General features: G+C 73.3%; 41 protein-coding genes and 1 pseudogene (1 of these 42 running past the window's edge). 21 read left to right on the top strand and 21 right to left on the bottom strand.

Annotation, left to right across the window (positions count from 1 at the left end):
* Positions 1-87 precede the first annotated feature (87 nt).
* A complete protein-coding gene (locus ABZ495_RS25165) occupies positions 88-594 on the bottom strand; it encodes a GNAT family N-acetyltransferase (RefSeq protein ID WP_329487338.1) in 507 nt (168 codons plus the stop codon).
* A 64-nt stretch (positions 595-658) separates the two neighbouring features.
* On the opposite strand from ABZ495_RS25165, the gene ABZ495_RS25170 reads away from it, so the two are divergent.
* The 3 genes from ABZ495_RS25170 to ABZ495_RS25180 all read left to right on the top strand — a co-directional run bounded on the left by ABZ495_RS25170 (position 659) and on the right by ABZ495_RS25180 (position 4,765).
* The gene (locus ABZ495_RS25170) at positions 659-1,564 is read left to right on the top strand and encodes a TIGR01777 family oxidoreductase (RefSeq protein ID WP_359802681.1); all 906 of its coding nucleotides are present in this window, start codon (positions 659-661) and stop codon (positions 1,562-1,564) included.
* A gap of 535 nt (positions 1,565-2,099) precedes the next feature.
* A complete protein-coding gene (locus ABZ495_RS25175) occupies positions 2,100-3,431 on the top strand; it encodes an FAD-dependent oxidoreductase (RefSeq protein ID WP_359838204.1) in 1,332 nt (443 codons plus the stop codon).
* A gap of 104 nt (positions 3,432-3,535) precedes the next feature.
* The gene (locus ABZ495_RS25180; RefSeq protein ID WP_359838205.1) at positions 3,536-4,765 is read left to right on the top strand and encodes a cation:proton antiporter; all 1,230 of its coding nucleotides are present in this window, start codon (positions 3,536-3,538) and stop codon (positions 4,763-4,765) included.
* Between the two features lie 56 nt (positions 4,766-4,821).
* Here ABZ495_RS25180 and ABZ495_RS25185 read toward each other — a convergent pair whose 3' ends face one another.
* Positions 4,822-6,660 carry a regulator gene (locus ABZ495_RS25185; protein ID WP_359838207.1) on the bottom strand — a complete coding sequence of 613 codons (1,839 nt, stop codon included), beginning with the start codon at positions 6,658-6,660 and terminating at the stop codon, positions 4,822-4,824.
* Between the two features lie 309 nt (positions 6,661-6,969).
* Between ABZ495_RS25185 and ABZ495_RS25190 the strand changes: the two genes are divergently transcribed.
* From ABZ495_RS25190 to ABZ495_RS25220, 7 genes are all read left to right on the top strand, one after another.
* Positions 6,970-7,731, top strand: coding sequence for a 3-hydroxybutyrate dehydrogenase (locus tag ABZ495_RS25190; protein WP_359838209.1), 762 nt, complete (start codon positions 6,970-6,972; stop codon positions 7,729-7,731).
* Between the two features lie 41 nt (positions 7,732-7,772).
* Positions 7,773-9,185: an MFS transporter gene (locus tag ABZ495_RS25195; protein ID WP_359802694.1), complete on the top strand. Its 1,413-nt coding sequence runs from the start codon at positions 7,773-7,775 to the stop codon at positions 9,183-9,185.
* A 148-nt stretch (positions 9,186-9,333) separates the two neighbouring features.
* Positions 9,334-11,280 carry a GAF domain-containing protein gene (locus ABZ495_RS25200; protein WP_359802697.1) on the top strand — a complete coding sequence of 649 codons (1,947 nt, stop codon included), beginning with the start codon at positions 9,334-9,336 and terminating at the stop codon, positions 11,278-11,280.
* 184 nt (positions 11,281-11,464) lie between these two features.
* Positions 11,465-12,262 (top strand): lipoyl(octanoyl) transferase LipB, encoded by a 798-nt coding sequence (gene lipB / locus ABZ495_RS25205; protein ID WP_329487347.1) that lies wholly within the window; start codon positions 11,465-11,467, stop codon positions 12,260-12,262.
* 150 nt (positions 12,263-12,412) lie between these two features.
* A complete protein-coding gene (locus ABZ495_RS25210; protein WP_329487348.1) occupies positions 12,413-13,369 on the top strand; it encodes a lipoyl synthase in 957 nt (318 codons plus the stop codon).
* Between the two features lie 257 nt (positions 13,370-13,626).
* Positions 13,627-13,812 (top strand): hypothetical protein, encoded by a 186-nt coding sequence (locus ABZ495_RS25215; RefSeq protein ID WP_359838211.1) that lies wholly within the window; start codon positions 13,627-13,629, stop codon positions 13,810-13,812.
* A gap of 127 nt (positions 13,813-13,939) precedes the next feature.
* Positions 13,940-14,629, top strand: coding sequence for a DUF4191 domain-containing protein (locus tag ABZ495_RS25220; RefSeq protein WP_359838213.1), 690 nt, complete (start codon positions 13,940-13,942; stop codon positions 14,627-14,629).
* A gap of 93 nt (positions 14,630-14,722) precedes the next feature.
* Here ABZ495_RS25220 and ABZ495_RS25225 read toward each other — a convergent pair whose 3' ends face one another.
* A complete protein-coding gene (locus ABZ495_RS25225) occupies positions 14,723-15,190 on the bottom strand; it encodes an RDD family protein (protein WP_329487351.1) in 468 nt (155 codons plus the stop codon).
* 254 nt (positions 15,191-15,444) lie between these two features.
* Between ABZ495_RS25225 and glnA (ABZ495_RS25230) the strand changes: the two genes are divergently transcribed.
* Complete coding sequence (gene glnA, locus ABZ495_RS25230; protein WP_329487352.1) at positions 15,445-16,857, top strand: type I glutamate--ammonia ligase; 1,413 nt, start codon at positions 15,445-15,447, stop codon at positions 16,855-16,857.
* Between the two features lie 97 nt (positions 16,858-16,954).
* Here the strand turns inward: glnA (ABZ495_RS25230) and ABZ495_RS25235 are convergent, their stop codons facing one another.
* On the bottom strand, positions 16,955-18,172 hold the full coding sequence (locus ABZ495_RS25235; protein ID WP_359838215.1) for a cytochrome P450: 1,218 nt from the start codon (positions 18,170-18,172) through the stop codon (positions 16,955-16,957).
* Between the two features lie 143 nt (positions 18,173-18,315).
* Here ABZ495_RS25235 and ABZ495_RS25240 point away from each other — a divergent pair, with 143 nt between their 5' ends.
* A complete protein-coding gene (locus ABZ495_RS25240; protein WP_359802731.1) occupies positions 18,316-18,672 on the top strand; it encodes an ArsC/Spx/MgsR family protein in 357 nt (118 codons plus the stop codon).
* Positions 18,673-18,718: 46 nt separating this feature from the next.
* Here ABZ495_RS25240 and ABZ495_RS25245 read toward each other — a convergent pair whose 3' ends face one another.
* Positions 18,719-19,189 carry a pyridoxamine 5'-phosphate oxidase family protein gene (locus ABZ495_RS25245; RefSeq protein WP_359838217.1) on the bottom strand — a complete coding sequence of 157 codons (471 nt, stop codon included), beginning with the start codon at positions 19,187-19,189 and terminating at the stop codon, positions 18,719-18,721.
* Positions 19,190-19,273: 84 nt separating this feature from the next.
* Between ABZ495_RS25245 and ABZ495_RS25250 the strand changes: the two genes are divergently transcribed.
* Both ABZ495_RS25250 and ABZ495_RS25255 read left to right on the top strand, forming a co-directional pair.
* On the top strand, positions 19,274-19,825 hold the full coding sequence (locus ABZ495_RS25250) for a DUF1697 domain-containing protein (protein WP_329487356.1): 552 nt from the start codon (positions 19,274-19,276) through the stop codon (positions 19,823-19,825).
* A 153-nt stretch (positions 19,826-19,978) separates the two neighbouring features.
* Positions 19,979-20,524: a DUF1707 and FHA domain-containing protein gene (locus ABZ495_RS25255; RefSeq protein WP_329487357.1), complete on the top strand. Its 546-nt coding sequence runs from the start codon at positions 19,979-19,981 to the stop codon at positions 20,522-20,524.
* A 32-nt stretch (positions 20,525-20,556) separates the two neighbouring features.
* Here ABZ495_RS25255 and ABZ495_RS25260 read toward each other — a convergent pair.
* A pseudogene (locus ABZ495_RS25260) lies at positions 20,557-21,521 on the bottom strand (DUF1152 domain-containing protein).
* A gap of 63 nt (positions 21,522-21,584) precedes the next feature.
* On the opposite strand from ABZ495_RS25260, the gene ABZ495_RS25265 reads away from it, so the two are divergent.
* Entirely contained in the window at positions 21,585-22,178 is a 594-nt protein-coding gene (locus tag ABZ495_RS25265) for a hypothetical protein (RefSeq protein WP_352286977.1), read from the top strand.
* A gap of 218 nt (positions 22,179-22,396) precedes the next feature.
* On the opposite strand, the gene ABZ495_RS25270 is transcribed toward ABZ495_RS25265, so the two are convergent.
* Both ABZ495_RS25270 and ABZ495_RS25275 read right to left on the bottom strand, forming a co-directional pair.
* On the bottom strand, positions 22,397-23,116 hold the full coding sequence (locus ABZ495_RS25270) for a hemerythrin domain-containing protein (protein ID WP_359838219.1): 720 nt from the start codon (positions 23,114-23,116) through the stop codon (positions 22,397-22,399).
* Between the two features lie 368 nt (positions 23,117-23,484).
* Entirely contained in the window at positions 23,485-24,552 is a 1,068-nt protein-coding gene (locus tag ABZ495_RS25275; protein ID WP_359838221.1) for an alpha/beta hydrolase-fold protein, read from the bottom strand.
* 433 nt (positions 24,553-24,985) lie between these two features.
* Between ABZ495_RS25275 and ABZ495_RS25280 the strand changes: the two genes are divergently transcribed.
* On the top strand, positions 24,986-25,747 hold the full coding sequence (locus ABZ495_RS25280; RefSeq protein ID WP_359802743.1) for an SDR family oxidoreductase: 762 nt from the start codon (positions 24,986-24,988) through the stop codon (positions 25,745-25,747).
* A gap of 49 nt (positions 25,748-25,796) precedes the next feature.
* Here the strand turns inward: ABZ495_RS25280 and ABZ495_RS25285 are convergent, their stop codons facing one another.
* The 6 genes from ABZ495_RS25285 to pulA form a co-directional block, all read right to left on the bottom strand.
* Complete coding sequence (locus tag ABZ495_RS25285) at positions 25,797-26,018, bottom strand: hypothetical protein (protein ID WP_329487364.1); 222 nt, start codon at positions 26,016-26,018, stop codon at positions 25,797-25,799.
* Between the two features lie 167 nt (positions 26,019-26,185).
* The gene (locus tag ABZ495_RS25290) at positions 26,186-27,964 is read right to left on the bottom strand and encodes a carbohydrate-binding module family 20 domain-containing protein (protein ID WP_359802998.1); all 1,779 of its coding nucleotides are present in this window, start codon (positions 27,962-27,964) and stop codon (positions 26,186-26,188) included.
* A gap of 275 nt (positions 27,965-28,239) precedes the next feature.
* Positions 28,240-28,578, bottom strand: a complete 339-nt coding sequence (locus tag ABZ495_RS25295; RefSeq protein WP_329487365.1) for a P-II family nitrogen regulator — start codon at positions 28,576-28,578, stop codon at positions 28,240-28,242.
* Positions 28,575-29,897 (bottom strand): ammonium transporter, encoded by a 1,323-nt coding sequence (locus ABZ495_RS25300; RefSeq protein WP_359838223.1) that lies wholly within the window; start codon positions 29,895-29,897, stop codon positions 28,575-28,577. The genes ABZ495_RS25295 and ABZ495_RS25300 overlap by 4 nt, the downstream gene beginning before the upstream one ends.
* Positions 29,898-30,182: 285 nt before the next feature.
* Positions 30,183-32,513, bottom strand: a complete 2,331-nt coding sequence (locus ABZ495_RS25305; RefSeq protein WP_359838225.1) for a M4 family metallopeptidase — start codon at positions 32,511-32,513, stop codon at positions 30,183-30,185.
* 559 nt (positions 32,514-33,072) lie between these two features.
* Positions 33,073-38,526, bottom strand: a complete 5,454-nt coding sequence (gene pulA, locus ABZ495_RS25310) for a pullulanase-type alpha-1,6-glucosidase (protein WP_359838243.1) — start codon at positions 38,524-38,526, stop codon at positions 33,073-33,075.
* Positions 38,527-38,918: 392 nt separating this feature from the next.
* Between pulA and ABZ495_RS25315 the strand changes: the two genes are divergently transcribed.
* Positions 38,919-39,887, top strand: coding sequence for a phosphatase PAP2 family protein (locus ABZ495_RS25315; RefSeq protein WP_359802748.1), 969 nt, complete (start codon positions 38,919-38,921; stop codon positions 39,885-39,887).
* A gap of 145 nt (positions 39,888-40,032) precedes the next feature.
* On the opposite strand, the gene ABZ495_RS25320 is transcribed toward ABZ495_RS25315, so the two are convergent.
* The 3 genes from ABZ495_RS25320 to glnA (ABZ495_RS25330) form a co-directional block, all read right to left on the bottom strand.
* A complete protein-coding gene (locus ABZ495_RS25320) occupies positions 40,033-43,050 on the bottom strand; it encodes a bifunctional [glutamine synthetase] adenylyltransferase/[glutamine synthetase]-adenylyl-L-tyrosine phosphorylase (RefSeq protein ID WP_359802750.1) in 3,018 nt (1,005 codons plus the stop codon).
* A gap of 391 nt (positions 43,051-43,441) precedes the next feature.
* The gene (locus ABZ495_RS25325; protein WP_359838227.1) at positions 43,442-44,704 is read right to left on the bottom strand and encodes a hypothetical protein; all 1,263 of its coding nucleotides are present in this window, start codon (positions 44,702-44,704) and stop codon (positions 43,442-43,444) included.
* Between the two features lie 238 nt (positions 44,705-44,942).
* Entirely contained in the window at positions 44,943-46,304 is a 1,362-nt protein-coding gene (gene glnA, locus ABZ495_RS25330; protein WP_329487371.1) for a type I glutamate--ammonia ligase, read from the bottom strand.
* 150 nt (positions 46,305-46,454) lie between these two features.
* On the opposite strand from glnA (ABZ495_RS25330), the gene ABZ495_RS25335 reads away from it, so the two are divergent.
* Positions 46,455-48,209, top strand: a complete 1,755-nt coding sequence (locus ABZ495_RS25335; protein WP_359838229.1) for an NAD+ synthase — start codon at positions 46,455-46,457, stop codon at positions 48,207-48,209.
* 71 nt (positions 48,210-48,280) lie between these two features.
* Here ABZ495_RS25335 and ABZ495_RS25340 read toward each other — a convergent pair whose 3' ends face one another.
* The 3 genes from ABZ495_RS25340 to ABZ495_RS25350 all read right to left on the bottom strand — a co-directional run bounded on the left by ABZ495_RS25340 (position 48,281) and on the right by ABZ495_RS25350 (position 52,185).
* Entirely contained in the window at positions 48,281-49,471 is a 1,191-nt protein-coding gene (locus tag ABZ495_RS25340; RefSeq protein WP_359802789.1) for an endonuclease/exonuclease/phosphatase family protein, read from the bottom strand.
* A gap of 262 nt (positions 49,472-49,733) precedes the next feature.
* The gene (locus ABZ495_RS25345) at positions 49,734-50,366 is read right to left on the bottom strand and encodes a TetR/AcrR family transcriptional regulator (RefSeq protein WP_359802790.1); all 633 of its coding nucleotides are present in this window, start codon (positions 50,364-50,366) and stop codon (positions 49,734-49,736) included.
* A gap of 190 nt (positions 50,367-50,556) precedes the next feature.
* The gene (locus tag ABZ495_RS25350; RefSeq protein ID WP_359802792.1) at positions 50,557-52,185 is read right to left on the bottom strand and encodes an MFS transporter; all 1,629 of its coding nucleotides are present in this window, start codon (positions 52,183-52,185) and stop codon (positions 50,557-50,559) included.
* Positions 52,186-52,528: 343 nt separating this feature from the next.
* On the opposite strand from ABZ495_RS25350, the gene panB reads away from it, so the two are divergent.
* The 3 genes from panB to ABZ495_RS25365 all read left to right on the top strand — a co-directional run bounded on the left by panB (position 52,529) and on the right by ABZ495_RS25365 (position 55,408).
* Positions 52,529-53,398, top strand: coding sequence for a 3-methyl-2-oxobutanoate hydroxymethyltransferase (gene panB, locus ABZ495_RS25355; protein ID WP_329487377.1), 870 nt, complete (start codon positions 52,529-52,531; stop codon positions 53,396-53,398).
* A 178-nt stretch (positions 53,399-53,576) separates the two neighbouring features.
* Entirely contained in the window at positions 53,577-54,599 is a 1,023-nt protein-coding gene (locus ABZ495_RS25360) for an ATP-binding cassette domain-containing protein (protein WP_329487378.1), read from the top strand.
* A complete protein-coding gene (locus ABZ495_RS25365; protein ID WP_329487379.1) occupies positions 54,596-55,408 on the top strand; it encodes an ABC transporter permease in 813 nt (270 codons plus the stop codon). The genes ABZ495_RS25360 and ABZ495_RS25365 overlap by 4 nt, the downstream gene beginning before the upstream one ends.
* Positions 55,409-55,457: 49 nt before the next feature.
* Here ABZ495_RS25365 and ABZ495_RS25370 read toward each other — a convergent pair whose 3' ends face one another.
* On the bottom strand, positions 55,458-57,671 hold the 3' portion of the coding sequence (locus tag ABZ495_RS25370; RefSeq protein ID WP_359838231.1) for a BTAD domain-containing putative transcriptional regulator. Its footprint extends 1,179 nt past the window's final position; 2,214 of the gene's 3,393 nt are visible here — the last part of the coding sequence; its start codon lies off the right edge, out of view; the stop codon is at positions 55,458-55,460.

The raw sequence follows: 57,671 nt of genomic DNA on the forward strand, positions 1-57,671 counted from the left end.
GCCGACAAATCCCAAACAAGACAGCCGAAGCGTCAGTCAGCCGAAGGGTCAGACCCGCCAGCAACATCACCACGAACATCATCACTGTCAGCCGAGCAGTGAACGGGCCATCCAGATGTCGTCCACGTACCGGCCGTCGATCAGGAACTCCTCGGCGAGCGAACCCTCGACCACGAAGCCGCAGGCCTCGTAGAGGCGGCGGGCCGGGGCGTTGTGCCCGAGCACCCGCAGGGTGATCCGACGCGCCCCCTGCTCCGCGGCGGCCGCACAGCCCGCCTCCACCAGCGCCCGGCCGACGCCCCGGCCGCGGGCCCCGGCGGAGACCGCCAGCCCCTGGATCTGCCGCACGTGCCCGTTACTGGCCAGCGGAGTGGGCGGAACCACCCGGATGTAGCCGACGATCCGGCCGCCCAGCAGGGCGAGCAGGAACTGGTCCGGGGTGTGGCGCTCGTCGAACACGGTGTCCCCCTCGGCCGGCTGCGGGGCGACGTCGCTCTGCCAGGACCAGGCGGCCCGGTTGAGCGCGGAGAGTTCCTTCTCGTCCTCGGTCTGCGCGGGACGGATGATCAGATCTTCGGCGTGCATGCGCGCCATGCTAGTCAGCCGCGCCCGGGGTGGATACGGAGTTCCGGCCGCCGGAAACTGCGAGGATGGGCCCATGCGCATCGCGGTCACAGGATCCACGGGATTGATCGGCTCGACACTCGTCCGCTCGCTGCTGGCCGACGGCCACGAGGTGGTCCGGCTGGTCCGGCACCGCTCCAGAACCGGTCCGCGGCCGGACGGGACGACGGCGATCGGCTGGAACCCGCTGCTGGGCCAGGTGGACCGGGCCGGGCTGGCCGGCGTCGAGGCGGTGGTGCACCTGGCGGGCGCCGGGGTCGGCGACCGCCGCTGGACCGACGCGTACAAGCGGGAGATCCGGGAGAGCCGGGTGCTCGGCACCGAGACGCTGGCCGTCGCGATGGCCGAACTCGACAAGCCGCCCCGGGTCTTCGTCAGCGCCTCGGCCGTCGGCTACTACGGCCAGACCGGCGACCGGGTGATCGACGAGGACTCGCCCGCCGGGGACGACTTCCTCGCCGAGGTCTGCGTCGAGTGGGAGGCCTCCGCGCGGCCCGCCGAACGGGCCGGGATCCGGGTGGTCCACCCGCGCACCGGGCTGGTGCTCTCCGCCGCGGGCGGGGCCGGCGGCCGGCTCTTCCCGCTGTTCCGCCTGGGGCTCGGCGGGCGGCTCGGCGACGGCCGGCAGTACTGGAGCTTCATCTCGCTGGCGGACGAGGTCGCCGCACTGCGGTTCCTGATCGACCGCGACGACCTGAGCGGCGCGTTCAACCTCAGCGCGCCGGAGCCGGTCACCAACGCCGAGCTGACGGCGGCGCTCGGCCGGGTGCTGAAGCGGCCGACGCCGTTCCCGGTGCCGGAGGCGGCGCTCAAGACGGTGCTGGGCGAGCTGGCCGTCGAGGTGACCGGCAGCCACCGGGTGGTACCGCGGCGGCTGCTGGAGGCCGGCTTCCGCTTCGAGCACCCGGACGTGGACTCGGCGGTGCAGGCGGCAGTGTAGCGGCGGGGCGGCGGGGCGGCGGTTCCGCGAGTGGCGGAGCTGTCGCGGCGGTGCCGTGCGGTCGCGGCGGTGCCGTCGCCGCGGGGCGGCATGGTGGCGGCCGCTCCGGGCGGCCGCGGGGTGCGCGCGGAGCGGGCGCGTCCGGTAGGGCGCCTGCGGTAGGCCGAGTGGTCCGGGCGCGGATGCCCCGCCCGGGCCGCCCGCGTACGCCCGCTACGGCGTCAGCCCTGGCCGGGGGCATATGCCGAGCGGGGGTCGGGAGGGGCTCCGGGAGGGGGCGCACGGGAGCACGAACCAGGCGCGCCGCACGCCCCTGGTGACGGTGCGCGCCCGTGGAGCCCGAACCGGACCACTTGCGGGCACCGTGTGTGACCGCGCCCCCACCGCATGCTGTCGAACCCTCCCCGGGACCCGGATAGGGCCCGGTGTGCTTGTCTGACGCTCGTACTGACTGGGCATCACACCGTCGGACCGTGTCCCGGCACCCCGCTGCCTGCGTCGGCCGAAGCTCCGGGACCAGGGAGGGAGCACGCCAGTGCCCACATACGACTTCACCCGCCGCACCCGCCGACAGTCCGATCCGGACGTCGTCGTGGTGGGGGCCGGACTCGCGGGCCTGGCCGCCGCCCGCGCGCTCACCGGCTACGGCCTGACCGTCCAGGTCCTGGAGGCCTCGGGCCGGATCGGCGGCCGGATGGCCACCCGCGAGCTGGACGGCTTCCGGCTCGACCACGGCAGCCAGTTGCTGAACACCGCGTACCCCGAGCTGAGCCGGGCGCTCGACCTGGACCGGCTCGGCCTGCACCCGCTCGCGCCCGGCGTGCTCGTGCACAGCGGGGGCCGCCGCTACCGCGCCGGGGACCCGCAGTTGACCGCCGCCCGCCAGGCGGCCTCCCGAGCCCCGCTGGGCAGTCCGCTGGACAAGGCCCGGCTGGGCAGCTGGCTCAGCCGGCTGGCCGCCACCCCGGCCGGCCGACTGCAGGCCCGGCCGGAGACCACCACCGCCCGCGCGCTCGGCGAACGCGGGCTCGCCCCGCGCACCGTCGACGGCTTCCTGCGGCCGCTGCTCGGCGCCCTGCTCAGCGATCCGGCCCTGGGCACCAGCAGCCGGATCGCCGACCTGGTGCTGCGCTGCTACGCGCGCGGCCGCCTCTGTCTGCCCGCCGACGGGATCGCGGCCGTCCCGGCCCAGGTGGCCGCCGCCCTGCCGGCCGACACCCTGCGGCCCGGCGTGCGGGTCACCTCGATCGCGGCCGACGGCGTGGAGACCGCCGGCCACGGCCGGATCGGCGCCCAGGCCGTCGTGGTGGCGACCGACGCACGCTCGGCCGCCGCGCTACTGCCCGGGCTGCGGCTGCCGGACTTCCACCCCGTCACGACCTTCTACCACGCGGCCGACCGGGCGCCGATCGGCGAGGCCGTCCTGCTGCTGGACGGCGACCGGCCGAACGGCCACCCGCCACTGGTCTCGCACTCCCTGGTGCTCAGCGAACTGCACCACTCGTACGCCCCGCCCGGGCAGGCCCTGATCGCCACCACCGTGCTGGGGCGGCGCTCCTTCGACTCCGGCGGGCCCGCCGCGCTCGAACCCGCGGTGCGGGCCCGGCTGGCGGAGCTGTACGGCGTCCCGACGAAGGGCTGGCAGTTCCTGAGCGTGCGCCACGTCCCGGACGCGGTGCCGGCCATGCCGCCGCCGCACAACAACCGCCGCCCGGTGCGCCTGCTGGCCGGGCTGTACGTCTGCGGCGACCACCGGGACACCAGCAGCGTCCAGGGCGCCCTGGTGTCGGGGCGGCGGGCGGCCCTGGCCGTGGCGCGCGACCTCGGGCTGCCGGTCTCCGCCCGGGAGGCGGAGGCGGCGGCGTAACACGCGGCCGCCGGGCTGCCGGGACGGCACGTCACGGCGTGCCAGTATGCCGATATGACCGCTAATCGGACGTTTTCCGTCCAGGACCCCGGGCCCCTCGCCCGGTGAGCGCCGACTGCCGGATCGACCCGCTCGCACTGATCCTGATCCCGGCCGCCGCCGTGGCCGCCCCGCTGCTGGCCGACCGGCTGCTGCGGTGGGTCGCCGTGCCCACGGTGGTGTTCGAGATCGTGCTCGGCGTCCTGATCGGCCCCGACGTCCTGGACTGGGCGCAGGTCGACGGGCTGGTCGACGCGCTCTCCGAGTTCGGCCTGGCGATGCTGATGTTCCTGGCCGGTTACGAGATCGACTTCGCCAAGCTGCGCGGCGGCCCGCTGAAGCGGGCGGGCGCCGCGTGGCTGGTGTCCCTGGTGGTGGCCCTCGGCGTGGGCGCCATGGTCAACCGGGACCCGCTGAACGGCGCCTTCGCCGGGCTCGCGCTCACCACCACCGCGCTCGGCACCATCCTGCCGATCCTGCGCGACTCCGGGGAGTTGCCGACGCCGTTCGGCTCGCTGGTGATGGCCACCGGCGCGGTCGGCGAGTTCGGGCCGATCATCGCGGTCGCGATCCTGCTCAGCGGCAACAGCCCGGCCAGGACCGCCGTCATCCTGGCCGTCTTCGCGGTGATCACGACGGCCGCCGTCGGCTTCGCCCGGCGGCCCCGGCCGGACTGGGTGACCCGGCTGATCCGCCGCACCCTGCGCACCTCCGGCCAGTTCGCGATCCGCACGGTGATCCTGGTGCTGACCGCGATGGTGTCCGCCGCGGTCTGGCTCGACCTGGACATGCTGCTCGGCGCCTTCACCGCCGGGATCATCTCCCATCTGCTGCTGACCGACGTGCCCGAGGCCACGGAGGAGGTCATCGAGGCCAAGCTGGAGGGCATCGGCTTCGGCTTCCTCGTGCCGGTGTTCTTCGTGGTCAGCGGGATGAAGTTCGACCTGGAGGCGCTGCTCCGGGACCCGGGCAGCCTGCTGCTCGTCCCGGTGTTCCTGCTGCTGCTCCTGGCCGTGCGCGGACTGCCGGCGGCCCTCCTCGCCCCGATCGGGCTGGGCCGCCGCGACCGGGCGGCGCTCGGCCTGTACGGCGCGACCGCGCTGCCGCTGGTCGTGGTGATCACCACGATCGAGGTGGACGCCGGGCACCTGCCGTCCTCCACCGCGGCCGCGCTGGTCGGTGCGGGCATGCTCTCCGTCCTGGCCTTCCCGCTGCTCGCCCAGCGGCTGCGCGGGAGCGCCCGCCCACCGGCCGCCGGGGGCGACCGGCAGCGGGTCAACGCCGAGAGCTGGTAGCCGCCGCGCCGGGCCGGCCGCCGGGCCCGGCCGGGCGGCCCCGGCGCGGGCCGTCGTCAGATCACCCCCGCCTGGCGCGCCGTCTCCTCGAAGGCGCGGGCCACCGGACTGCCCCGGTAGGGGGTGAGCCGGCGGTGGAAGTCCCGGACGTACTCCAGCGAACGGGCCGAGCGCATCTCCCCGGCCGCCCGCAGCGCGTCGGTGGCCATGGTGCACGCCTCGTCCAAGTCCCCCATGCCGAGCCGGGCGGTGGCCAGCACCATCCGGCAGAAGATCCGGCTGCGGGCGTAGGCGGGCGAGCGCAGCCGCAGGGACTTCTCGGCGTGCTGCGCCGCCGTCCGCCACTGCTGGAGGTCCCGGTAGCAGTGGGCGAACTCGTCGGAGAGCTGCGCTTCGTCGAAGTAGCGCGCCCAGGAGGGCAGGTCATCGCCGGCCCGGGCGCCGGCCAGGGCCCGCTCGGAGCGGACCAGGGCGGTGGTGCAGGAGCGGACGTCGCCCAGCAGGCCGTGGCCGCGCGCCTCGGCGGCGTGCAGCAGCGACTGCACGGTGGGCGGCACGGCGGTGCCCACGCCCTGCTGGGCGACCCGCGCCAGCTGGACCGCCTCCCGGCCGTGGCCGAGATGGACGGCCTGCTGGCTCATCGTCACCAGGATGTAGCCGCCGAGCGCGCGGTCCCCGGCGGCCTGGGAGAGCCGCAGGGCCTGGACGAAGTAGCGCTGGGCCAGGCCGTGCGCGGCGATGTCGAAGGACGTCCAGCCGGCGAGCCTGGTCAGGTCGGCGACGGCCCCGAAGAGCGCCCGCCCGATCTGCTCGCCGTAGCGGCCGCGCAGCATCGGCTCGGCCTCGCTCTCCAGGTAGCGGACCAGCGCCTGGCGGGCGTGCCCGCCGCCGTAGGCGTGGTCCAGCGCGCGGAAGAGGTCCCCGACGGCGCGGATGGCGGCGATGTCGCCCCGGCCGACGCGCAGCGCGGGCCTCGGCTCGCGGGCCGGGTCGGTGTACGGCGGTTCGACGGCGGTCGGCGGCCGACGGCTCTGGGTCGGCACCCGGCCGAGCGCGGCGGCCGAGGCGGCCGGGGCCGGCGGTGCGCCGGCGCCGCCGCGGGCCGGGCGGGCGGGGGACACTCCGGGCGCCGCAGCGCGCGCCTGGGGTGCGGACGGCCCGCCGGGCCCGGCCGGACCGCCGGGCGCCGGGCCGGCGGCGGTGTCCGGCCGGGGCAGCGTGGAGCCGTCCCGGGCGACCCGCTCGTCGGTGCGGCCGATCAGCCAGTCCCGGCTGGGGACGACCAGGCCGGCCGGGGTGAAGGCGATCCGCCGCAGCTCGGACTGCGGGCCGTTGTCCTTGCGCCACATGCTCGCCACGATGTCCACCGCCTCCTGCGGCGTCTCGGCGAACTCCAGGCCGGCGTAGACCGGGGCGCAGGCGTCCAGGCCGAGGTCCTGGGCGGTGAGGCGGCGGCCGAGCCGGCGGGTGAACACCTCGGCGATCAGCGCCGGGGTGGCCCCGCGCGGCTGCTGGCCGCGGAGCCAGCGGGTGACCGAGGTCTTGTCGTACCGCAGGTCGAGGCCGTGCTCCAGGCCGAGCTGGTCGACCCGGCGGGCCAGGCCGGCGTGCGAGAAGCCGGCCTCCTCGATCAGGGCGGCCAGCTGGCCGTTCTGCGGAGCCGGACCGGTGCTCACCGCGGCCGGTGGCGGGGCGGGCGCGGGAGCGACGGGCGCGTCCGCGGGCGCCGGGGCGCTCCGGTGCGGTGCGGTCGTGACCTGCGCGGGCAGCCGCATATCGTCGGCGGCCGGGGCCTCGGGGGCGTCCGGAAGGGCCCGGCCGACCGGACCTCGGTGCTGGTCGAGCGGGTCGAGCGGTCCGTACGCCGGGCTGTCGGTTGCAGGCCGTTGGGGCATAGTCAGTCAACACCTCTCGGACGCCGTACCGGCTCCACCAGCACTTCGGCTGCCTGTGGCGGCGCCCCCTGTCGGGAATCGGCGTGAATGTAGCGAGCATTCGGGCGCTATGGGCGGTTCTGACCGAGCAATCCTCCGAACGGGTGAAGCATCGGCGCCCATTGTGGGGAAGCCCGAGCGGCACGGGTTTGGCCCGGGGCGGCTGAACCACCGATCGGCCCTCATAGCGGTGACCACCACAGGGCGCCCGGCCGCTGTGGTACGCCATCACATGGGAGCCGGGCCGCCGGCTTCCTACCGTTCTCGGCCATGGACACCACTTCAGCCCGCCCGCTCGAAGGCCGTACGGCCCTGGTCACCGGGGCCGCCTCGGGCATCGGCCGGGCCTGCGCCGAAGCCTTCGCGGAGGCCGGCGCCCGGGTCTACGTCGTCGACCTCGCGGCCGCCCCGGCCCGGGAGCTCGCCGGGCGGATCGGCGGCGTGGCGCACGTCGCCGACCTCGCCGACCCGGAGGCGGTGGAGGCGCTGCCGGACGACGCCGACATCGTGGTCAACAACGCCGGCCTCCAGCACGTCGCGCCCGTCCACGAGTTCCCGATCGAGCGCTTCACCCTGATCCAGCGGGTGATGGTCGAGGCCCCGTTCCGCATCCTGCGCCGCACCCTGCCCCACATGTACGCGCGGGGCTGGGGGCGGGTGGTCAACATCTCCTCCGTGCACGGCCTGCGGGCCAGCGCCTTCAAGTCGGGCTACGTGACGGCGAAGCACGCCCTGGAGGGTCTGAGCAAGACGGTCGCGCTGGAGGGCGCGCCCCACGGCGTCACCAGCAACTGCGTCAACCCGGGGTACGTGCGCACCCCGCTGGTGGAGCGGCAGATCGCCGACCAGGCGCTCGCGCACGGCATCCGCGAGGACGAGGTGGTGGAGCAGATCATGCTCGACCGGCCCGCCGTCAAGCGGCTGATCGAACCTGACGAGGTGGCGCAGCTGGCCCTCTGGCTCTGCTCCGCGCACGCCTCCTACATCACCGGCGCCAGCCTCCCCGTCGACGGCGGCTGGACGGCCCGCTGATGCCCCCGCACCCCACTCCCCCCTTCGAGGTGACCCCGCCCATGGCCAGTTCCCCCGCCGTCGCGAGACCAGGCTCCCCCCTCTGGAAGGTGGTCGGTGCCAGCCTCATCGGCACCACCATCGAGTGGTACGACTACTTCCTCTACGGCACGGCCGCGGCGCTCGTGTTCGGCAAGGTGTTCTTCCCGGCGAGCGATCCGCTGACCGGGACCCTGCTCGCCTTCCTCACCTACGCGATCGGCTTCGCCGCCCGGCCGCTGGGCGCGCTGGTCTTCGGGCACTTCGGCGACCGGGTCGGCCGCAAGCGGCTGCTGGTGGTGAGCCTGCTGCTGATGGGCGGCTCGACCACGCTGATCGGCCTGCTGCCGACGTACCACCAGATCGGCGCCGCCGCGCCGGTGCTGCTGACCGTGCTGCGGCTGGTGCAGGGCTTCGCGCTCGGCGGCGAGTGGGGCGGCGCGGTCCTGCTGGTCTCCGAGCACGGGGACGCGCGCAGGCGCGGCTTCTGGGCGTCCTGGCCGCAGGGCGGCGCCCCGGCGGGCAACCTGCTGGCGGCGGGCGTGCTGTCGCTGCTCACCACCGTGCAGTCGGACGCCACCTTCCTGTCCTGGGGCTGGCGGGTGCCGTTCCTGCTGTCGGCGCTGCTGGTGGCGGTCGGCATGTGGATCAGGCTGGCGGTGGACGAGTCGCCGCTGTTCCAGCAGGCGCTGGCGGCCGCCGAGGCCCGGAAGGCGGCCGGCCGGGCGGTGGAGCAGCCCCCGCTGGTGGCGGTGTTGCGCCACCACTGGCGGGAGGTGCTGGTGGCGATGGGCGCCCGGATGGCGGAGAACATCTCGTACTACGTGATGACCACCTTCGTGCTGGCCTACGCGGTGACCCAGGTGCACCTGCCGAAGCAGACCGCGCTGAACGCGGTGCTGATCGCCTCGGCGATCCAGTTCGCGCTGATCCCGGTGTTCGGGGCGCTCTCCGACCGGGTCGGGCGCAAGCCGGTGTACCTGGTGGGCGCGGTGGGCGTCGGGGTCTGGGCGTTCGTCTTCTTCGGGCTGGTGGACACCCGCTCGTTCGGCTCGCTGCTGCTGGCGGTGACCGTCGGGCTGGTCTTCCACAGCGCGATGTACGCGCCGCAGGCGGCCTTCTTCTCCGAGATGTTCGCGACCCGGATGCGCTACTCGGGCGCCTCCATCGGCGCCCAGTTCGCCTCGGTGGCGGCCGGCGCCCCGGCTCCGCTGATCGCGACGGCGCTGCTGAAGGACTACGGCAGCTCGACGCCGATCGCGGTGTACGTCGCCGTCGCGGCGGTGATCACCGTCCTCGCGGTGCTCTGCGCCCGGGAGACCCGCGGCCGCGACCTGACCGAGGCCGACCCGGAGGCCGGTGCGCAGGCCGGTGCGCAGGACCGGGTGGCGGGTGCGCCGGAGAGCGCCGCCGTCACCAAGACCGCGCGGGCCTGACGGACCGGTGGCCGGCGCCCACGACACCGTGCGCGCCGGTCACCCGCGCCGGCCACCCGCACCGGCCACCCGCGCCCGCCGGGCCGAGCGGCTACGATCGCGCTTCCGTCCCTGGGGTAGCGACCCACTGCCGATTGGCGGCCGTACCGTGAACGACCCCCGTCCCGAGACCGGCGCGGCACCCGCGCTACGGCGGTTGCTCGACCTCCTGGCCTCCGGGGCCGCCACCGAGGACTTCGCCGAGGTCCTGGCCGACGCTCGCCGCCGGGGGGCGCCGGCCGCCGTGCTGAGCGCGATCGACGACGCCACCTGGCAGGCGCTGCGGGTGCACCGGACGCTGCGTCAGCACCGCCGCCGCGAGGCCGAGCTGACGGCGCTCTTCGACACCGCCGGGGACCTCGCCGCCTCCCGGGACCTGGACACCGTGCTCCAGGCGATCGTCCGCCGGGCCCGGCTGCTGCTCGGCACCGACACCGCCTATCTGACCCTCCCGGACGAGGCCGCCGGCGACACCTACATGCGGGTCACCGACGGCTCCGTCTCGGTGCTCTTCCAGACCCTGCGGCTGAGCCTGGGCGACGGCCTCGGCGGCCTGGTCGCCCAGACCGCCCGCCCGTACGCCACCCCCGACTACCGGACCGACGAGCGGTTCCACCACACCGGCACGATCGACGCCGGCGTGCTGGACGAGGGCCTGGTGGCGATCATCGGAGTGCCGCTGCTGCTCGGCGGGCGGGTGATCGGGGTGCTGTTCGCCGCGGACCGCGCCCCGCGCGCCTTCTCCCCCGACGAGGTCGCGCTGCTCTGCTCGCTGGCCGCGCACGCCGCGATCGCGCTCGACACCGCCAAGTCGCTCGCCGACACCCGGGCCGCGCTGGCCGGGCTGAACAGCGCCAACGAACTGATCCGGGCCCACTCCGCCGCCGTCCAGCGGGCCGAGCAGGGCCACGACCGGCTCACCGACCTGGTGCTGCGCGGCGCCGAGGTACCGGACGTCGCCGCCGAGGTCGCCGCCCTGCTGGGCGGCGAGGTGGCGGTCCTGGACACCGAGGGCGACCCGCTGGCCGGCCGGGCCGGACCCGCCGAGGGGCTGGCCGGGGCCGTCGCCGCCTCCCGCGCCGAGGGCCGGTCGGTGCGGCACGGCGAGGACTGGGTCTGCGCCGTGCTGGCCGGCCAGGAGCCGCTGGGCACCCTCGTGCTGCGCGGGCGGCCGGGCCTGGAGGACGCCGACCGGCGGCTGTTCGAACGGGCCGCCGTGGTCACCGCGCTGCTCCTGCTGCTGCGCCGCTCGGTGGCCGAGACCGAGAACCGGGTGCGCGGCGAGCTGCTGGCCGACCTGCTGACCGCCCCCGACCGCGACCCGGCCGGCCTGACCGCGCGCGGGCGCCGGCTCGGCGTGGACCTCGGCCGCCCGCACCTGGTGCTGGTGGCGGAGCCGGCCGGCGCCCCCGGCGCCGCGGCGACCGACCGCGGCCGGCTGGCGGGCGCGGCGGGGCGCTACCTGTTCGGCTCGCGAGGCATCAGCGCGGAGCACGGCGAGGCCGTGGTCCTGCTGCTCCCGGAGGACGCGCCGACGGGCCCCGCGGGTACGGCGGGCCCGGCGTCCGCCCAGCAGGCGGCCGAGCTGGCCGCCGAGCGGCTGGCCCGGCTGGCCGGCTTCCCGGTCACCGTGGGCGTCGGCCGTCCCGCCGCCGGGCCGGTCGCGCTGGCCTCCTCGTACGCCGAGGGCCTGCGCTGCGTCCGGGCCCTGCGGGTGCTCGGCCGGGCCGGGGACGGCGCCTCGGCCCGCGACCTGGGCTTCCTCGGCGTGCTGCTCGGCGACGGCCACGACGTCGACGGCTTCGTCGGCGCGACCCTCGGCCCGCTACTGGAGTACGACGCCCGGCGCGGCACCGAACTGGTCCGCACCCTGCGCGCCTACTTCGACTGCGGCGGCAGCCTGACCCGGGCCAAGGACGAGCTGCACGTGCACGTGAACACCGTGGTGCAGCGGCTGGACCGGGTCGAGGCGCTGCTGGGCCCGGACTGGAACCGTCCCGAGCGCGCGCTGGAGCTCCAGCTGGCGCTGCGCCTCCAACTGCTCGCCGGCGCCTGAGCCGGGGTGCTCCCGGGGCCTTCCCGGGGGCGCTCCCGGGGGTCGCTGCGGGCGGTTCGGGTTGGTCGTCCACCGCATTCGGGCACCTGAACGACCGGCCGGGGCTCGGGCGTACAGTGGCGAGGTTGGTCTCGAACGCCGGGCAAGGAGCAGCAGTGGCCACAGAGCGCGACGAGGTGGGCGCATGAGCGGGAACGTACGGTTCGTGCGCCTGGGCACCGGCGAAGGTGCCGTCCCCTACCAGGAGGCCTGGGAGGAGCAGCAGCGGCTGCACGCCCTGCGGGTCGCGGACGAGATCCCCGACACCGTGCTGCTGCTGGAGCACCCCCCGGTGTACACCATGGGCCGCCGCACCAACCCGGCCGACCTGCCGCTGGACGGCACGCCGGTGGTCGAGGTCAACCGGGGCGGCGAGATCACCTGGCACGGCCCCGGCCAGCTGGTCGGCTACCCGATCGTGAAGCTCCCCGAGCCGATGGACGTCGTCGCCTACGTGCGCCGGCTGGAGGAGGCCCTGATCCGGGCCTGCGGCGAGTTCGGCGTGGAGACCACCCGGATCGAGGGCCGCAGCGGGGTCTGGGTGCTCGGCGCGAGCATCCCGGACGCGGTGGTCGACCCGGCGCAGGTGGTGGACATCGGCAAGCTCACCCTGCGGATGGGCCTGCCACTGGGCATCGACCCGCGGCTGGCCGGTCCCGAGTACGCGCCGTCCAACGCCGGGCAGCGCGGCGACGACCGCAAGCTCGCCGCGATCGGCGTCCGCGTCTCGCGCGGGGTGACGATGCACGGCTTCGCGCTGAACTGCAATCCGGACATGACCTGGTTCGACCGGATCGTGCCCTGTGGCATCCGGGACGCGGGCGTGGCCTCGCTCTCCGGTGAGCTGGGCCGCGACTTCGAAGTCGGCGAGGCGCTGTCCGTGGTCGAGAAGCGCCTGGCGGAGGTGTTCGCCGAGCTGCCGGAACCGGCACTCGGCCGCTGAGCCCGCCCCCGGGGGCCGACCGACCTCGCCACCCGGGAATCTACCGGCCGGTAGCACTGTTGCCCTGCGTTTGCGGGCCACGGGCCCGGCGAAGGCCGTACAAGCACAGGCGTACCCTGGGGGTACCCCGTCTAGTTCTAGGAGTCGCACGTGTCCGCTGTCGCACCCGACGGCAGGAAGCTGCTCCGCCTGGAGGTCCGCAACAGCGAGACCCCCATCGAGCGGAAGCCCGAGTGGATCAAGACCCGCGCGAAGATGGGGCCGGAGTACAACGCCCTCCAGTCGCTGGTGAAGAAGGAGGGGCTGCACACGGTCTGCCAGGAGGCCGGCTGCCCCAACATCTTCGAGTGCTGGGAGGACCGCGAGGCGACCTTCCTCATCGGCGGTGACCAGTGCACCCGCCGCTGCGACTTCTGCCAGATCGACACCGGCAAGCCCGCCGACTTCGACCGTGACGAGCCGCGCCGCGTCGCCGAGTCCATCGTGACCATGGACCTCAACTACGCCACCATCACCGGCGTCGCCCGCGACGACCTGGCGGACGGCGGCTCCTGGCTGTACGCCGAGACGGTGCGCCAGGTGCACGCGCTGACCGCCGGCCGCGAGAGCGGCCGCACCGGCGTCGAGCTGCTGATCCCCGACTTCAACGCCGTCCCGGAGCAGCTGGCCGAGGTCTTCTCGTCCCGCCCCGAGGTGCTGGCGCACAACGTCGAGACGGTGCCGCGGATCTTCAAGCGGATCCGCCCGGCGTTCCGCTACGAGCGCTCGCTGGACGTCATCACCCAGGCCCGCGCGGCCGGGCTGGTGACCAAGTCCAACCTGATCCTGGGCATGGGCGAGACCCGCGAGGAGGTCAGCCAGGCGCTGGCCGACCTGGTCGGCGCCGGCTGCGAGCTGATCACCATCACCCAGTACCTGCGCCCGTCGCTGCGCCACCACCCGGTCGAGCGCTGGGTGAAGCCGCACGAGTTCGTCGAGCTGCAGCAGGAGGCCGAGGAGCTCGGCTTCGCCGGGGTCATGTCCGGCCCGCTGGTGCGGTCCTCGTACCGCGCCGGGCGGCTGTACCGGCAGGCGCTGGAGCACCGCGAGCGGACCGCGGCGGTCTGACCGCGTCCGGTCGTGTTCCGGCCGCGGGGCCGCGGTCCGGTCCGGCCGCCGTCCGGTGTGAGCCATCTGAGGGGCGGAGCTACGGCTCCGCCCCTTCGGGTTCACCGGGCTTTGACTGACGGGTCACGGGCTGGTAACACGGAGTGGTGAGGATGGAAGCGTTCGAATCATTTCCGCCACACGATCCACCCTGTGATCCACCACGAGATCCGCGACGAGATCCGCGACAGGATCCGCCACGAGAGGAGCTGTTCGACATGCAGGTCGGCATCCGGTCGGTGGGCACCGCGCTGCGGCTGGCCGAGAGCGTGCTGCTCGCGGGCGGGCAGCGACAGGCCCGGCGCAACGCCTGGGCCGCGGTCTGCGAGAACCGCCGCTACGCGGCGGACCGCGAGCGCGACACGGTGCCGGGAGGCCCCGTGGCGGAGTCCGCGCGCCGTTAGGGCCCCTCCGGCGCCGCCCCCGCGCGACCACTGTGCGCGACCGTCCCGGGGCACCCGGGTCACGGTTCGGTGCGAACGGGTACCCGGGCTTGGTTATCCCGTACCGACGGCACGTACCATGAGCGTTATGGCGAGGGAAACATCCGAGAACCCCGGGCGACTGAAGCAGATCCGCCTGGCATACACCATGACCAAGAAGGTCGACACCAAGATCGGCCTGATCATCGCCGGCGTCGGCCTGCTGACCTTCGGCGTGTTCCTCGCCATCGGCTTCGCGATCGACCACCCGATCTATCTGGGCATCCTGGGCTTCATCGTGGCTTTCCTGGCCATGGCGATCGTCTTCGGGCGCCGGGCCGAGCGCGCGGCGTTCGGGCAGATGGAAGGGCAGCCGGGGGCCGTGGCGGCGGTGCTGAACAACATCAAGCGAGGCTGGAGCGCGAGCTCCACCCCGGTGGCGGTCACCCGTAACCAGGACGCGGTCTACCGCGCCGTGGGCCGGGCCGGCATCGCGCTGATCGGCGAGGGCAACCCGAACCGGGTCCGCCAGCTGCTGGCGTCCGAGAAGAAGAAGATGGCCCGGGTCGTCGGCGACGTGCCGGTGCACGACATCGTGGTGGGCACCGGCGAGGGCGAGGTCCCGCTCAAGAAGCTGCAGGTCCACCTGATGCGACTGCCCCGCGCGATCACGCCCGCCCAGGTCACCGAGACCAACGACCGCCTCCGCGCGCTGGGCGACCTGCTCTCCAAGGCGCCGATCCCCAAGGGCCCGATGCCCAAGGGCGCCCGGATGCCCAAGGGCGGCCAGGTCCGCTGACCCCCTCCCCCATCGACGCGAACGGCCCCGCCGCGGAATCTCCGCTGCGGGGCCGTTCGTCGTTCCGGGGGGGGTGCCGTGGGGCGGCGCCCGCTAGATGCGGACCTCGACCGTGCCGACCGCCTTGTCGTGCAGGCCGCGGGTGTCGCGGTCCCACACCAGGGCCGGCACCACCAGGCAGAGCAGCAGGGTGCGCAGCAGCACCTGCGGGATGGTCGCGCGGCGGCCGTCCAGGCGGACCACCCGCAGGCCGAACAGCCGCTTGCCGACGGTCGTGCCCGTGGTGGCGAGCAGCAGCACGGTGACGGCGAAGAACAGCGGGGTGGTCCACAGGTTCGCCGAGGCCGGCGAGCCCTTGCCCAGCAGCCCGTAGGCGACCAGGGCGATCAGCCAGCCGTCGACGAACAGCGCGCCCAGGCGCCGGCCCGGGCCGCCGATCGAGCCGGTGCCCTCCTTGGGCAGTCCGAGGCGCTCACCGCGGTGGCCGAAGTCGGCACCCATCTTCTCGGCGGCCGCCTTCGGGCCGTCGATCCACGATCCCAACGCTTCTCTGGTGTCCACGAATCCACACTAACCGGGCGGACGGCGCGGCTCGGCACCGGCTCCCCCGGAGGGTGAATCGCGTCTCCCGGAGCTTCCCAAGTGGTCCAGACCACTCGTGGGGCGCGATCCGGGCCGGCGAAGCGTTTTGCCCCGGAGCGTACGACTTTGCCGCCCGCCCGGGGGCGGCGGTTAACATTCAGGAAACGAGCGGGTCACCGGTCGGAAACGGCCTGTTCCTAGGGTGAGCCCCATTCGCACGCCGAGGAGGATGGATGTTCAACAACGCCGCCGAAGTGAAGCAGTTCATTCAGGACAACGATGTGAAGTTCATCGACGTCCGGTTCTGCGATCTCCCGGGCGTCATGCAGCACTTCTCCGTGCCCGCGGCGACCTTCGACCCGTCCGAGACCCTGATGTTCGACGGCTCGTCGATCCGCGGCTTCCAGGCCATCCACGAGTCCGACATGGCACTCGTCCCGGACCTGGCCACGGCCCGCCTCGACCCCTTCCGCAGGGACAAGCACCTCAACATCAACTTCTTCATCCAGGACCCGGTCACCGGCGAGGCGTACAGCCGTGACCCGCGCAACGTCGCGAAGAAGGCCGAGGCGTACCTCGCCTCCTCCGGCATCGCCGACACCGCGTTCTTCGGCCCCGAGGCCGAGTTCTACGTCTTCGACTCGGTGCGCTTCGACACCAGCGCCAACGCGTCGTACTACCACATCGACTCCGAGGCCGGCGCCTGGAACAGCGGCTCCGCCGAAGGCGACGTGCGCGGCTACAAGGTCAAGTACAAGGGCGGCTACTTCCCGATCCCGCCCGTCGACCACTTCGCCGACCTGCGCGCCGAGATGTCGCTGGAACTGGCCGCGGCCGGGCTGGAGGTCGAGCGCCAGCACCACGAGGTCGGCACGGCCGGCCAGGCGGAGATCAACTACAAGTTCAACACGCTGCTGCACGCCGCCGACGACCTGATGCTGTTCAAGTACATCATCAAGAACGTCGCGTGGCGCAACGGCAAGACCGCCACCTTCATGCCGAAGCCGATCTTCGGCGACAACGGCTCGGGCATGCACGTCCACCAGTCGCTGTGGACGGAGGGCTCGCCGCTCTTCTACGACGAGCAGGGCTACGCCGGCCTGTCCGACACCGCCCGCTACTACATCGGCGGCCTGCTGAAGCACGCCCCCTCGCTGCTCGCCTTCACCAACCCGTCGGTGAACTCCTACCACCGGCTGGTGCCCGGCTTCGAGGCCCCGGTCAACCTGGTCTACTCGCAGCGCAACCGCTCGGCGGCGATCCGGATCCCGATCACCGGCTCCAACGCCAAGGCCAAGCGCATCGAGTTCCGCGCGCCGGACCCGTCGTCCAACCCCTACCTCGCGTTCGCCGCGATGCTGATGGCCGGCCTCGACGGCATCAAGAACAAGATCGAGCCGCTGCAGCCGGTCGACAAGGACCTGTACGAGCTGGCGCCCGAGGAGCACGCCAACGTGCCGCAGGTGCCGTCCTCGCTCCCGGCCGTCCTGGAGGCCCTGGAGGCCGACCACGAGTACCTGCTCGCGGGCAACGTCTTCACGCCCGACCTGATCGAGACCTGGATCGACTTCAAGCGCACCAACGAGATCGCCCCGATCGCCCTCCGCCCCCACCCCCACGAGTTCGAGCTGTACTACGACCTCTAGAAGGCCCTCGCCGCACGGCGGTTCGGCCTCGCACCGTGCCCTGGGGGTCAGCGTTTCGCTGACCCCCAGGGCACGGTGCGTTCCGGGCTCGGCGGGGTCAGCGGATGGTGACGGGGAGGGTGTCGAAGCCGCGGAGGACGAGGCGGTCGCGGCGGGTGGGGACGCCTCCGGGGGCGAGTCGCTGGAAGCGGTCGAGGAGCGCCGGCACGGCGAGCTCGGCCTCCAGCCGGGCCAGCTGGGAGCCGAGGCAGAAGTGCGCGCCGCCGCCGAAGCTGAGCGGCTGGCTGTCCGTCCGGGTGGGGTCGAAGAGTTCCGGGCGGTGGTAGCGGGCCGGGTCGTGGTTGGCCGCGGCCAGCAGGACCAGCACCACCGTGCCGGGCGGCGTCGGCACACCGGCCACGTCGAGCCCGGCGGCCAGCGCGATCCGGGTGGTGAGCTGGACCGGCGAGTCGTGGCGCAGCACCTCGTCGGTGAACCGCGCCGGGGCGAGCGCGCCGGTGCGCAGCCCCGCCATCGCGCGCGGGTGCCGGAAGAGCAGCGAGAGCCCGTTGCCGAGCAGGTTGGTGGTGGTCTCGAAGCCGGCCACCAGCAGCAGCACCAGGTTGGCCAGCAGCTCGCGGCCGGAGATCCGCTCCGGGGCCTCCACGGCGATCCGGGCGAGGTCGCTGACCAGGTCGTCCTGGGGACGGGCCAGGCGCTCGGCGGCGAGCGCGGTGAAGTAACCGGACAGCTCGTCGGCGGCGGCGTCGGCGACGGCCAGCTCGGCGAGGTCCTGGACCAGCTCCAGGGCGACGGTCAGGTCTCCCGCGAGAGCGCGGAACCGGTAGCGGTCCGGCTCCGGGACGCCGAGGAGTTCGCAGATGACCTCGACCGGCAGCCGGAACGCGAATGCGTCCATGAAGTCGACCGGCGAGCCGTCCGCGCCCTGCTCCGCCATCGCGTCCAGCAGCCGGCCGACCGCGGCCTCGACGGCCGGCCGCAGCGCCGCCACCCGGCGGGCGTTGAAGGCCGAGGCGATCAGCGAGCGGACCCGGGCGTGGTCGGGCGCGTTGCGCTGCAGGATCGAGCGGCCGAGCAGGGTCACCGACGAGTGCCGAGCCACCTCGGCGTTCGCCTCCGCCAGCAGCTCGATGTCCTCCAGCCCGAAGCCGGGGTCGCGCAGCACCCGGTTGGCCGCGGCGTGGCCGGCCACCAGGACCGTGCCGGGCCCGGCGGGCACGGCGGGGCCCAGCTCGTGCAGCCGCGCGTACAGCGGGTACGGGTCCGCCATGCCCCTGTCGGCCGTCAGCCGCTCGATGATCGACGCGCCGTCCACCCGGTGCTCCCCTCCCGCGATCCGCTGCCGAGACCGCGTTGCCGGGGCCTCGCTGCCGGTTCGTAAACCGCCGGTGGACGCACGGTAGTTCCCGGGAGCCCGGGTTCACCCGGCCGGGGACCGGCAGTCGGTACCCTGGCGGCATGGAGATCTGGATCAACCCCCGCTGCGGGAAGTGCCGCACGGCACTCGGCGCACTGGAAGCCGCCGGCGCCAAGTACACCGTGCGGCGCTACCTGGAGGACCCGCCGACCGCCGCGGAGCTGGAGCAGGTCCTGGAGCGGCTGTCGCTGGAGCCGTGGGACATCACCCGGCTCGACGAGCAGGCGGCCCAGGACCTGGGCATGAAGCGCTGGACCAGGGAGCCGGAGGACCGGGCGCGCTGGATCGCGGCGATGGCCCAGCACCCGATCCTGATCCAGCGCCCGATCATCACCGCGGAGGACGGCCACGCCGTCGTGGCCCGCACGCCGGAGGTCCTCAAGTCGGTCCTGCCGTAGGGCCCGCGAGCGGACGGTGCCGCCACGACCGGGCGGCCGGCGCCGGTCAGTGCCGCTCGATCCGCCGCACCGGCTCTCCCGGCCGCCAGGACGCGATCCACAGGTGGTCGTCGCCCACGGTGGTGTGCACCGCCTGCTCCAGCTCCAGTCGGAAGGCCTGGAACGGGCCGGGCGGCGGCTCCGGCAGGTCAGCCGCGTAGGCGGCCAGCTCGGTCTCGTCGGTGATCTCGACGGCCCGGCCGGAGAGCTTGGAGTCACCGCCCGCCAGGGTCTCGTCGCTCGGGGTGCTGTGCAGCGCGAAGCGGGGATCGCGCTGGAGGTCGCGCGCCTTCCGCGCGCCCCGCATCGACCCGAGCGTCAGGTCCGCCCCGAGGAAGTCCACCTCGATGCCGCTCACCCGGGGCGAGCCGTCCGCGCGCAGCGTCGCCAGGACGTGGTGCTTGTTCGCCTCGAAACGGGCCCGCACGGCGAGGGCCAGCTCCGGTGCCTCGCGCTCGAAATCCTGCCAGGTAGCCATGGCCTCCAGTCTGGCACCGGGCACCGACCGTGCCCGGGAGGCGCTGTCGAAGGCGCGGTCGGTGCCCGGTGCCAGACTGGACGGGTGACCACCACGACCACGTACATCGCGTTCCTGCGGGCCCTCAACGTCGGTGGCCGGACGGTGAAGATGGAGCGGCTGCGCGCCCTCTTCGCCGAGCTGGGCCTCGACGACGTGCGGTCGTACATCCAGAGCGGCAACGTCTTCTTCCGCACCGCGGAGCCGGACCGGGCCGCGCTCACCCGGCGCATCGAGGAGCACCTGGCCGAGGCGCTCGGCTACCCCGTCCCGACGATGCTGCGCACCGTGGACGAGGTGGCGGCGCTGCTCGACGCCGAGCCGTTCGCGGGCATCGAGGCCACCCCGGAGATCCGTCTGGTGGTCAACTTCCTCTCCGAGCCGCTGCCGGCGGACTTCCCGGTCCCCTACACCTCGCCCAAGGGCGACTACGAGGTGATCGGCGCCGACGCCGGCGCCGCGTACGTGGTGATCCACCTGCGGGACGGCAAGTGGCGGACCGGCAGCAAGCTCTTCGGCGCGTCCTACCGGGGCTCGGCCACGGCCCGCTTCCTGCACACCACCGTCAAGATCCTGGCCGCCGCCAGGAAGGCCTGACCCCGGGCCGGCGGCCGGCCGGCTGGACGGGCCGGCGGACGGGCCGGGTGGACGGCCGGGTGGACGGACCGGCGGACGGGCCGGCGGCCGCCGGTCCGACCGGCGCGCCCGGCAATCTGGACAGGCACGGGCGGGTGACCCGACAATCGGGCCATGACGTCTCCTGAGATCCGGACGCACGTGGTCCGGCCGTCCGAGGCCGAGCGCGACCAGGCGCTCGGGGTGCTGCGGGAGGGCGCGGGCAGCGGCCGGCTGTCCCACGACACCTTCCTCGGCCGGATGGAACTCGTCCTGCACGCCGGCAGTCGGGCCGAGCTCGACCGGGCGATGGCCGACCTGCCGACCGGCAATCCGTTCGGCCGCTTCGTCCTGCGGACGGTGGGTCAGCTCTCGGCCTTCGGCGTGCGGTTGCGCGGGGCCTGGCGGATCGAGCGGCTGCCCGGATTGAGCCTGCCGCACCCCGCCGCAAGGCAGTTGACGATCGGCCGGGTGCCGGGCTCGGGGCTGCGGCTGCACGACGCCTCGGTGTCGCGCCACCACGCCGAACTGCGGCGGGAGGGCGAGGACTGGGTGCTGTACGACCTCGGCTCGACCAACGGCACGCACGTGAACGGGCTGCGGGTCGCGGGCGGCGTCCGCGTCCGCCCGGGCGACCAGGTCCGGTTCGGGAACCTGGAGTTCCGGCTCGCCTCGGGCTGAACGGGCGCCGGGGCCCGGCGCACCCGCCGCCGTCAGTGCGGGAACTGCCGGGGCGGGCGCCGAACCGGCAGGGTGTCGCGGAACTCCTCGATCACGCTGCTAATCTGGCGGGTCAGCACGGTCCGCTCGATCAGGTGCAGGTAGCGGTGCTCGGCGGCCAGGGCCTCGACGGTGACGCCGAAGTACAGCGTCATCAGGGGATTGACGAAGAGCGGGCTGCCCTTGGTGCGGTCGGTGAACCGGACGTCGCCGAACTCGCCGCGCAGGGCGGCCGCCACCGAACCGTTGACGATGCTGGGGTACTCGGGGAACGCGGCCCTCGCGTACTCGACGGCGTCCAGGTAGAGCGCGCCCTCCCGGCTGTCGCGCGGGATCGAGAACGCCCCGAGGTAGCCGCCGGCCCGCTCCAGCGCGGCGAGGTTCTCCAGCACCAGCGCGTGGTTGACGCCGTGGAAGGCGTCGATGCCGAAACCCAGGCAGGCGACCAGGCGTTCGGGGACCTCCGTCAGCCCGGCGACCGCGCCGAGGCTGGCCATGTCCTCCTCCGGCGTGCCCAGGCCGGCCTCGTCGCCGCGCATCAGGATGTCGGTGCCGCCCCGTCGACCAACAGCAAGGCGTCGACGGCGAGATGGGCGGTGAGCGCCCGGTAGGCGTCGCGCAGCGGCCGCACCCCGACCTTCGGGAACGCCCACACCGTGTCGGGCATGCCCTGCCGGTGCAGCCAGCGGGCCAGCGTCCGCTCGGGGAAGTAGCCGTCGGGGGCCGCGGTGTCGGGGCGGATCCGGGCGACGTCGGGCTCCAGCCAGACCTCGGCGGGGAGGCCGTGGAGGTGGCTGAAGGAGAGGTTGGCCAGGTGCACCTCCTTGCCGGCCGCGCGCAGCGCGAGTGCCAGCGGCAGGCCCGCGTACACGTCGAATCCACCGCCGGCGCCGGCGATCAGGATGCGGTCGGCCGCCAGCAGACGGGTGATCAGAGGCGGTTCGAGAAGGGAGGGCACCGGGGGACGGTAGCACCGGGGGCGGCCGGCGGGACTGTCGGTGGTCGGTGCGAGGATGCGGGCATGAACCAGGAGACCGAGCTCAGCTTCGAGGTACGGCGCGAGGCGGAGGAGCGTGCCCGCGAGTTGATCCGCTGCGGGTTCCAGGAGCCGGACGAGATAGCCGAGTCCCTGGTCGACGAGTTCGAGGACCAGGGGCTGGAGCCGGAGGACGCCGAGGAGATCGTCGCCCCGCTCTGGCAGGAGCGGCTGGCCGAGCAGGCTTCGTGGCCGGAGACCACGGACGTGGACCGGCTGGAGGAGGCCTTCGACGCGCTGGAGGAGCAGGGCATCGTCGCGGCGATGGACTTCACCTGCTGTGCGAACTGCGGCTACGCGGAGATCGGCGGCGAGGCGGACGAGGATTCGCGCGGCTTCGTCTTCTTCCACCAGCAGGACACCGAGGGGGCGGCCGCCGGGCGTGGACTGATGCTGCGCTACGGCGGGTTCCGGGCCGACGGCGGGAGCGCCGAGTCGGCGGAGCTCAGGACGGTGGAGATCGGCCGCGCGGTGGTCGCGGCGCTGGAGGCGGCCGGCCTGCCGGTGGAGTGGGACGGCTCACCGGAGAAGGCGATCTGGGTGACTCCGCTGACCTGGCTCAACCGCCTGCCCGAGTAGCGGGCCCCGGTCGTGGCTCGGTACCGGCCCGCGGCGGCACCCTCCCCCGGCCGCCCCGGACCAGCCCGCCCCCGACGGCACCACAGTCAACTCCTACGGGAACATGGGGAGTTGAGACGCCCGACGCGGGCCCGGCGCCGATCATCGCACACCGTCGCGGCATAGGCGCTGGGCATATGCCACGCGCGTAGATCGAGGGCCCGCGAAAGGCCCGCCGCTCACTCGGCGGAGCCGTCCAGGGCCTCCGCCGGGCCCCAGAGCAGGCCGGTGCAGCGCTGGTAGGTCGCGTGCCAGTGCGGCCAGTTGCGCGCCACATCGTCGTCGCACTGGGCCAGTAGGGACTCGACCACCGCCGGCTCGACGCCGTCCAGCAGCCAGGCGAGCGCGTCGGCGGTACCGGGGCCGTCGGCGGAACGCAGCAGGTCCAGCAGCTCCGGCAGGCTTCCCACCCGCGAGGACCGCGCAAAGACCCGCTCCATCCGCGGCAGCAGTTGGCGCTCCTCGATCCGCAGGTGGGTCTCCAGCCGGGCCGCCAGGTCGTCCATGGCGTAGGCGACCGGCCAGGTGCTGCCCGCGTCCCGGCTGGCGATCCGGACCAGGGTGGTGACCCGGGTGAAGGAGTGGTCCAGGTTGTGGTGGTCGCTCTCCAGCCAGTTGAGCAGCAGGCGCAGCTCGGGCGCGAAGCGGCGGACCAACGGCCAGACCCGGATGTCCTGCTGCTCGTGGTGGCAGGTCAGCATCGCGGTGACGAAGGTCCAGTGCCGCAGGAGCGCCTCGCCCTTCTCGTCCTCGCCGGGCTGGAGCAGCCGCAGGGCGTTGGGCAGTCGGGCGAGGTCGCGACGGAGGGCATTGTGCACCAGCCGCAGCCCCGCGAACCGGATGGCCTGCGGCTCCTCGTCGGCGGCCCGCTGACACTGGGAGCCCGCCTGGGCGGGCACGGAGGGGGACGCTAGGGACAGCAGACGGCTCGGCATGGCACTCTCTTCACGACTTGGCACGGCGGGCTTGCACGGCATGGCACGACCGGTCCTCCCGGACCGGTTCCGTGGCTGGCGGCACTGGCGGAATGCGGTCCCACCACAGTGGCCGTAGTCGATCAGAGGCGAATCAATGTCCGATTGACGCGCAGGTCAGCGGCCTGCCGCGGACTTGGCGGCAGCCGTCCGCGCCGTCGGCGACGGGCGCGCCGACGGGGACGGGCGCGCCGACGGGGACGAAGACGGAGTCGGGCCCCGACCCGCCGTCCGGCGGCCCGCGCCGGGGCGGCGCCACCGGACGCGTCCACGGCGGCGCCTCCCCGGCCGGGTCAGTCGCTCTGCGGCCCGGCGAGGTTCCTGGTCAGCCACTGCAGCGTGTCCGGGATCATCTTCTTGAAGTCGCTGGTGAGGTGCTTGCCGCCGGCCTGCTCGTAGTACTCGACCGAGAGCGGCGGTGCGGCCTTGGCGACCCACGCCTTGACCAGCTTCATCTCGAACGGGTTGGCGCCGCCCGCGGTGGCGAGCAGCTTCACCTCGGCCTTGCCCTGGGTGACCAGCAGATCGGGGCTGTTGGCCTGCCGCTCCGCCTCGTGGCCCTTCCAGAGCGGCGAGTCCGGGTTGAAGTAGCCGTCGATCGGGACGGCGGCCTTGAACTTGTCCGGGTGCTGCAGCGCCAGCTTGGCACTGCAGAACGCACCCGTGGAGGCACCCATCAGGCCCCAGCCGTCGCGGCCCTTCACCGTCCGGAAGTTGGCGCGGACGAAGTCCGGGATGTCCTCGGCCATCCAGGTGCCCATCTTGGGCTGGCCCGGGATGTCGGCGCACTCCAGGGCCTTGGCCTCGTTGGAGTCGAGGTTCTGCACCGGCATGATCATGATGAACGGGTGCGCCTTGCCGGCCTTCGCCAGATCGGCGTCGATCTCCTGGATCGGCAGCTGGTTGTCGGTCCAGGTGTTGTATCCCGCGCTCTGGCCGCCCGCGTAGAGGGTGAGCACGGGGAAGCCGGTCCGGGCGTACTTCGGGTCGTTGTACTGGGGCGGCAGCCAGACCCAGACCTTGCCGGAGACGCCCGACTTGGGCCCGTTCAAAGTGGTCATCAGGATCTGTCCGGCCGCGGTGTCCCGGGCCTTGCCGAAGCTCGCCTCCGGGCCGGTGGGCATGAGGACCTTGCCGGCCGGGTTCGGAGCCGTCGTCGTCGGGGTGCCGGGGGCGCCCGTCGGGCTGCCGGGTGCGGGGGTGCCGCTCGCCGTACCGGCGCCGCCCTTGGCGCTGCTCGCCTTGGCGGCGTCCCCCTTGCCGCCGGCATCCGTACTGCCGCACGCCGCCAGCGAGGCGGCCAGGGCGAAGGCGGCGGCGCCGGTCAGGGCGGCACGGACACGGGTGGACTGCGGCTGCACGGTGAGGACTCTCCGACCGATGTCACGCCCGGCCCCTCGGGAGCCGGCCGGCGGCCCCCGGGTGGGGCCGGACAGACCCGGGGTGCGACGTCACGCCGGTCCCCGGGGCGGCGGCGCGCCGCCCCTCGCGGGAGCGCGCCGTCCTGCGATCTTATGACGTGGACCCGGGCGGCCCGGTTGCGCTGCGGCCTGCGCCGATTCAAGGTTTGTCCCCGATCGGGTCAAGCCCCGCAGGCGCCCCCGCCATCCGGCGGGTGGCCCGCCCCGCCGGGTGGCGGGGGGCTCCCCCGGGTCCCCCACAACCGACGGCGCGCCGGACGGGAGGGGGCCGGACTTTGGGACCTTCCACCAGTGACTCGGGGCGGCGGATCGGGAACGATCGCACCTGCCGTCGACCGACGGGCCGCCCGAAGACCCTCCGAGGAGTACCGCCATGCCACAGCAGATCGCCGTCGTCACCGGAGCCGGCAGCGGGGTGGGGCGCGCCGTGGCCGTGGAGCTGGCCGCCGCCGGGTGGCTACCCGTGCTCGCCGGACGGCGGGAGGAGCCGCTGCGCGGGACGGCCGAACTCTGCGCGGCGGCCGGACCGGGCGGCGGGGCGGCCGTCGTGGTGCCGACCGACGTCACCGACCCGGCGGCGGTGGACGTGCTCTTCGCGGCGGCCGCCGAGCCGTTCGGCCGGGTCGACCTGCTGTTCAACAACGCCGGGACGTTCGGCGCGCCCGCCGCGGTGGACGAGCTGGACATCGCCGAATGGCGGGCGGTGGTCGACCTCAACCTGACCGGCGCCTTCCTCTGCGCCCGGGCAGCGTTCCGGCAGATGAAGGCCCAGGACCCGCGGGGCGGCCGGATCATCAACAACGGCTCGATCTCCGCGCACGTGCCGAGGCCGCACTCGATCGCGTACACCGCGACGAAGCACGCCGTCACCGGGCTGACCAAGTCGCTGTCGCTGGACGGGCGTCCGTACCGGATCGCCTGCGGGCAGATCGACATCGGCAACGCGGCGACCGAGATGACGGCGGCGATGAGCACCGGCGTGCGGCAGGCGGACGGGCGGATCGCGGTGGAGCCGACCATGGACGTCGCGGACGTGGCCCGCACGGTGCGGCACATGGCGGAGCTGCCGCTGGAGGCCAATGTGCAGTTCGCCACGGTGATGGCGACCGCGATGCCGTACATCGGACGCGGCTGACCCGGGCCGCGGGGGCACCCGGCCGACGCGGGCCGCGGGGCACCCGGCGCTACTCGTCGTGGGAGTGGCGGTAGCGCCGTCGGCCGCCGGTCTCGTCCAGCCGGTAGACGCTGGTGGTCGGCCAGTACTCGCCGGCCTCCGCGGCGGGCAGTTCGGCCCGCAGCACCATCCGCAGCGAGGGCGGCGGAGCCGCGGCGTGGACCCGCTTGCGGTGACCGTCCCAGCGGCCGCCGCACAGTTCGACGTCCAGGACGGCGGGGGTGGTTCTCATCCCGTGATGCTGACAGCGTTCACCCGTACCGGGGCGGCGAAGCGGCGGGATCCACTCGCCCGGGGTAGTTGCCGGGCGGCGCGCTGACGGCCGCCCGGGGAGGGTGGCACGCTGACGGCCGCCGCCCTCCCCGACGCAGGGCGGAGGGTGGCGGCCGTCGGCGCGGGTCAGCCGCGCCAGGTGTCGTTCAGGACCAGGCCGCCGGAGGCCGGCACCGTCGCCGTGCGGTTGGCGCCGGACTCCCAGGTCACGGCCCCGGAGGCGTCCTTGCGGACGTACTTGTACTCGAAGGACGTGCCCGCCGGCATCGTCACGTCCAGCTTCCAGACCGGGTACGCGGCCGAGGAGAGCGGCAGCGCCCGGGCCGGGTCCCAGCCTCCGAGTGCGGCCGTGCCGCCGACCACGAAGATGTTCTGCCCGGGCACGGTGCTCGCGTTGACCGCGAAGGAGGCGCCGCCGCTCACCGGCGTCCCGCCGCCGGAACCGCTGGAACCGCCCGAGCTGCCCGCGCCGCCGGGAGCGCCCACGTACAGCGCCACCGCGTCGCCCGCGCCGACGGTCGCGGTGAAGCGGCCGTCCGGGCCGACGGTGTAGGACGGGCCGCCGCAGCCACCCGCCGCCGGGTCGCCGTGCTGGACGTCGCAGTAGGAGCCGGCCGGCAGCGAGGTCTGGAAGGTCTGGGTGACCGGCCCGCTCTCGCGGTTGATCGCCACGAAGCCCTTGCCGCCGCGCCCGAAGGCGATCGCGTTGTTGCCGTTGGACCACCAGTTGGTGATCCCGGTGCCCGCCACCGCGTTGCGGAAGCCCACCATGTTGGCGACCTGCCGCCAGGCGTGGGTGCAGTTCCAGCCGTCGCTGTAGCAGGCGTTGACGGTGCCGCCGTTGGGCGGGCCGTCGTCGTGGCCGGAGAAGGCGTAGCCGGAGTAGACGTTGGGCGAGCCGTAGGGGTCGGCCAGCATGAAGACGTTGGCCAGGGTGTAGGCGGAGCCGTCCTTGTAGGTCAGCGTGGAGCCGTTGCGCTCGGTGTCCCAGTTGTCGACGAAGGTCCGGGCCTTGTCGCCCGGCAGCAGACCGGAGCCCCAGGAGGCGAGGTCGGCGATCCGGCCGCCCTGGAAGGCGCTCTTCAGCCAGGTGCCGGAGCGGAACTCGTCGACGTCGCCGGTGCCGGTGTACTCGGTGGGCTGGATCGGCTCGCCCGCGCCGTAGATGACCTCCTGCACCCAGTACGCGTTGGGGTTGGCGGTCTTCGCCTTGATCGCGGCGAGGTCGGCGGCGGCGATGTGCTTGGCCGCGTCGATCCGGTAGCCGTCGACGCCGAGCGAGGCCAGGTCGTTCAGGTAGCCGGCGATGGTCTGCTGGACGTAGGAGCTGCCGGTGTTCAGGTCGGAGAGGTTGACCAGTTCGCAGTTCTGCACGTTCGAGCGGTCGGCGTAGTTGCTGATCGCGGTGCGGCAGGAGTGGAAGTCCTGGTCCTGGTAGTACCCGGGGTAGGTGTACTTGCTGTAGTTGGTTCCACCGGTGCCGGTCCCGGAGCCGGCCGACATGTGGTTGATCACCGAGTCGGCGATCACCTTGACGCCCGCCGCGTGGCAGGTGTCGATCATGCTCTTGAAGGACGCCCGGTCGCCGAGGCGCCCGGCTATCCGGTAGCTCACCGGCTGGTAGGACGTCCACCACTGGCCGCCCTGGATGTGTTCCTGGGGCGGCGAGACCTCGACGAAGCCGTAGCCCTTCGGGCCGAGGGTGTCGGTGCAGGCCTTGGCGACGGAGTCGAAGCGCCACTCGAAGAGGGTGGCCGTGACGTCCTTGCCGTTGCCGGGTGGGGCGGCCTGGGCGGTGGGGGCCGCGCCGAAGGCGGCGGTGAGCGAGAGCGCGAGCGCCGCGGAGGCGGCGAGCGCGCCGGCCGTCCGGGCAGGCCGGCGGACGGGGGCGGTGGTGACCACGATGTCTCCTGGGGGCTGGGGTGGGGCAGCCTGGGGTACCGCGCGTGAAAGGTTGCTGAAACTTGCAGGAAACTTGCAGCGCTGAACCTAAGGTCACACTGAGAGCCCGTCAAGACCTTGGGAACAACGTTCCCGCAGCCCGGGAAACCTCGTATACGACCTTCCACTCGTCGCGCGGCGCGGCGATGCCCCCGCGCGGTCTCGCACGGGGGCATCGCCGTAGTGTCTCCAGGGCAGCTCAGGGCCACTCAGCGCCGCTCAGGACGGCGGGGCGGGCCTCAGACGGCGTCCGGCCCGCGCTCGCCGGTGCGGACCCGGACGACGGTCTCCACCGGCACCGCCCAGACCTTGCCGTCGCCGATCTTCCCGGTCCGGGCGGCCCGGACGATCTCCTCGATCACCTGGTCCGCGTCGGCGTCCTCGACCACCACCTCGATCCGGGCCTTGGGGACCAGGTCGATCCGGTACTCGGCACCCCGGTAGACCTCGGTGTGCCCGTGCTGGCGCCCGTACCCACTGGCCTCGGTGACGGTCAGTCCGTGCACCCCGATGGCCTGCAGGGCGTTCTTGACCTCGTCCAGCTTGAACGGCTTGACGATCGCGGTGATCAGCTTCATGCGGAGGGGGTCCTGTCGGAGGAGTGCGTGAGCACGGTGGTGGCATGGGCGGTCGTACCGTGGCCCAGGACGCCGTGATCGTACGCGGTCTCGGCGTGCACGGCGAGGTCCAGGCCGGTGAGTTCGTGCTCCTCGTCGGCACGGAAGCCCAGCACCCGGTCGACCGCCCGCCCGATCCCGTACGTCATGGCGAACGCGTAGACGGCGACGGCGGCCACCGCGGCCAGCTGCTTGCCGAGTTGGCCGAGGCCGCCGCCGTGCAGCAGCCCGACCGGGCCGCCGGTCATCGCGGCGCTGGCGAAGAGGCCGATCAGCGCGGTGCCGATGACCCCGGCGACGAAGTGCACACCCACCACGTCCAGCGAGTCGTCGAAGCCGAAGCGGAACTTCCAGCTGACCGCGTACGAGCAGACCACGCCCGCCGCCAGCCCGACCACCAGCGCACCGAGCAGGTCGACGCTCCCGCAGGAGGGGGTGATGGCGACCAGGCCGGCCACCGCGCCGGAAGCGGCGCCCAGGGTGGTGGCGTGGCCGTCCCGGCGCTTCTCGACCAGCAGCCAGCCGAGCAGCCCGGTGCAGCCGGCCGCCTGGGTGTTGAGCAGCGCGGACGCGGCCAGGCCGTTGGCGCCCAGCGCCGAGCCCGCGTTGAAGCCGAACCAGCCGAACCAGAGCAGGCCCGCGCCGAGCAGCACCAGGGGCAGGTTGTGCGGGCGCATCGCCTCCTTGCGGAAGCCGATCCGGGGGCCGAGCAGCAGGGCCAGGGCCAGTCCGCTGGCCCCGCAGTTGACCTCGACCACCGTGCCGCCGGCGAAGTCGAGCGCGCCGAGCTTCGACAGGATCCACCCGCCGGGCGCGAACACCCAGTGCGCCACCGGGACGTAGACCAGCAGCGTCCAGACCGCGGTGAAGGCGACCCAGGAACCGAACCGCGCGCGGTCCGCGATGGCGCCGCTGATCAGCGCGGCGGTGATGATCGCGAAGGTCAGCTGGAAGGTGGCGAACAGCACGGTGGGGACGTGGCCGGTGAGCGAGGAGGGGGTGATTCCAGCCATCCCGAGGTGGTCCAGGCCGCCGATCAGCCCCCAGCCGCCGACGTCCGGGCCGAACGCGAGCGAGTAGCCGGCCAGCAGCCAGACCACGGTGACCACGGCGATGGAGACGAAGCTCATCATGATCATGTTGAGCACGCTCTTGGTGCGGACCATGCCGCCGTAGAACAGCGCCAGGCCGGGGGTCATCAGCAGGACGAGTGCGGTACTGGCCAGCAGCCAGGCGGTGTCTCCGGTGTCGAGGCCGGGCGACGGGTCAGCCAGGAACATAGGGGCGTGCCTTCCCACGGGCCCGCGCCAGGGAGGAGCGCGGGTCGGTTGGGAGAGTGTCGCGAGGGCGGATTTCTGGTTGCGGACGGACACGTTTCGCCCGTGTTTCGTGTTGCCCGGCGGTTGCCCCGCGGTTGCCGGTCCGTTTCCGGAAGCTCACGCCCCGTGCCCGCCGGGCGGGCCCCCGGACGGGCCGCCCGCCGCACCCACGACGCAGGGCCCGGCAGCCGTGGCTGCCGGGCCCTGCTCCCTGTCCTACTTGGTTCTACTGACCGCCGGAGCGGGTCAGCTGGTGGCGATCGAGGTGTCGTCGATCACGAAGCTGGTCTGCAGCGAGGCGTCCTCGGTGCCGGCGAACTTCAGGGTGACCGTCTGGCCCGCGTAGGACGAGAGGTCGAAGGTGCGGAGCTGGTAGCCCGCGGCGGCGTCCACGTTCGAGTAGGTCTTCAGCGCGGTGCCGTTGACCGTGACCGCCAGCTTGTCGTACACCGTCGAGCCGGTCTCGGCCGTGTCGATGTGCAGGTAGAAGCTGAGCGAGGCCTTGCAGCCGGCCGGGATGGTCACCGTCTGCGAGAGGTTGTCCGAGTGGGCGGAGCCGTAGCCGTTCAGCCAGGCCTTCCAGGTACCGCCGTGCGCGGCCTGCGAGGCGCTGTTGTCCACGACACCGCTGGAGGCGGTCCACGGGGCGGCGCTGCCGGTCTCGAAGCCGGCGTTGCCGAGCAGCTGCGCCGGGGTGCAGCTGCCGCCGCCGCCGGAGACGGTCCAGGTGAAGCTGGTGGAACCGGTCTTGTTGGCGGCGTCCTTCGCGGTCACGGTCACGTTGTACGTGCCCGCGGTCGTGGCGGTGCCGGTGATCTTGCCGCTGGAGCTGATCGACAGGCCGGTCGGCAGGCCGGTGGCCGTGAAGGTCAGCGGGGCGGTGCCGCCGGTGGCGGCGATCTGCAGGTTGACCGAGCCGTTCAGCGCGGTGCTCTGGTTGCCCGGGCTGGTGACGGTGACGCCACCCGGGTTCGGAGCGGTGCCCACGTTGACGCCCGCCCAGGCGGTGCTGACCGCGTTGAGCTCGGCGCTGCCGGCGCCGTACAGGTCGGTGGCCGCCTTCTCCGTCGCGGTGCGCGCCGCGGCGTAGTTGGTGGTGGAGGTCATGTAGGTGGTCAGCGCGCGGTACCAGACCGCCGCCGCCTTGTCCCGGCCGATGCCGCTGACGGCGATGTTGCCCTGGGTCGGCGAGTTGTAGCTGACGCCGTTGATCACCTTCGCGCCGCTGCCCTCGGACAGCAGGTAGAAGAAGTGGTTGGCGACACCGGACGAGTAGTGGACGTCCTTGTTGCCGACCGTGGAGGACCAGTAGTCGGCCGAGCCGCCGTCCTTGGAGGGCTTGTCCATGTAGCGCAGCGGGGTGCCGTCCCCGTTGATGTTGATCAACTCACCGATCAGGTAGTCGGGGTTGTCGGTCGGGATGTTGGCGTAGAACTCCACCATGGTGCCGAAGATGTCCGAGGTGGCCTCGTTCAGGCCGCCGGACTCACCCGAGTAGTTCAGGTTGGCGGTGGCCGCGGTGACGCCGTGGCTCATCTCGTGGCCCGCGACGTCGAGCTCGGTGAGCGGGTGGGTGTTGCTGTCACCGTCGCCGTAGGTCATGCAGAAGCAGGAGTCGTCCCAGAAGGCGTTCACGTAGTTGTTGCCGTAGTGGACGCGGCTGTAGGCGCCGACACCGTCGTTGCGGATGCCGTTGCGGCCGAAGGTGTTCTTGTAGTAGTCCCAGGTGGCCGCGACGCCGTAGTGGGCGTCGACCGCGGCCGACTCGCTGTTGGCGACGGTGCCGTCGCCCCAGCTGTCGGTCGACTTGGTGTACAGGGTGCCGGTGCCCGAGGTCCCGTGGTTCAGGTTCGTGGTGTACATCCCACCGCGAGCCCCGTCCTTCATCTGGTACGAGGAGCCCGACTGGGTCGTACCGATGGTGACGTTGCCGACGAAGACGCCCTTGCCGGTGCCGGTCTGGATGCCCTCGAACTTCTGGATGACCTGGCCGGAGGTCGCGTCGGTGACCACGTGCAGCTTGCTCGGGGTGCCGTCGGCCTCGGTGGAGGAGACGACCGTCTCCCACGCGAGGCGCGGGCTGTTGTCGGCGGCCCAGACCACCAGGCGGGGCGCGGACTCCAGCGCGGCGCCCGACTCGGCGGCCAGCGCGGCGGACTGCGCGGCCGGCGCGGCCAGCTTCGGCGTGGTGCTCACGCCGGTCAGCGGGGCGGTGCTGGCGCGGTCCACGCCCTTGGTCGCACCCGTGGCGCTCTGGTGCACGACCAGGTCGCCGCCGAGAACCGGAAGGCCGTTCAGCGTGCGCTCGTACCGCAGGTGGCGAGTACCGTCGGCGTCCTGGGAGACGTCCTTGGTGACCAGCTTCTCCTCGCTGCCCAGGCCCAGGGTCTGGGCGAGGGCGGCGGTCTGCCCGGTCGCCGAGGCGATCAGCTGGGCACGGCTCGCCTGCTGGGCGGCGACCGCGGCCGGCGCGTCCGGGGTGGCGGCCTGCGCGATGACGGGGATGCCGGTCACCAGAAGCGCGGTGGAGGCGGCCATGACAACCGCTGCCTTCCGAGCCTGGGTGTAACGGGACATGCGGACTCCTTTTCCGACCGACGCGGGGTGCGCGTGCGGTGGAGAGAACCTGGCCGCAGGGTTGCGGCGCAGTGGGGGCCCCCGCCGCCGGGTGCGCGGCGCGGGTGCGGTTGCGGAGCAAAGACCGAGCAGTTGCTGGCAGGAAGAGGCGCTGAACCTGACCTGGGACAGCCGCACCGGGGGGTGGGGCCCCCTCGTCTGCAGCCGGGGGAATCGTGGCAGTAAACGAGCCGTGAATGACAGATGCATGCCACTGATTGGCCGATTAGCTACCGGGACCGTTCATCCGTCGGACCCCCGTCCGTGTTACAGGCGCGGGAACTACCGACGACGGTTTTCATCGCCACCCGGAAGGTTCGATCACTTCCGGCGGGCACTGACCAGCGCTCAGGGCCCGCTCGGCGTCCGCATGGTGGACCGTGCTGCCGGGCGGATCCGTCACCTCACCTTTCCGGCCGTGCCAACGACGGTTTTCGGCCACCCGCGTGCCGGGCAGCGGCGGGAAATACCACGGCCCCGCGCCGCCCGAGGGCGGTGCGGGGCCGGGTACGGCGGAGCGTCAGTTCTGGACGAAGACCGCCACGGTGCGGCCCGGCACGGTGAAGGTGCCGGTGGCGGCGGCGAAACCGGACTGCCGGACCACCGGATCGGCCCCGCCCGCCTGGACCGGGTGCAGCGCCTGCGCCGTCCCCTTCAGGGCGGCCACGGTCTGGCTCTGCGCGGTGGGCGTGGCGTTGAACACCACGGTGATGCCCTTCTGCGCCCCGGCCAGCCCGGTGCCGTCCAGGTGCAGCGTGATCACCCCGGGCGTCTCGCCGGGCGTGCCGGAGAGCGGGTAGGAGAGCCGCTGCTGGACGGCGGCCAGGGTGGGCAGCGAGAACAGCGGCGAGCCCTGCTTGATCCGCAGGAACTGCTGGTACTGCGCGGTGGTCGCCCGGATGTCGGCGGCCCCCATCGCCAGCTTCGGATCGGCCAGCAGCGACTTGGCGGCCGGCCACATCTGCTTGTTGTCGGCCGCCGTCGGCACGCCGCGGCCCCAGCCGTTGCCCTGCGCCGGGTCCCACTGGATCGCGTTGAACCAGTCGCCCGAGTCGTAGGAGTTGGCGTCCAGCGACTTGGAACGCAGCAGGTCGGTGCCGGCCTGGACGAAGCCCGGCCCCTGGGTGAGCGCGGTCAGCGAGAGCGCGAGCGCCTGCATCCGGGCCCGGTCGGCGGGCGCGGTGGTGGCGGGCAGCTTGTAGGCCAGCGCGTCGAACAGGTCGGTGTTGTCGTGCGCGTCCACGTACTCCACCGCCTCGCCCGGCACGGCCGCGTACCCGGTCGGGGCGCCGTTGTAGTCGACGCCCGCGCCCGTGACGGCCCGGCCCGCGCTGTCGGTGAACGCGTAGCCGGCCAGGTTGCCGGTGAGCGCCACCTTGAGCTGGTCCATCTGCTTGAGCAGCCGGTCCTTCTGCTCCTGCGGCGTGCCGTTGGCCGGCGAACCGTTGGGGTCGGAGTACAGGCCCGAGGCGAAGCCCTGCTGCGGGGCCGAGGAGAGCTGGAAGTTGCCGCCGCGCGCCGCGTCCCGGATCCGGTCGTCGAAGGTGGCGATGCCGGTGCCGGCCATGTTCAGCTGGGTGGCCTGCGCGAAGCGGGCGTCATTGGCCACGACGCCGAAGTTCCAGCCCTCGCCGTAGAGGAAGACGTTCTTCCCGTCGACGCCGTCCGAATCCGGTGTCATCCTGCGCAGTGCGGCCTGCACGTCCAGCATGGTGGACCTGGGATCCAGGCCCATCAGGTCGAAGCGGAAGCCGTCGACCTTGTACTCACGCGCCCAGGTGGTCACCGAGTCCACCACCAGGCGGTTCATCATGGCGTGCTCGGGCGCGGTGTCGGCGCAGCAACTGTCGGTCGTCACCTTGCCGTTGGCGTCGAGCCGCTGGTAGTAGCCGGGGACGACCCGGTCCAGCACCGAGTGCTCGGCCTGGCCGGCGGCGGCGGTGTGGTTGTAGACCACGTCCAGCACCACGCGCAGCCCGGCCTGGTGGATCGCCTGCACCATCTGCCGGAACTGCACCGTCCGGGCGGTGCCCTCCGGGTCGGTGGCGTACGAGCCCTCCGGCACGTTGTAGTGCAGCGGGTCGTAGCCCCAGTTGTAGGCGTCCTCGGCGGCGACGGCCGCCACGCACTCCTGCTGCCGCTCGCTGTCCGCCGCCAGGGCCTTGAGGTCGCAGGCCGGCAGCTTCTGCTGGGCCCGGTTCTCCCGGATGGTGGCGATGTCGAAGGTCGGCAGCAGGTGCACGGTGGTGACGCCGGCCTGGGCCAGCTCCCGCAGGTGCCGCATGCCGGCCGACTGGGACTCGGTGAAGGCCAGGTAGGTGCCGCGCTCGGCGGCCGGCACCGTGCCGTCCTCGACCGAGAAGTCCCGGACGTGCAGCTCCTGGATCTGCTGCTGCGCCGGCGGGACGGCCTTCGGGACGGTGTGGTCGTCCCAGCCCTTGGGCTTCAGCGCCTTGGCGGCGAGGTCGGCGACCAGGCTCCGCCCGGAGTCGGCGGACAGCGCCACCGAGTACGGGTCGGTGACGGTGTTGACCACCAGCTGCTGGACGGACGGCGCCCAGACCTTCACCTGGTACAGGTAGTACTTGCCGTCCAACTCGGCCTTGTCACGGACGAGTTCCCAGACACCGGTCTCGTCGTCCAGCTTCAGCGGGACGGTCTTCGGGGTGCCGCCGGCCGGTCCGTCGAAGAGCTGGACGGAGACCTCCCGCGCGGTCGGCGCCCAGACCGACAGCGCCACCTTGCCGTTGTAGTAGGCCGGTCCGAAGTCCACCCGGCCGGTGCGGCGGGCGTACAGGTCGTCCAGCACGCCGGGGGTCTGCACCCCGGTCGCGGCCAGCGCGGCGCCGCTGGGCAGGTGCTCGGTGAAGAGCAGCTGGCTGCGGAGCGCGGCGGGCACCCGGGCCGCGTCGCGGGCGTCCACGGTGAAGGCCCGGTAGCCGGCCAGGTGCGGGAAGGCGGCCTTCTGGGCGTCGGTCAGCCCGGCGGCGGGGGTCAGCCGGATCCACTGCCCGGCCTTGCTCAGCACGCCCTTCTCGGCGCGGATGCCGCCCTCGGGGTCGTACACCAGTTGGGCGCTGGTGCCGCCGGCCAGTGCGGCGTCGTTGGCGCCGTACCCGGCGGGCACCACGACCGTGCGGGCGTCGATCCACTGGGCCTTGGCGGAGCCGGGGTCCAGCTGCGAGGCGGCGGCGGCGTTCTGCGGGAGCAGGTAGCCCTCCCGGCCGCCCAGGATCCAGACCTCGTGGCCGTTGGCGGCGAGGTCCAGCGACTGGTCGGTCGGCAGGTCCTTGTCGTTGCCCCGGTGCAGGACGTAGCTGAGGCTGGTGGCTCCGGGAGCCAGCGGCACCTCGAAGACGGCGCCGAAGGCGTCTCGGCGGACCGGCAGCAGCGGGTTGCCCCAGTCGGTCGGGGTGGCGGCGCCGGTCCAGTCGTGCAGGCCCCAGCCGGTGTAGTCGCCGTCGGCCCGGTTGTAGTGGATGACGGCGGTGCCGGCGGGCTGGGTGTTGGCGGGCCCGGGGTTCGCCGTCCGGACGGTCGGGTCACCCTCCTTGAGCCAGACCTCGCCGGTCGCGCCGACGTCGAGGTGGCGGTCGGTGTCGACGTCCTTGACGCCGTCCTTCTCGACGACGAAGCCGACGTCCGAGGCCCCCTCCTTCAGCTTCACGTAGGCGAAGGCGCCGTAGGCGTCCCGGCCGGTGAAGCCGTGCCCGGCGGGCCAGGGGGTGGCCTCGCCGTCCGCGAGGTCGCCCCAGGCGTAGAGGTTCCAGCCGTCGTAGTCGCCGTCCTCGCGCTGGTAGTGCACGACGGCGTACGGGCGGGCGGTGGCGCTGGGCGCCGGGGCGGGGACGGGGGTGCCGGTGGTGAAGCTGCCGGTGGCCGAGCGCAGGTGGCCACTGGAGTCCTGGACCACGGCCTTGTAGCGGACCACCGTGCCGGGCTGCACGGCGCCGAGGTCCTGGGTGACCCGGTACGTCCCGTTGTCGGCGGTGCCGAGGGTCCGCCAGGGCGCGTCGCCGATCTGCGCGGCGAAGGTGACCCGGTCGAAGCCGCCGCCGTCGACGTCCGCGCCGACGGTGACGGTGCCGGTGGAGCCGTCGGCCGGGGTCCGCAGCGCGAGCGTCGGCGCGGCCGCGACCGGCGCCAGCTTCCCGGCGGCCTTGAACACCACCGAGGAGAGCGCGGGCACGGTGACGGTGACCGCGCGGTCCGCGCCACTGGTCAGGCGCTCCCCCGCGGCCGGGTAGATCCGGTCGAAGCCCTGGCCGGCCGAGAAGGTGTCCAGGGCGACGGTCTTCGCCTCGGCCGCGTTGTTGACCGCGACCAGGTACTCGACCTGCTGCCCGGCGTCGATCCGGGAGAAGGCGTAGACGCCCGCGCCGTCGGCGGCGTACCGCTCGATCTGGGCGCCGTCGGCGAGGGCCGGGTGGTCCCGGCGCAGCGCGGCCAGCCCGGCGATGCCCCGGTAGAGCTCGCCGTCGCGCCCGTAGCGGTCGGCGGAGCCGGAGGGGCCGCCGAGCACCCGGTCCGTGTTGTAGGAGGGGGTCCGCGAGGCGAAGAGGTCCTGCCGGGCGTCCTTGTCGCCGCCGGCGCCGGTGAAGCCCTGCTCGTCGCCGTAGTAGACGACCGGCTGGCCCCGGGTGAGGAACTGCAGCTCGGAGGCGAGCCGGTCCTTCTTCAGCAGGGTGGCGTCGTCGGCGCCCGGGTTGTCGCCGAGCAGGAAGGACCCGAAGCGGCCCATGTCGTGGTTGCCGAGGAAGGTCGGCAGCTCGTAGGCGTCGGTGTCGGCGGAGGTGTAGCGGTAGTCCTGCCCGTACACGTCGGCGAGGCCGCGGGCCGAGCCGCCCTGCGAGACGTAGGAGCGGGCGGCGCTCTGGAACGGGAAGTCCAGGGTGGCCTGGAGCCGGCCCTTGGTGACGTACGGCGAGGTGACCGCCGGGTCGCTGGAGAGGATCTCGCCGAACATGAAGAACTTCTTGTTGCCCTGCTTGGCGGCGAAGTCCTTGAGCGCGGGCGCCCACTGCTGCCAGAAGGCCATGTTGACGTGCTTGACGGTGTCGATCCGGAAGCCGTCCACGCCGGCGTCCTTGACCCACTGCTGGTAGACCTTCTCGAAGCCCTGGACCACCTTGGGGTTCTGGGTGTCGAGGTCGTCCAGGCCGGAGAAGTCGCCCTCGGTGGCGGACTCGCCGACGAAGGTCGAGTCGCCCCGGTTGTGGTAGAGCGCGGGGTCGTTGAGCCAGGCCGGGGCCTTGGCGGCGGTGTCGGCGGGCTTGCGGAAGACCGGGCTGTAGGGGAACGAGTCCTTGGTCAGCTTCGGCCAGGCGGCCGGGGAGCCGGCGCCCGCGTCGGCGACGGCGGTCTCGTCGACCGGCCGGCCGTCGGCGTCCAGCACCGGGTAGGCCCCGGTGGAGCGGTAGCCGTACTGCTGCTGCGCGTAGTCGATGACGTCGGCGGTGTGGTTGGTGATGACGTCGAAGAAGACCTTGATGCCCTTGGCGTGCGCCTTGGCTATCAGCTCCTTGAGCTGGTCGTTGGTGCCGAAGTGCGGGTCGACCTGGGTGAAGTCGGTGATCCAGTAGCCGTGGTAACCGGCCGAGGCCTGGTCGCCGGCGCCCTGGACGGGCTTGTTCTTGAAGATCGGGGCCATCCAGATCGCGGTGGTGCCGAGGTCCTGGATGTAGTCGAGCCGCTGGAGCAGGCCCGCGAGGTCGCCCCCGTGGTAGAAGCCCTTGTCGGCCGGGTCGAGGCCGTGGTCCAGCCGGCTGCCGGTGATGCCCCCGGTGTCGTTGCCCGGGTCGCCGTTGGCGAAACGGTCCGGCAGGACGAAGTAGAACTGCTCGCGGGAGAGGTCGTGCCGCCCGGCGGTGGCGGCCAGCGCGGCGTCCGAGGGCGGGCCGGGCGGGACCGCGGCGAAGGCCGCGGGAGCCGCGCCGCCCAGGGTGGCGGCGGTCAGCGCGGCGGCCAGCAGCACGGCCGTGCGGCCGGGTCTGCGGATCGGGGTGGTGCTCCGTCGGCGTGTGCGGCGGGGCGGGACATCGGCCACTGAGGGCTCCCTTGCGGGGGTAAGGGTGTCGAGTTGCCAGGACGCTAGCGGTCTGCAATCTGTTTCAGCAAGATGCAGAAAGGGTTTCGGTCCCGGAAATTTCGGCCCCCGGCGTGCCGCTGCCCGCCCCCGATTGCGCCACCCGGGGCACTCGGCGTGAGAATAGGACGTATGCCCGTCCCGCCGGTTCGTACCAGATCCCACAGCACCCCCTACCCCGGTGGGAGCAGTCCCCTAGCCCTCAAGGGGGACAGTCGGTGAAGAATCCACTTCCAGAGGATGAGCAGACGGCTACGGGACGTCTGGCAGACTTCTCGTCCATGGGGGAACCGACCGAGATCCAGCAGACCGGCGCCGAGCGCGCCGCGGCGGCGGCGCACGGTGGCAGTTCCGCAGCGGGCCCGGCCGGCTCCGGCCGGGTGCCCGACGGAGCCACCCGCGTCGCCCAGTCCCGCGCGGCCGCGCTGCGCGGCCGCATCCGTGACCAGCGCCGTTCACCGGCGCGACCGCGGATCTGGTTCGAGCTGGCGCTGATCGGGATCAGCTACTGGGTCTACTCCCTCGTCCGCAACGCCGTCCCGGAACAGGAAGCGATAGCCCAGAAGCACGCGGGCTGGATCTGGGACTTCGAGCAGAGCCTCGGCGTGGCCGTCGAGCGCTCGGTCAACCACGCGGTCGACAAGTTCTCGTGGCTGATCGTCGGGATGAACTACTACTACGCGACGCTGCACTTCATCATCACCATCGGCGTCCTGGTCTGGCTCTACCGGCGCCACCCGGGCCGCTACGCCGCGGCCCGCACGGTGCTGTTCGTCACCACCGGCATCGCCCTGGTCGGCTTCTACTTCTTCCCCCTCGCCCCGCCCCGGCTGATGACGGACGGCGGCTTCATCGACACCCTGAAGGTCCACAACACCTGGGGTTCGATGGCCTCCGGGCCCGCCACGCACGTCTCCAACCAGTACGCGGCGATGCCCTCGATGCACATCGGCTGGTCGCTCTGGTGCGGCCTGGCCATCTTCTTCCTGGCCCGCGCGGCCTGGGTCCGCGCGCTCGGCCTGCTCTACCCGGTGGCCACCCTGGTGGTGATCGTCTCGACCGCCAACCACTTCTGGATGGACGCCGTCGGCGGCGTCGCCTGCCTCACGGTCGGCTTCGTCGTGGCCCGGCTGATCTACCACGTCTGGGTCTACCGCCTGCCGAAGGTCCCGGCCCGGGGGGCGGCGGACGAGCCGATCACGGTGCCCGAGCAGTGGAGCGAGCCCGCGGTGAGCGCCGGACGGCGCTGAGACCGGTACGGCGAAGGGCCCGCGGAGTTTTCCGCGGGCCCTTCGCCGTACCCCGGGCCTTGCCCTTGCCCAGGGCCCCTTCGCCGGACCTCCGGTGGCCGGGGCGCAGCGATCCTCCGGTGGCCGGGGCGCAGCCGGTCGGGGATCAGCCGTAGAACAGCCGCTCCACCACCGCCCGGGCCCGCCGGGTGGTGCGCCGGTAGTCGTCCACCAGCTCGCCGCTGTGCCCGGCGCCGTACCCGAGGTAGCGGGCCACCGCGGCCAGCTCCCGGGCCTCCCCGGGGAAGCTGTCCCCGGGCCGGCCGCGGACCAGCATCACCGCGGAGCGCACCCGGGAGGCCAGCACCCAGGCGGCGTCCAGCACCGCCGCGTCCTCCGCCCCGACCAGCCCGGCCTCGGCGGCGGCGGCCAGCGCGGGCCTGGTCCGGGTGGTCCGCAGCGCCGGCAGCTCGTGCCCGTGCTGGAGCTGGAGGAGCTGGACGGTCCACTCCACGTCGGCCAGTCCGCCCCGGCCGATCTTGGTGTGGGTGGTCGGGTCGGCGCCGCGCGGCAGCCGCTCGGCCTCGATCCGGGCCTTGATCCGGCGGATCTCCACCACGTCCCGCTCCGGCACCCCGGAGCCCGGGTAGCGCAGCGGGTCGATCAGCTGCCGGAACCGCTCCCCCAGCTCCGCGTCCCCCGCCACCGGGTCGGCGCGCAGCAGTGCCTGGCTCTCCCAGGCGTGCGACCAGCGCCGGTAGTACGCCGCGTAGGAGGCGAGGGTGCGCACCAGCGGGCCGTTGCGGCCCTCCGGGCGCAGATCGGCGTCGACCACCAGCGGCGGCTCGGTGGACGGCCCGGAGAGCAGCGTGCGCAGCTCGTGGCAGACCGCCTGGGCGGCCCGGGCGGCGTCCTGGTCGAGCGAACCGAGCAGCGGCTCGTGGACGAAGAGGACGTCCGCGTCGGAGCCGTAGCCGAGTTCGTGTCCGCCGAACCGGCCCATCGCGATCACCGCGATCCGGGTCGGCAGCTCCCCGTGCCGGGCCTCCCAGCCCGCCGTGCAGGCGCGCAGCGCGCCCTGGAGGGTGGCCGCGTTGAGCGCGGTGAGCGCCTCGCCCGCGACGTCCAGGGCCTCGGCCGGGTCGTCACCGAGCCGCCCGAGGACATCGGCGGCGGCGGTCCGGAACAGCTCCCGGCGCCGCACCGAACGGGCGGCGGCGACGGCCGCGGGGGCGGAGTCGGCGCGGCCGACGGCGGCCAGTATCTCCTGCTCCAGGGCGGGCCGGCCGCGCGGCGCCAGGCCCTGCGGGTCGCCCAGCATGGCGACCGCCTCGGGGGCCCGCAGCAGCAGGTCGGGGGCGAGCCGGCCGGCCGAGAGGACCCGGGCCAGCTGCTCGGCGGCGGCGCTCTCGTCGCGCAGCAGCCGCAGGTACCAGGGGGTGCGGCCGAGCGCGTCGGAGACCTGGCGGAAGTTGAGCAGCCCGGCGTCCGGGTCGGCCGAGTCGGCGAACCAGCCCAGCAGCACCGGCAGCAGGGTCCGCTGGATGGCGGCCTTGCGGCTGACGCCGGAGGCCAGCGCGGTCAGGTGGCGCAGCGCGGCGGCCGGGTCGGCGTAGCCGAGCGCCTCCAGCCGGGCCCGGGCGGCGTCCGGGCTCAGCCCGGTCGCACCGGTCGGCAGCTCGGCGACGGCGTCCAGCAGCGGCCGGTAGAACAGCTTCTCGTGCAGCCGGCGGACCTCGACGGCGTGCCGCTTCCACTCCCGCTGGAGGGCGGCGACCGGGTCGGCCCGGGTGTCGTCGTTGATCAGCGGGGCGAGCGAGCGGGCCAGCCGGCGCTGGTCCTCCTCGCCGGTGGGCATCAGATGGGTGCGGCGCAGCCGGTGCAGCTGGATCCGGTGCTCCAGCGAGCGCAGGAAGCGGTAGGCGGTGTCCAGCGAGGCGGCGTCGGCCCGGCCCACGTACCCGCCCCGGGAGAGCGCGCCGAGTGCCTCCAGGGTGTTGCCGCTGCGCAGTGCCGGGTCGGTGCGGCCGTGCACCAGCTGGAGCAGCTGGACGGAGAACTCGACGTCGCGCAGGCCGCCCGGGCCCAGCTTGAGCTGGCGGTCGAGCTCGGTGACGGGGATCGAGTCGATCACCCGGCGGCGCATCTGCTGCACGTCGGTGACGAAGTTCTCCCGGGCGGCTGCCTGCCAGACCATCGGTTCCAGCGCCGCCAGGTAGGCGGCCCCGAGCTCGGCGTCCCCGGCGACCGGACGGGCCTTGAGCAGCGCCTGGAACTCCCAGGTCTTGGCCCAGCGCTGGTAGTAGGCCTGGTGGCTGGCCAGGGTGCGGACCAGCGGGCCGTTGCGGCCCTCGGGGCGCAGGTTGGCGTCCACCGGCCAGATGGTGCCCTCGCCGGTGGTGTCCGCGCAGAGCCGGGTGAGCGCGGCGGCCAGCCGGGTGGCGGCCTTGACCGCCTCCTGCTCCTCGACGCCCTCCCGCGGTTCGGCGACGAAGATGACGTCCACGTCGGAGACGTAGTTGAGTTCGCGCCCGCCGCACTTGCCCATGCCGATGACGGCGAGGCGGCAGGCGCCGGCGGCCTCCGGGTCCTCCTCGGCGGCGATCTCCAGGGCGGTCTGCAGGGTGGCGCCGGCCAGGTCGGCCAGTTCGGCGGCGGTCTGCGCGAGGTCGGTGGTGCCGGTGAGGTCGCGGGCGGCGATGGCCAGCAGGCAGCGGCGGTAGGCGATCCGCAGCGCGTCCGCCGGGCTGACGGCGGCGTCCGCCCGCAGGCCCTCGCGCAGCGCGCGCCGGAAGTCCTCCGGGCCGGGGTGCATGTCGCGCAGTTCGAAGGTGACCAGGACGTGCCAGTCGTGCGGGTGCCGGGCCAGGTGGTCGGCGAGCGCGGTGGACGCGCCGAGCACGCCGAGCAGCCGGTCGCGCAGCGGCTTGGAGGTGGTGAGGGTGTCGCGCAGGGTGTGCCGCTCGGTCTCGTCGGCGCCCTCCAGCAGCCGGGCCAGGCCGAGCAGGGCGAGGTCCGGGTCGGCCGTGGCGCCGAGCGCGTCCAGCAGCACCGGGTCGTCGGCCAGTCCCTCCAGACCGGGCCCGGCGAGCAGCCGGACGGCCTGCGCCGGGTCGGTGAACCCGCGCCGGACCAGCCTGATCTCCGGCCGGCTCACCCGGCTCCCGGCCCGCTGCTCCTCCATGACCCCTCCATCCGCCCGTTCAGCAGGTTACGCGCCCGCACGGCGCCGCGCCGGGCGCGACCGCGGACCGGTCCCGCCCGGCCACGACCGGGAGCCTCACGGTCGCCCGGCGGACGGGCCCCGCCGCCGAGCGCCTTCACCGGCGCCGGTCGCCCCCGGCGCCGGCAGCCCTCCGGCCGGCAGCACGGACACCGCCGTCCTCTCCTCCTTCGAGGCGGACGGCGGCATCGGCTTCCTGTACGTCGAACGGGTGAAGGCCGGACGCAGAGCGCCGGGCGGCCGCTCACGGCGCACCGCCCTGTCGCCCGCAACGCCCGACCGGGTGCCCCGCCGGACGGTCACGCTGTCCGGCCCCGGCGCACTGTCCGGCAGCCCGCGGGGACGGACCCGATCATGCGCGCCGTCGGCCGAGCCGCATCGCCGCCACACCCGCCGCGAGGAAAGCGGCCGAGAGGCCGATCAGGATCGGCGTCCCCCGGGAGCCCGTCTCGGCCAGCTCCCCGTGGGGGTGTTCGGCCGGGTGGTGCTCGCCCGCACCGTGCTGGCCGGACGCGTACCCCCCGCCCGAACCGTAGTGCCCGCCCCCGCCGTGCCCGGTCTGCTCGCCGTGCTCGCCGTGCTCTCCGTGCTCGCCGCCGCCGTGGTGAGCCGACTTGCCCGGCGCCTGGCCCTTGGCGACGAGGGTCGCCTTGTTCAGGTTGTGCGAGGCCTGGTGGTTGGACTGGCTCTGCTGGTTGGAGAGGTTGTTGGCCTGCGAGGCCGACTGGTTGTTCTGCGCCGAGTTCTGCGCGCTGTTCTGCGCGCTGTTCTGCGCGCTGTTCTGCGCGGAGTTGTTCGAGTTGCTGGCGGCGCTGTTGTTCGCACTGTTGTTGAGGTTGTTCGTGACGACGTTCTGCACGTTGACGGTCACCTGGACGTGCTGGTCCTGACCCTGGTTCTGCGAGCCGCTCTGGCTCTGCCCCTGGTCCTGACCCTGGGCCTGGCCCTGCCCCTGACCCTGCTCGTTGCTCTGGCCCTGGCCCTGGCCCTGGCCCTGCCCCTGGCCCTGACCCTGGCCCTGACCCTCGTGGCCACCGTGGCCCTCGTGGCCGCCATGACCCTCGTGCTCCCCGTGCTCCCCGTGCTCCCCGTGCTCCCCGTGCTCTCCGTGCTCGCAGTCGCAGCCGGCGGGCCCGTGGTCGCCGGGGTGGCCCGGCGCGTTCTCGTCGCAGTGCTCGCCGCCACCGGCTGACGAGCCCTCGGAGCGCACGAGTTCCGACGACTGGGCCGTCGGAGCTCGTTCGCCCTCGGCCCGCCGAGCCGCGTCGCCCTGCTCGACGGCGTCGCCCTCGGCCACCTCCGAGAGGTCGGCGTCCGAGGCCTCGCCGGCCTCGCTGTCCTCACCGTCGCCGTCGTCCGCCCGGTGGGCCGGGCGAAGCCCCGGTGCGGAGTAGACGGTGCTTCGCCCGTCGAAGGTCCAGGTGCTGGTGGTGGAGCCGCTGTCCTCCTCGGCCAGACGCAGGAGGTTGTCGACCCATGCGCCCTGGGCCTCGACCGATTCGGCGGCTGCGCCGTGGTCGACGACGGGCGAGGCGTAGGCCGTGCCGCCGGCGCCCAGGGCGAGGGCGGCCGAGGCCAGTCCGGACAGGACCACGGTGGTGATTCGAGTACGCATGACACTCCAGGATGATCCGCAAAACGGATCTTCTGAATACGCCCCCGCGTCACCTGGTCACGGCTCGCACCGCTGCAGGGTAACCGCATTGGCCCAACGAATTAGCGTGCGCGGGGGACCCCTGCCCGGACGCCCGCACCGCCCGCTCCCGCCGGAGACCGGCGGGAGCGGGCGGACCCGCAGAACGGAACGGGCCTGCTCCGACCGGAGCAGGCCCACTCGCGCGGTTGACGGCCTGTCAGAGCACCTGGAGGTTCTTCCGCAGTTCGAAGGGGGTCACCTCGGAGCGGTACTCCTCCCACTCCTGGCGCTTGTTGCGGAGGAAGAAGTCGAACACGTGCTCGCCGAGGGTCTCGGCGACCAGCTCGCTGCGCTGCATCAGGTCGATGGCCTCACCGAGGTTCTGCGGCATCGGCTGGATGCCGAGGGCGCGGCGCTCCGCGTCGGTGAGCGCCCAGACGTCGTCGTCCGCGCCGGGCGGGAGTTCGAGGCCCTCCTCGATGCCCTTCAGGCCGGCCGCGAGGGTGACGGCGTAGGCGAGGTAGGGGTTGCAGCCGGTGTCCAGCGAGCGGACCTCGATCCGGGTGGAACCCTGCTTGCCGGGCTTGTACATCGGGACACGGATCAGGGCCGAGCGGTTGTTGTGGCCCCAGCAGATGTACGACGGCGCCTCGCCGCCGGCGCCCGCGGTGCGCTGCGAGCCGCCCCAGATCCGCTTGTAGGAGTTGACCCACTGGTTGGTGACGGCGGCCGTCTCGGCGGCGTACTTGAGCAGTCCGGCGATGAAGGAGCGGCCGACCTTGGAGAGCTGGTACTCCGCGCCGGACTCGTGGAACGCGTTGCGGTCCCCCTCGAAGAGCGAGAGGTGGGTGTGCATCCCCGAGCCGGGGTGGTCGGAGAACGGCTTCGGCATGAAGCTGGCGTGCACGCCCTGCTCCAGCGCGACCTCCTTCATGACCAGACGGAAGGTCATGATGTTGTCGGCGGTGGAGAGCGCGTCGGCGTAGCGCAGGTCGATCTCCTGCTGCCCGGGCGCGCCCTCGTGGTGGGAGAACTCCACCGAGATGCCCATCGACTCCAGCATCGTGATCGCCTGGCGGCGGAAGTCGTGCCCCACCCCGCGCGGGGTGTGGTCGAAGTAGCCGGACTGGTCGGCGGGGATCGGCGCGGTGCCGTCGCCGGGCAGGTTCTTCAGCAGGAAGAACTCGATCTCGGGGTGGGTGTAGAAGGTGAACCCGAGCTCGGAGGCCTTCTCCAGGGTGCGCTTGAGCACGAACCGCGGGTCGGCGAAGGACGGGGAGCCGTCCGGCATCAGGATGTCGCAGAACATCCGGGCCGTCCCGGGCGTCTCCGAGCGCCAGGGCAGGATCTGGAAGGTGGTCGGGTCCGGCTTGGCGATCATGTCGGACTCGTAGACGCGGGCGAAGCCCTCGATCGCCGACCCGTCGAAGCCGATGCCCTCCTCGAAGGCCTGCTCCAGCTCCGCCGGCGCCACCGCGACCGACTTCAGGAACCCGAGCACGTCGGTGAACCACAGTCGGACGAAACGGATGTCACGCTCTTCGAGCGTCCGGAGCACGAACTCCTGCTGCTTGCCCATGGGGACAGTCTCACCTCTGCTCTTTACGTTCGTGTTACGCCCGGAAACCACCCGAAAGCGACTGTCCCCATCATGGCGGATCGCGGCCGCCGAGGGCAGTGGCAACCCTCGGACGCGACATCGCGTCAGATCGACGATTAGACTCGCGGCATGCCCCATCTCCGTCTCGCCCTGTGCCAGACCGACCCCTGGGTCGGTGATCTCGACCGCAACGCGGACGAGGTGGTACGCCGGACGGCCCAGGCCGTCGAGGCCGGTGTCCGGCTGATCGCCTTCCCCGAGATGGCCCTGACCGGGTACCCGGTGGAGGACCTCGCCCTGCGCCGCTCCTTCGTCGAGGCCTCCCGGTCCGCGCTGGTCGCCCTGGCCGCGCGGCTGGCCGGCGAGGGGCTGGGCGAGGTGCCGGTCGTGGTCGGCTACCTGGGCCGGTCCGACCAGGCCTCGCCGCGGTTCGGCCGCCCGGCCGGGTCGCCGCAGAACTGCGCCGCGGTGCTGCACCGCGGCGGGGTGGTCACCCGGTTCGCCAAGCACCACCTGCCGAACTACGGGGTGTTCGACGAGTACCGCTGGTTCGTCCCCGGCGACCAGCTGCCGGTGCTGCGGCTGCACGGGGTGGACGTGGCGCTCGCGATCTGCGAGGACATCTGGCAGGACGGCGGCCGGGTGAGCGCCGCCCGCGAGGCCGGGGCCGGCCTGCTGCTGGTGCTCAACGGCTCGCCCTACGAGCGGAACAAGGACGACGCCCGGCTGGAACTGGTCCGGCGGCGCGCCGCCGAGGCGGGCTGCGCGCTGGCCTACGTCAACATGGTCGGCGGCCAGGACGAGCTGGTCTTCGACGGCGACTCGATCGTGGTCGGCGCGGACGGCGGGGTGCTGGGCCGCTCGCCGCAGTTCGCGGAGCACCTGCTCGTCCTCGACCTCGACCTGCCGGCCGCGAGCAGCGACCACACCGACGGGCTGCTGCTCGCCGACGGCCTGCGCCTGGTCCGCCGCGAACTGGGTGGCGAGCCGCTGCCCGCGCCCGCCGCGCCGCTCCGGGCCGAGGTGGCGCCCAGGATCTCGGACGAGGCCGAGATCTGGGCCGCGCTGGTCTCCGGCACCGAGGCGTACGTGCGCAAGAACGGCTTCCGCTCGGTGCTGCTCGGCCTCTCCGGTGGCATCGACTCCGCGCTGGTGGCGGCCATCGCGGTGGACGCGCTGGGGGCCGGGAACGTGCACTGCGTCTCGATGCCGAGCCGGTACTCCTCCCAGCACTCCCGGGACGACGCCGCCGAGCTGGCCCGCCGGACCGGGCTGCACTTGCGGACGGTGTCGATCGCCCCGATGGTCGACGCCTACCTGGCGGCCACCGAGCTGACCGGCCTGGCCGAGGAGAACCTGCAGTCCCGACTGCGCGGCACGCTGCTGATGGCGATCTCCAACCAGGAGGGCCACTTGGTGCTCGCGCCGGGCAACAAGAGCGAGCTGGCGGTCGGCTACTCCACGCTGTACGGCGACTCGGTCGGCGCGTTCGGTCCGATCAAGGACGTCTACAAGTCGCTGGTCCTCCGGCTCGCCCGCTGGCGCAACGAGGAGGCCGCGCGGCGCGGCGAACCGGCGCCGATCCCGGAGCACACCATCGACAAGCCGCCGTCCGCCGAGCTGCGGCCGGACCAGGTGGACACCGACTCGCTGCCCGACTACGACCTGCTGGACACCGTGCTCAGCCGCTACATCGAGGGCGACGAGGGCCGGGACTCGATCGTGGCGGCGGGCTTCGACCCGGCGGTGGTCGACCGGGTGGTGCGGCTGGTCGACACCGCCGAGTACAAGCGCCGGCAGTACCCGCCGGGCCCGAAGATCTCCGCCAAGGGCTTCGGCCGGGACCGCCGGCTGCCGATCACCAACCGCTGGCGCCGGGGCTGATCACCGGCCGGCCGGCGCCGGGGCTGATCACCGGCCGGCCGGCGATCAGCTCCGGTCCCGGCCGCCGGTGGTCACCCCTGGTAGCGGTAGGTGGCCGCGATCGCGAGGTGGTCGCTGCCGTCGTGGCCCAGGGTGCGGGAGTCGGTGGGCTTCAGACCGCCCTTGCTCATGATCTGGTCGATCCGGGCCATCGGGAAGGACGCCGGCCAGCTGAAGCCGAAGCCGTCACCGGCCGCGCCCTGGGCCGAGCGCATCTGCGAGGTGACCGGCGCCAGGCTGCGGTCGTTCATGGTGCCGTTGAGGTCACCGAGCAACAGCACCTTCTTCAGCGACTCGGCCTCGATCGCGTCACCCAGGGCCTGGGCACTGGCGTCCCGCTGGTTGACGGTGAAGCCGCCCTCGGCCTTCAGCCGGACGGACGGCAGGTGCGCGACGTACACCGCGACCGGGCCCTGCGGGGTGCCGACCTGGGCGCGGAAGGCCCTGGTCCAGCCCATCTTGATGTCCACCACCGAGACGCCGCTGATCGGGTACTTCGACCAGAGCCCGACCGTGCCCTCCACCGCGTGGTACGGGTAGCTGTCGGCCAGCCCGGTCTCGTAGGCGCGCAGCGGCCGGCCGGCCAGCTCCTGGAGCGCGACGATCTGGGCGCCCGAGTCCTTGAGCAGCTGCACCGTGCGCTGCGGATCGGTGTTGGCGGCGGCCACGTTGTGGCTGACCACCGTCCAGTCCCCGGCGCCGCCGCTCTTGTCGCTGAGCAGCCCGCCGAACATGTTGAACCAGATCACCACCGGCAGCAGCAGCGCGATCAGCGCGGTGGCGGAGCGGCGCAGCAGGGCCGGCACCAGCAGGACGGGTACGGCCAGGCCGACCCAGGGCAGGAAGGTCTCCAGCAGGCTGCCGAGATTGCCGACGGTGTTGGGCACCTCGGCGTGGAAGGCCAGCAGGGCGGCGGCGAGCAGGGCGAGGGCGGCGAGGAGCAGGCCGCGCCGCCAGGGGTTGCTGCCCCGGGCGTCCCGGCCCCAGCCGCGCAGGCCGAGGAACCCGGCGCCGGAACCGGACCGGCCGGCACCCCCCGGACCACCGGGCCCGGGACCCCCGAGGCCGGGGCCGGGGCCGGGGCCGCCGAGGTCACCGGCGCCATCGGGGCTACCGGCGCCGTCCGGGCCGGTGCCGGTGCCGGTGCCGGTGCTCCCGACGGTGGCCGGGGCCCCGCCTCCCGCCGCCGGTGCCGTCCGGTCCGTCCAGTCCGCCTGCGCCATCCCGTGGCTCCCGTTCGTTCGTGCCGTCTGCCGGTCCGACGCGCGACCCCGCCGGAGGGCGGGCACGGTGCCGGACTGGTGCCGGTTTGATCGGATTCCCGGCTCAGCCTATGCCGGGACAGACGCGGGCTCCGGGGAGCGGGTTCCGGCGTGGCCCGGTTTGGTGAGCCAGGCCACGCCGGGGAGCCGCACGGAGGCCCCCGGGCAGGTCGGTCGCGGCAGGCCGGTCGCGACGGAGCGCGGCGGGGCGGGGCGGGACGGGTCAGTCGCGGGCGGCCGGGCCGGCCAGGCCCTGGAGCAGCGCGTCGATCATCGTGGTGGCGAGCTCGGGATCGTCGAGGTCGGACTCCTCCCACAGGATGCTGCGGGTGAGGATCGGACCGATCAGCAGGTCGGCGAGGAGTTCCTCGCCGAGGTCGCCCCGGAGCACGCCCTCGGCGACGCCCCGGCGGATCAGGTCGCGCGCCATCGCCCGGCGCGGCCCGATCACCCGTTCCCGGTAGGCCGCGTGCAGCTCGGGCCAGCTGTGCATCTGGCTGAGCGCGGCCTTGAGCACCCAGCGGGAGCGCTTGGCGAGGCCGCGGATGCGCATGTACTCGACCATCGCGATCAGGTCGTCCCGGACGGCGCCGCCGGTGCTCTCCGGGACGGGCGCCTCCAGCCGGCTGACCATGTCGACCAGCAGGGCCTCCTTGTTGGGCCAGCGCCGGTAGATGGTGGCCTTGCCGACGCCGGCGGCGGTGGCGATGCCCTCGATGGTCAGCTCAGCCAGACTGCTGCCGGCCGCCATGAGCTCCTCGACGGCGGTGAAAATGGCCTGCTCGGCCGCCTCGCTGCGCGGGCGGCCCCGCCGCGGGCTCGTGCAGTCCGGCGCGACCGTGGTGTCCGTCTTCATCCCCGCTGGTCTCCCTCGATGGTCGCGGGCGCGCGGCGCCGTTCCAGTACCGATTGTCGTCCGCACTCCGGCCCGGTGGAAGCCGCCGTACGCACATGGCCCCGGCCGCCCGGACGGGTCCGGGCGGCCAGGGGCCCATTCTCGCTCAGCTCGGCCGCAGCTCAGCCGGGGTCCGGCCGGCCGCGGCCGGTCAGGCGTCGGCCGCTTCGGTCTCCCGCACGGGGCCGGCCGCCTTCGCCGGGGCGGGTGCGCCCCCCGGCGCGCCGCCGGGGCCGCCCGCCGTGATCCGGCCGGGGAGCAGGAACCAGGCGAGCAGTGCGCCGATCGCGGTGACTCCGGCCGAGAGGCCGGCCACCACGTGCATGGCGTCGATGAAGGAGGCGTTCGCCGGGCCGATCAGCTCGGCGCCCTGCGGCCCGAGCCGGCCGGCCACGGCCATGGTGGCCTCCAGGGACTCACCGGCCTTCTCCCGCAGCGCGCCGGCCGGCAGCTTGTCCAGCTGGTCGGACATCCCGTTGCGGTAGACGGTGGAGAGCACCGCGCCGAGCACGGCCACCCCGAGCGAGCCGCCGACCTGGCGGAAGGTGTTGTTGATCGCCGAACCGGCACCGGCCTTCTCGCGCGGCAGCGAGCCCATGATCGCGACGGTGACCGGCGGCATCACGTGCGCCATGCCGCTGCCCATCAGCAGGCCGAGGACCACCAGCACCCAGATCGGCGTGTCGACGTCGAGCAGCAGGTAGCCGAGGAAGCCGATCGCGATCAGGGCCATGCCGCCGGCGCAGGTGGCGCGGACGCCGAAGCGGTCCACCACCAGCCGGGCCCGCGGCGCGAACAGCAGCTGGGCGGCGGCCAGCGGCAGCATCAGCATGCCGGCCTGCAGGGCGCTGTAGCCGCGCACGCTCTGGGTGTAGAAGACGCCGAAGAAGGAGACGCCCATCAGCGCGAAGAAGACCACGCCGACGACGACCACGGAGGCGCTGAACACCTTGTTGCGGAACCAGCTGATGTCCAGCGCGGGGTACGCGGTGCGGCGCTCGAACCAGACGAAGGCGACCAGCGCGACCACGCCGACCAGCACCGGCCCCCAGGCCTCCGGGGAGGTGAAGTCGGCCAGCTCGCCGCCCTTGATGATGCCGAAGATCAGCGCGACCAGGCCGATGATCGAGAGCAGCACGCCGATCGGGTCGAGCCGGCCCGGGTTCGGGTCCTTGGACTCGGGCACCAGCAGCACCATCGCGATCACGGCGACCACCACGATCGGGACGTTGATCAGGAAGACCGAGCCCCACCAGAAGTGCTCGATCAGCAGGCCGCCGGTGATCGGGCCGATCGCGATGGCCAGGCCGACCGCGCCGGCCCAGATGCCGATCGCCTTGGGCTGCTCGGCGCGCTCGAAGACGTTCATGATGATGGCGAGCGTGGCGGGCATCGCCAGCGCGCCGCCGACCCCCATCAGCGCGCGGTAGCCGATGAGTTCACCCGGCGAGGCGGCCATCGCGGAGAGCAGCGAGGCGATCCCGAAGACCACCATGCCGGCCAGCAGGGCGCGCTTGCGGCCGAACCGGTCACCGAGCAGGCCCGCCGTGAACAGCAGCCCGGCGAAGACCAGGGTGTACGAGTTGATCGACCATTCCAGGTCGCTCTGGCTGGCGCCGAGCCCGGTGGGCGCGGGTGACGCGATGGTCTTCATCGCGACGTTCAGGATCGAGTTGTCGAGGACGACGACGAGGAGGGCGAGCACCAGGGTGCACAGGATCGCCCAGCGTCGGCGGTGGATGGCTTCCGGCACCCGAGGTGGCGCGGCTGCGGTGGTCATTGCGGTCTTCCCGTCCGTGGTGGCGTGTCACTGGCGGGCATTTGCGAGTCGTGTGCGTCTCGTAACCCCCGCGATCACCCTAGCGCGACTTTCGATACGAGACGAATCCGTTTCGTAAAGCTCGGGCAAAGGCTCGGCGCCGGGCCGGCGCGGCGAGCCGCACCGGGCCGGCCGCGTCGGTCGGCCGGGCCGGGTGCCGCACCGGGCGCCCGGCCGGTGTGCCCTAGATCGCAGCGCGGTCCGGGCACGCCTCTTTGCGCCCGCGCCGGGGCGTGCAAGCATGGAGGGGATCCGGGGACGCCACACGGCGCCACGAGACGACAACCCTTCAGGAGCCTGTTCGATGAACGCTTCTTCGCCTTCGCCTGCCCAGAACCAGGCGTCGACCGCGACCCTCTACGGCGGGGTCACCAACCGCCGCGTCACCGTCCGCGACCTCGCCGCCGCCAAGCAGCGCGGCGAGAAGTGGTCGATGCTCACCGCCTACGACGCGCTCACCGCGGGCGTCTTCGACGAGGCCGGCACCCCCGTCCTGCTGGTCGGCGACTCGGCGGCCAACTGCCACCTCGGCTACGAGACCACCGTGCCGGTGACCATGGATCAGATGGTGATGCTCTCCGCCGCCGTCGTCCGCGGCACCAAGCGCGCCATGATCGTCGCCGACCTGCCCTTCGGCTCCTACCAGGAGTCCCCCGCGCAGGCCATGCACAACGCCGTCCGGCTGATGAAGGACGCCGGGGTCGGCGCGGTCAAGCTGGAGGGCGGCGAGCGCAGCGCCCGTTCGATCGAGCTGCTGGTCGAGGCCGGCATCCCGGTGATGGCCCACATCGGCCTCACCCCGCAGTCCGTGCACGCCTTCGGCGGCTACCCCGTCCAGGGCCGGGGCGACGAGGCGGCGCACCGGATGCTGCGCGACGCCAAGGCCGTCCAGCAGGCCGGCGCCTTCGCCGTCGTCCTGGAGGCCGTCCCCGCCGAGCTGGCCGCCCAGGTCACCGAGCAGCTGGCGATCCCGACCGTCGGCATCGGCGCCGGGGTGGACACCGACGCGCAGGTGCTGGTCTGGACGGACATGGCCGGCATGACGGCGGGCCGGGTCCCGAAGTTCGTCAAGCAGTACGCCGACCTGCGGGCCGTCCTCGGCGAGGCCGCCCGCGAGTTCGCCGCCGACGTGCAGTCCGGCGCCTTCCCGGCCCCGGAGCACACCTTCCACTGACCCGGGGCACACCCTCCACTGACCGGCCGGTACGGGCCCCGCTCCGCTCGGAGCGGGGCCCCACCCGTGCTCGGGACGCCGCACCGGGAGCGCCGCGACAGCGGGATGACAGCGGGCCGCCCGGGCCCGGGCACACCGTGACAGCAGACTGTCAGTGGGGTCGGACAGTCTGGGGGGCATGACACGAATCGCCACTGCCCCGAACGACCGGGGGCCCGCCGCGGGCAATGCCGTAGAGGTGCGCGGCATCGTCAAGCACTACGGCGCGACCAAGGCACTCGACGGTGTCGACCTCACCGTCCGCGAGGGCACCGTGCTCGGCGTGCTCGGCCCGAACGGCGCCGGCAAGACCACGCTCGTCCGGGTCCTCTCCACGCTGATCAAGCCGGACGCCGGCACGGCCTTCGTCGGCGGCTACGACGTGCTGCGCCAGCCCAAGCAACTGCGCCGCACGATAGGCCTGACCGGCCAGTACGCCTCCGTCGACGAGATGCTCTCCGGCTACGAGAACCTCTACCTGATCGGCCGGCTGCTGGACCTCTCCCGCAAGGACGCCAAGGCCCGCGCCACCGAGCTGCTGGAGCGCTTCTCGCTCACCGAGGCCGCCAAGCGCGTCGCCAAGACCTACTCCGGCGGCATGCGCCGCCGCCTCGACCTGGCCGCCAGCATGATCGGCCGGCCCCGGGTCCTCTACTTGGACGAGCCCACCACCGGCCTGGACCCGCGCACCCGCAACGAGGTCTGGGACGAGGTGCAGCGGATGGTCGGCGAGGGCACCACCGTGCTGCTCACCACCCAGTACATGGAGGAGGCCGAGCAGCTCGCGAACGAGCTGACCGTGATCGACCGCGGCCGGGTGATCGCCTCCGGCGGGGTGGCCGAGCTCAAGGCCCAGGTCGGCGGCCAGACCCTGCAGGTCCGCCCGGCGCACCCGGGCGAGCTCTCCGAGATGGCCCGCTGCCTGCGCGAGAGCGGCATCGCCGGGGCCACCGTCTCGGCCGACACCGGCCTGCTGTCGGTCCCGATCACCGACGAGGCGCAGCTGACCGCCGTGGTCGGGGTGCTCGGGACCCGCGGTTTCGCCATCGCCGGCATCGACACCCTGGTCCCCAGCCTGGACGAGGTCTTCCTCACCATCACCGGCAAGCCCGCGACCGTCGCGGCCGCCGCCCCGAGCCTCGCCAAGGAGCCCGTCGCATGACCACCGCAACGCTCGCCCCCGCCCGGGTGGAGGACACCCGGATCGGCCTGGCCGGCACCTTCCGGCACATCGGGGCGCTGACCCGCCGCAACCTGATGCGGATCAAGGCGGACCCGGAGTCGATGTTCGACGCGGTGCTGATGCCGATCATCTTCACCGTGCTCTTCGTCTACGTCTTCGGCGGGGCGATCTCCGGCGGCCAGGACGCGTACAAGCAGTACATGATCCCCGGTCTGCTCGGGCAGACCGGCCTCACCCTGGCGATGGCCGTCGGCACCGGTCTGAACAGCGACTTCCAGACCGGGGTGATGGACCGCTTCCGCACCCTGCCGATCGGACGCTCCGCCGTCCTGCTCTCCAAGATCGCCGCCGAGACCTGCCGGGCGCTGGTCTCCTTCGCCATCCTGATCGGCTTCGCGCTGATCCTCGGCTTCGAGGTGAAGACCGGACCGCTGGAGGCGCTGGCCGCGGTCGGCCTCTCGCTGGTCTTCGGCATGTCGATCGTCTGGATCTCGATGCTGCTCGGCATGGCGATGAAGAGCGCCCAGGCCGTCCAGGGAGTGTCCATGCTCGTCCTGATGCCGATGCAGTTCGGCAGCTCGATCTTCGCGCCGACCGACACCATGCCGGGCTGGCTGCAGTCCTTCACCAAGGTGAACCCGCTCTCGGCGCTCGCCGACGCCTGCCGCGCGCTGCTCAACGGCGAGGGCGCGGTGGCCCACCCGGTGCTCATCGTGCTCGGCTGGTCGATCGGCATCACCGCGGTCTTCGCGCCGCTCGCGGTGGCCCGGTTCCGCAAGCGGACCTGAGGGCCCGCACCACCTGGTCCGCCGGCCGGCCGACCCCTGGGACGGGGGGTCAGCCGGCCGGCCAGTCGATCATCCGCTCCAGCAGCGCGTTCGCCTCGGCGATCGAGCGGCAGGCGCCCAGCGCGCGGGCCTCGGCGAAGGCGTCCTCACCCAGCCGGGCCCGCAGGCCCGCCTCGGTCCGCTCGCTCTCCACCCGCTCCAGGTAGCCGCCCTTGGGCCCGGTCAGACCGACGTGCGCGCCGAGCAGGACCGCCGCCCGGCGGGCCGCCTCGTCGTCGTCGTCCCGCTCGGCGTACGCCCACAGGACACCGACCGCCGGGAGCACCATCATCACGGACATCTGCTCCGCGAAACCGCTCGTGGTGTCCGTCAGCTCGCGCAGCAACCGCCGCCCCTCCCGCAGGAGTTCCATCCCGCGGTCCGGGTCCCCGGAACGGGCCACCATCCAGCCCCGGGTGACCGTCAGCAGCCCGCCGACCAGGCCGGGGGCGAAGCCGCCCACCTTGGTCCCGCTCAGCTGGTCCAGCTCGCGCAGCGCGGCGTCGAACTCACCGCGCTGGGCGTGCACCGCGCAGAGCATCAGGTGCCCGAAGAGCAGCGCGCCGTTGGCCGCGTGGCTCTCGCCCGGCTCGACCGAGGCCAGGGCCTCCCGGATGTGCCGCTCGCCGGCGTCGAGGTCGATGCCGAGCATCGCACCGCCGAGCTGTACCTGCAGCATCGGCACCTCCTGCGGGGCGCCCAGCAGTTCGGCCAGCTCGATGGCGCGCTCGTACGCGACGACGGCCTCCTCGGACCGGCCCTCGTTGGACATCGACTCGCCGCGGGCCGCGTAGGCCTGGGACATCCCCCACCGGTCGCCGCAGCGCCGGAACAGCTCCAGCGACTCCTCGCCGTCGCGCAGGGACTGCTCCATCCCGCCGGGCCAGTCGTTCATCATCTTGGCCCGGATCTGCAGGATGAACGCCAGGTCGTTGTCGCTGCCGTGCACGCGGCAGCCGTCCACCGCGTCGTTCAGCAGGTCGCGCAGCAGCTCCAGCTTGCCGGCCAGGAACGCCCCGAACACCCGCATCAGGCCCGGGAACCGGTAGGCCTGCGGGAGGTCCGGGGTGTACGCGTCGAGCAGGTTCCGGGAGAGCCGCAGCGCCTCCGGGTCGCCGAGCACCTCCAGGTTGCCCTCGAAGAGCCCGACCAGCCGGTACATCACCACCTCGCGGCGGGCCTCCTCGGCCACCCTCGGCGGCAGCGGCATGCCGTACTCCAGCACCGGCCGCTCCAGCGGCCGCAGCGGCAGGGTGGCCGGGTCGAAGGGGTCCGGGCCGAGCGCGGCCACCGCCTCGTACCACTCCCGGGCCTCCAGCCCGAAGCCGCGCAGCGACCAGTACCAGCTCATGCCGAGCACGAGGACCAGTGCCTCGTGCTCGTCGCCGCGGTCGACCGCCCGCCGCAGCGCCGCCCGGATGTTCTCCTGCTCCCGCTCCAGCACCGCCAGCCAGGTCAGCTGCTCCGGTCCGTGCAGGCGCAGTTCGGCGGTCCGGACCAGCTCGCGGAAGTGCTCGACGTGCCGGCGCCCGGTCTCGCTCCGCTCGGCCGCCTCGGCCAGCCGCTCGGTGGCGTACTCGTGGATGGTCTCCAGCATCCGGTAGCGGGGCAGGCCCTCGCCGCCCAGGTCGGCCACCAGCAGCGACTTGTCGACCAGCGAGAGCAGGGCGTCCGCGACCTCCTCGCGGGGCACCTCGGCCTCGTCGGCGCAGATCGCCTCGGCGTCCTCCAGCCGCCAGCCGCCGGCGAAGACCGAGAGCCGGCGCAGCACCGCCCGCTCCTGCTTGCCCAGCAGGTCCCAGCTCCAGTCGACCACCGCGCGCAGGGTCTGCTGACGGGGCAGCAGGGTGCGGCTGCCGCCGGTGAGCAGCGCGAAGCGGCCGTCCAGCCGATCGGCGATCTGGCGGGCCGTCATCACCCGCAGCCGGGCGGCGGCCAGTTCGATGGCGAGCGGCAGGCCGTCCAGCCGGCGGCAGATCTCGGCACAGGCGGCCGGATCGCTCTGCGGGTCGAAGCCCGGGCGGGCGGCGGCGGCGCGCTCGACGAGCAGCCGCAGCGCGACCGGGTCGGGCAGCGGCTCGACCGGCAGGACGCTCTCCCCGGGGACACCGAGCGGTTCGCGGCTGGTGGCGAGGACGGTGAGGCCGGGGCACTCGGCGAGCAGCTGGTCGGTGAGGTCGGCGGCGGCCTGGATCAGGTGCTCGCAGTTGTCCAGCACGAGCAG

This window comes from Kitasatospora sp. NPDC005748 (assembly GCF_040630735.1).
Taxonomy (GTDB): domain Bacteria; phylum Actinomycetota; class Actinomycetes; order Streptomycetales; family Streptomycetaceae; genus Kitasatospora.

What these genes read in the sequence shown, in the direction of transcription:
- ABZ495_RS25285 (WP_329487364.1), bottom strand. Translation starts at nt 26,018, where the DNA reads ATGAGAACCACCCCCGCCGTCCTGGACGTCGAACTGTGCGGCGGCCGC.
- glnA (WP_329487371.1), bottom strand. Translation starts at nt 46,304, where the DNA reads ATGGGCAAGCAGCAGGAGTTCGTGCTCCGGACGCTCGAAGAGCGTGAC.
- ABZ495_RS25295 (WP_329487365.1), bottom strand. Translation starts at nt 28,578, where the DNA reads ATGAAGCTGATCACCGCGATCGTCAAGCCGTTCAAGCTGGACGAGGTC.
- ABZ495_RS25215 (WP_359838211.1), top strand. Translation starts at nt 13,627, where the DNA reads ATGCAGGTCGGCATCCGGTCGGTGGGCACCGCGCTGCGGCTGGCCGAG.
- ABZ495_RS25165 (WP_329487338.1), bottom strand. Translation starts at nt 594, where the DNA reads ATGGCGCGCATGCACGCCGAAGATCTGATCATCCGTCCCGCGCAGACC.
- ABZ495_RS25345 (WP_359802790.1), bottom strand. Translation starts at nt 50,366, where the DNA reads ATGAAGACGGACACCACGGTCGCGCCGGACTGCACGAGCCCGCGGCGG.
- ABZ495_RS25265 (WP_352286977.1), top strand. Translation starts at nt 21,585, where the DNA reads ATGAACCAGGAGACCGAGCTCAGCTTCGAGGTACGGCGCGAGGCGGAG.
- glnA (WP_329487352.1), top strand. Translation starts at nt 15,445, where the DNA reads ATGTTCAACAACGCCGCCGAAGTGAAGCAGTTCATTCAGGACAACGAT.
- ABZ495_RS25360 (WP_329487378.1), top strand. Translation starts at nt 53,577, where the DNA reads ATGACACGAATCGCCACTGCCCCGAACGACCGGGGGCCCGCCGCGGGC.
- ABZ495_RS25195 (WP_359802694.1), top strand. Translation starts at nt 7,773, where the DNA reads ATGGCCAGTTCCCCCGCCGTCGCGAGACCAGGCTCCCCCCTCTGGAAG.
- ABZ495_RS25300 (WP_359838223.1), bottom strand. Translation starts at nt 29,897, where the DNA reads ATGTTCCTGGCTGACCCGTCGCCCGGCCTCGACACCGGAGACACCGCC.
- ABZ495_RS25335 (WP_359838229.1), top strand. Translation starts at nt 46,455, where the DNA reads ATGCCCCATCTCCGTCTCGCCCTGTGCCAGACCGACCCCTGGGTCGGT.
- ABZ495_RS25245 (WP_359838217.1), bottom strand. Translation starts at nt 19,189, where the DNA reads ATGGCTACCTGGCAGGATTTCGAGCGCGAGGCACCGGAGCTGGCCCTC.
- ABZ495_RS25320 (WP_359802750.1), bottom strand. Translation starts at nt 43,050, where the DNA reads ATGGAGGAGCAGCGGGCCGGGAGCCGGGTGAGCCGGCCGGAGATCAGG.
- ABZ495_RS25255 (WP_329487357.1), top strand. Translation starts at nt 19,979, where the DNA reads ATGACGTCTCCTGAGATCCGGACGCACGTGGTCCGGCCGTCCGAGGCC.
- ABZ495_RS25190 (WP_359838209.1), top strand. Translation starts at nt 6,970, where the DNA reads ATGGACACCACTTCAGCCCGCCCGCTCGAAGGCCGTACGGCCCTGGTC.
- ABZ495_RS25220 (WP_359838213.1), top strand. Translation starts at nt 13,940, where the DNA reads ATGGCGAGGGAAACATCCGAGAACCCCGGGCGACTGAAGCAGATCCGC.
- ABZ495_RS25185 (WP_359838207.1), bottom strand. Translation starts at nt 6,660, where the DNA reads ATGCCCCAACGGCCTGCAACCGACAGCCCGGCGTACGGACCGCTCGAC.
- ABZ495_RS25170 (WP_359802681.1), top strand. Translation starts at nt 659, where the DNA reads ATGCGCATCGCGGTCACAGGATCCACGGGATTGATCGGCTCGACACTC.
- panB (WP_329487377.1), top strand. Translation starts at nt 52,529, where the DNA reads ATGAACGCTTCTTCGCCTTCGCCTGCCCAGAACCAGGCGTCGACCGCG.
- ABZ495_RS25315 (WP_359802748.1), top strand. Translation starts at nt 38,919, where the DNA reads ATGGGGGAACCGACCGAGATCCAGCAGACCGGCGCCGAGCGCGCCGCG.
- ABZ495_RS25280 (WP_359802743.1), top strand. Translation starts at nt 24,986, where the DNA reads ATGCCACAGCAGATCGCCGTCGTCACCGGAGCCGGCAGCGGGGTGGGG.
- ABZ495_RS25350 (WP_359802792.1), bottom strand. Translation starts at nt 52,185, where the DNA reads ATGACCACCGCAGCCGCGCCACCTCGGGTGCCGGAAGCCATCCACCGC.
- ABZ495_RS25340 (WP_359802789.1), bottom strand. Translation starts at nt 49,471, where the DNA reads ATGGCGCAGGCGGACTGGACGGACCGGACGGCACCGGCGGCGGGAGGC.
- ABZ495_RS25240 (WP_359802731.1), top strand. Translation starts at nt 18,316, where the DNA reads ATGGAGATCTGGATCAACCCCCGCTGCGGGAAGTGCCGCACGGCACTC.
- lipB (WP_329487347.1), top strand. Translation starts at nt 11,465, where the DNA reads ATGAGCGGGAACGTACGGTTCGTGCGCCTGGGCACCGGCGAAGGTGCC.
- ABZ495_RS25365 (WP_329487379.1), top strand. Translation starts at nt 54,596, where the DNA reads ATGACCACCGCAACGCTCGCCCCCGCCCGGGTGGAGGACACCCGGATC.
- ABZ495_RS25325 (WP_359838227.1), bottom strand. Translation starts at nt 44,704, where the DNA reads ATGCGTACTCGAATCACCACCGTGGTCCTGTCCGGACTGGCCTCGGCC.
- ABZ495_RS25305 (WP_359838225.1), bottom strand. Translation starts at nt 32,513, where the DNA reads ATGTCCCGTTACACCCAGGCTCGGAAGGCAGCGGTTGTCATGGCCGCC.